This window comes from Leptospira wolbachii serovar Codice str. CDC, assembly GCF_000332515.2.
Lineage (GTDB): Bacteria > Spirochaetota > Leptospiria > Leptospirales > Leptospiraceae > Leptospira_A > Leptospira_A wolbachii.
On sequence record NZ_AOGZ02000014.1, the window covers coordinates 875,344 to 933,014 of the forward strand.

At 40.4% G+C, this 57,671-nt stretch carries 55 protein-coding genes and 1 tRNA gene (2 of these 56 only partly in view); 22 read left to right on the plus strand and 34 right to left on the minus strand.

Annotated features, from left to right (window positions below):
• Positions 1 to 708: the 3' portion of an Arg-Lys translocation region protein phosphatase RktP gene (gene rktP / locus LEP1GSC195_RS09545; protein ID WP_015680581.1), read on the plus strand. The gene continues 387 nt to the left of window position 1, outside the view; 708 of the gene's 1,095 nt are visible here — the last part of the coding sequence; its start codon lies beyond the left edge, outside the window; it ends in the stop codon at positions 706 to 708.
• On the opposite strand, the gene bla is transcribed toward rktP, so the two are convergent.
• The 5 genes from bla to LEP1GSC195_RS09570 form a co-directional block, all read right to left on the minus strand.
• A complete protein-coding gene (bla, locus tag LEP1GSC195_RS09550; RefSeq protein ID WP_232227753.1) occupies positions 685 to 1,521 on the minus strand; it encodes a subclass B1 metallo-beta-lactamase in 837 nt (278 codons plus the stop codon). The genes rktP and bla overlap by 24 nt on opposite strands.
• Before the next feature lie 94 nt (positions 1,522 to 1,615).
• Positions 1,616 to 2,896 (minus strand): ATP-dependent Clp protease ATP-binding subunit ClpX, encoded by a 1,281-nt coding sequence (gene clpX / locus LEP1GSC195_RS09555; RefSeq protein WP_002989502.1) that lies wholly within the window; start codon positions 2,894 to 2,896, stop codon positions 1,616 to 1,618.
• 15 nt (positions 2,897 to 2,911) lie between these two features.
• On the minus strand, positions 2,912 to 3,514 hold the full coding sequence (gene clpP / locus LEP1GSC195_RS09560) for an ATP-dependent Clp endopeptidase proteolytic subunit ClpP (RefSeq protein ID WP_002989489.1): 603 nt from the start codon (positions 3,512 to 3,514) through the stop codon (positions 2,912 to 2,914).
• A 3-nt stretch (positions 3,515 to 3,517) separates the two neighbouring features.
• Positions 3,518 to 4,864 carry a trigger factor gene (gene tig / locus LEP1GSC195_RS09565; RefSeq protein WP_015681201.1) on the minus strand — a complete coding sequence of 449 codons (1,347 nt, stop codon included), beginning with the start codon at positions 4,862 to 4,864 and terminating at the stop codon, positions 3,518 to 3,520.
• 62 nt (positions 4,865 to 4,926) lie between these two features.
• A tRNA-Gly gene (locus LEP1GSC195_RS09570) sits at positions 4,927 to 4,998 on the minus strand.
• A gap of 762 nt (positions 4,999 to 5,760) precedes the next feature.
• On the opposite strand from LEP1GSC195_RS09570, the gene LEP1GSC195_RS09580 reads away from it, so the two are divergent.
• From LEP1GSC195_RS09580 to LEP1GSC195_RS09590, 3 genes are all read left to right on the plus strand, one after another.
• Positions 5,761 to 6,465: a hypothetical protein gene (locus LEP1GSC195_RS09580; RefSeq protein ID WP_015682656.1), complete on the plus strand. Its 705-nt coding sequence runs from the start codon at positions 5,761 to 5,763 to the stop codon at positions 6,463 to 6,465.
• 94 nt (positions 6,466 to 6,559) lie between these two features.
• A complete protein-coding gene (gene lsa25.6, locus LEP1GSC195_RS09585) occupies positions 6,560 to 7,201 on the plus strand; it encodes an Lsa25.6 family adhesin (RefSeq protein WP_015680919.1) in 642 nt (213 codons plus the stop codon).
• Between the two features lie 109 nt (positions 7,202 to 7,310).
• Entirely contained in the window at positions 7,311 to 8,009 is a 699-nt protein-coding gene (locus tag LEP1GSC195_RS09590; RefSeq protein ID WP_015682085.1) for a hypothetical protein, read from the plus strand.
• A gap of 141 nt (positions 8,010 to 8,150) precedes the next feature.
• Here LEP1GSC195_RS09590 and LEP1GSC195_RS09595 read toward each other — a convergent pair whose 3' ends face one another.
• The 3 genes from LEP1GSC195_RS09595 to LEP1GSC195_RS09605 form a co-directional block, all read right to left on the minus strand.
• Positions 8,151 to 8,810: an arylesterase gene (locus tag LEP1GSC195_RS09595; RefSeq protein ID WP_015682302.1), complete on the minus strand. Its 660-nt coding sequence runs from the start codon at positions 8,808 to 8,810 to the stop codon at positions 8,151 to 8,153.
• Between the two features lie 118 nt (positions 8,811 to 8,928).
• Positions 8,929 to 10,152: a hypothetical protein gene (locus LEP1GSC195_RS09600; protein ID WP_015680497.1), complete on the minus strand. Its 1,224-nt coding sequence runs from the start codon at positions 10,150 to 10,152 to the stop codon at positions 8,929 to 8,931.
• Positions 10,142 to 10,846: an OmpA family protein gene (locus LEP1GSC195_RS09605; RefSeq protein WP_015681115.1), complete on the minus strand. Its 705-nt coding sequence runs from the start codon at positions 10,844 to 10,846 to the stop codon at positions 10,142 to 10,144. Before LEP1GSC195_RS09605 ends, LEP1GSC195_RS09600 begins: the two co-directional genes overlap by 11 nt.
• A 300-nt stretch (positions 10,847 to 11,146) precedes the next feature.
• Between LEP1GSC195_RS09605 and LEP1GSC195_RS09610 the strand changes: the two genes are divergently transcribed.
• On the plus strand, positions 11,147 to 13,936 hold the full coding sequence (locus LEP1GSC195_RS09610; protein ID WP_015681760.1) for a hypothetical protein: 2,790 nt from the start codon (positions 11,147 to 11,149) through the stop codon (positions 13,934 to 13,936).
• Positions 13,937 to 13,943: 7 nt separating this feature from the next.
• Here LEP1GSC195_RS09610 and LEP1GSC195_RS09615 read toward each other — a convergent pair whose 3' ends face one another.
• Positions 13,944 to 15,116 carry a DUF3095 domain-containing protein gene (locus tag LEP1GSC195_RS09615; protein ID WP_015682437.1) on the minus strand — a complete coding sequence of 391 codons (1,173 nt, stop codon included), beginning with the start codon at positions 15,114 to 15,116 and terminating at the stop codon, positions 13,944 to 13,946.
• A 90-nt stretch (positions 15,117 to 15,206) separates the two neighbouring features.
• Here LEP1GSC195_RS09615 and LEP1GSC195_RS09620 point away from each other — a divergent pair, with 90 nt between their 5' ends.
• Complete coding sequence (locus tag LEP1GSC195_RS09620; protein WP_015682548.1) at positions 15,207 to 16,973, plus strand: glycoside hydrolase family 3 protein; 1,767 nt, start codon at positions 15,207 to 15,209, stop codon at positions 16,971 to 16,973.
• Positions 16,974 to 16,977: 4 nt separating this feature from the next.
• Here LEP1GSC195_RS09620 and LEP1GSC195_RS09625 read toward each other — a convergent pair whose 3' ends face one another.
• Positions 16,978 to 18,123, minus strand: coding sequence for a hypothetical protein (locus LEP1GSC195_RS09625; protein WP_015681948.1), 1,146 nt, complete (start codon positions 18,121 to 18,123; stop codon positions 16,978 to 16,980).
• Positions 18,124 to 18,167: 44 nt separating this feature from the next.
• Here LEP1GSC195_RS09625 and murA point away from each other — a divergent pair, with 44 nt between their 5' ends.
• The 5 genes from murA (at position 18,168) to LEP1GSC195_RS09655 (ending at position 23,129) form a co-directional block, all read left to right on the plus strand.
• On the plus strand, positions 18,168 to 19,472 hold the full coding sequence (gene murA / locus LEP1GSC195_RS09630; RefSeq protein WP_015680648.1) for a UDP-N-acetylglucosamine 1-carboxyvinyltransferase: 1,305 nt from the start codon (positions 18,168 to 18,170) through the stop codon (positions 19,470 to 19,472).
• The gene (locus LEP1GSC195_RS09635; RefSeq protein WP_015681301.1) at positions 19,473 to 20,150 is read left to right on the plus strand and encodes a 4Fe-4S dicluster domain-containing protein; all 678 of its coding nucleotides are present in this window, start codon (positions 19,473 to 19,475) and stop codon (positions 20,148 to 20,150) included.
• Positions 20,151 to 20,326: 176 nt separating this feature from the next.
• Complete coding sequence (locus LEP1GSC195_RS09640; RefSeq protein WP_002973161.1) at positions 20,327 to 20,641, plus strand: LIC10235 family protein; 315 nt, start codon at positions 20,327 to 20,329, stop codon at positions 20,639 to 20,641.
• Between the two features lie 137 nt (positions 20,642 to 20,778).
• A complete protein-coding gene (locus LEP1GSC195_RS09645; protein ID WP_015682462.1) occupies positions 20,779 to 21,558 on the plus strand; it encodes a hypothetical protein in 780 nt (259 codons plus the stop codon).
• Positions 21,559 to 21,764: 206 nt separating this feature from the next.
• Entirely contained in the window at positions 21,765 to 23,129 is a 1,365-nt protein-coding gene (locus LEP1GSC195_RS09655) for a FliI/YscN family ATPase (RefSeq protein ID WP_015682426.1), read from the plus strand.
• A gap of 97 nt (positions 23,130 to 23,226) precedes the next feature.
• Here LEP1GSC195_RS09655 and LEP1GSC195_RS09660 read toward each other — a convergent pair whose 3' ends face one another.
• A complete protein-coding gene (locus LEP1GSC195_RS09660; protein WP_015681458.1) occupies positions 23,227 to 26,373 on the minus strand; it encodes a SpoIIE family protein phosphatase in 3,147 nt (1,048 codons plus the stop codon).
• A gap of 82 nt (positions 26,374 to 26,455) precedes the next feature.
• Between LEP1GSC195_RS09660 and LEP1GSC195_RS09665 the strand changes: the two genes are divergently transcribed.
• Both LEP1GSC195_RS09665 and LEP1GSC195_RS09670 read left to right on the plus strand, forming a co-directional pair.
• Positions 26,456 to 27,055 (plus strand): flagellar export protein FliJ, encoded by a 600-nt coding sequence (locus LEP1GSC195_RS09665; protein ID WP_015682220.1) that lies wholly within the window; start codon positions 26,456 to 26,458, stop codon positions 27,053 to 27,055.
• On the plus strand, positions 27,055 to 27,705 hold the full coding sequence (locus LEP1GSC195_RS09670) for a periplasmic-type flagellar collar protein FlbB (RefSeq protein WP_002989672.1): 651 nt from the start codon (positions 27,055 to 27,057) through the stop codon (positions 27,703 to 27,705). Before LEP1GSC195_RS09665 ends, LEP1GSC195_RS09670 begins: the two co-directional genes overlap by 1 nt.
• Before the next feature lie 12 nt (positions 27,706 to 27,717).
• Here LEP1GSC195_RS09670 and LEP1GSC195_RS09675 read toward each other — a convergent pair whose 3' ends face one another.
• From LEP1GSC195_RS09675 to flhF, 9 genes are all read right to left on the minus strand, one after another.
• Positions 27,718 to 28,281, minus strand: a complete 564-nt coding sequence (locus LEP1GSC195_RS09675; protein WP_015681633.1) for a guanylate kinase — start codon at positions 28,279 to 28,281, stop codon at positions 27,718 to 27,720.
• Positions 28,278 to 28,562, minus strand: a complete 285-nt coding sequence (locus LEP1GSC195_RS09680) for a DUF370 domain-containing protein (protein WP_015681102.1) — start codon at positions 28,560 to 28,562, stop codon at positions 28,278 to 28,280. The genes LEP1GSC195_RS09675 and LEP1GSC195_RS09680 overlap by 4 nt, the downstream gene beginning before the upstream one ends.
• 12 nt (positions 28,563 to 28,574) lie before the next feature.
• The gene (locus LEP1GSC195_RS09685) at positions 28,575 to 29,450 is read right to left on the minus strand and encodes a hypothetical protein (protein WP_015682567.1); all 876 of its coding nucleotides are present in this window, start codon (positions 29,448 to 29,450) and stop codon (positions 28,575 to 28,577) included.
• A 47-nt stretch (positions 29,451 to 29,497) separates the two neighbouring features.
• Positions 29,498 to 29,788, minus strand: coding sequence for a hypothetical protein (locus LEP1GSC195_RS09690; protein ID WP_015682012.1), 291 nt, complete (start codon positions 29,786 to 29,788; stop codon positions 29,498 to 29,500).
• Between the two features lie 13 nt (positions 29,789 to 29,801).
• Complete coding sequence (locus tag LEP1GSC195_RS09695) at positions 29,802 to 31,793, minus strand: FapA family protein (RefSeq protein ID WP_015682196.1); 1,992 nt, start codon at positions 31,791 to 31,793, stop codon at positions 29,802 to 29,804.
• A gap of 6 nt (positions 31,794 to 31,799) precedes the next feature.
• Entirely contained in the window at positions 31,800 to 32,600 is an 801-nt protein-coding gene (whiG, locus tag LEP1GSC195_RS09700; RefSeq protein ID WP_039927380.1) for an RNA polymerase sigma factor WhiG, read from the minus strand.
• A gap of 102 nt (positions 32,601 to 32,702) precedes the next feature.
• Positions 32,703 to 33,176 carry a hypothetical protein gene (locus tag LEP1GSC195_RS09705; protein WP_015680591.1) on the minus strand — a complete coding sequence of 158 codons (474 nt, stop codon included), beginning with the start codon at positions 33,174 to 33,176 and terminating at the stop codon, positions 32,703 to 32,705.
• Complete coding sequence (locus LEP1GSC195_RS09710; RefSeq protein ID WP_015682716.1) at positions 33,177 to 34,100, minus strand: MinD/ParA family protein; 924 nt, start codon at positions 34,098 to 34,100, stop codon at positions 33,177 to 33,179.
• 34 nt (positions 34,101 to 34,134) lie between these two features.
• Positions 34,135 to 35,472, minus strand: a complete 1,338-nt coding sequence (gene flhF / locus LEP1GSC195_RS09715) for a flagellar biosynthesis protein FlhF (RefSeq protein WP_015681010.1) — start codon at positions 35,470 to 35,472, stop codon at positions 34,135 to 34,137.
• A gap of 174 nt (positions 35,473 to 35,646) precedes the next feature.
• Here flhF and mnmD point away from each other — a divergent pair, with 174 nt between their 5' ends.
• Together mnmD and mnmC are read left to right on the plus strand one after the other, a co-directional pair.
• Positions 35,647 to 36,390, plus strand: coding sequence for a tRNA (5-methylaminomethyl-2-thiouridine)(34)-methyltransferase MnmD (mnmD, locus tag LEP1GSC195_RS09720; protein WP_015682805.1), 744 nt, complete (start codon positions 35,647 to 35,649; stop codon positions 36,388 to 36,390).
• A 6-nt stretch (positions 36,391 to 36,396) separates the two neighbouring features.
• A complete protein-coding gene (mnmC, locus tag LEP1GSC195_RS09725) occupies positions 36,397 to 37,590 on the plus strand; it encodes an FAD-dependent 5-carboxymethylaminomethyl-2-thiouridine(34) oxidoreductase MnmC (protein ID WP_015681837.1) in 1,194 nt (397 codons plus the stop codon).
• Here mnmC and lpxK read toward each other — a convergent pair.
• Both lpxK and hisE read right to left on the minus strand, forming a co-directional pair.
• Positions 37,529 to 38,623 carry a tetraacyldisaccharide 4'-kinase gene (lpxK, locus tag LEP1GSC195_RS09730; RefSeq protein ID WP_040506630.1) on the minus strand — a complete coding sequence of 365 codons (1,095 nt, stop codon included), beginning with the start codon at positions 38,621 to 38,623 and terminating at the stop codon, positions 37,529 to 37,531. The two genes, mnmC and lpxK, sit on opposite strands and share 62 nt — an antisense overlap.
• 26 nt (positions 38,624 to 38,649) lie before the next feature.
• Complete coding sequence (gene hisE / locus LEP1GSC195_RS09735; RefSeq protein WP_002989187.1) at positions 38,650 to 38,928, minus strand: phosphoribosyl-ATP diphosphatase; 279 nt, start codon at positions 38,926 to 38,928, stop codon at positions 38,650 to 38,652.
• A gap of 96 nt (positions 38,929 to 39,024) precedes the next feature.
• Between hisE and LEP1GSC195_RS09740 the strand changes: the two genes are divergently transcribed.
• On the plus strand, positions 39,025 to 39,846 hold the full coding sequence (locus LEP1GSC195_RS09740) for a thioredoxin fold domain-containing protein (protein WP_015682370.1): 822 nt from the start codon (positions 39,025 to 39,027) through the stop codon (positions 39,844 to 39,846).
• Positions 39,847 to 39,883: 37 nt separating this feature from the next.
• Here the strand turns inward: LEP1GSC195_RS09740 and LEP1GSC195_RS09745 are convergent, their stop codons facing one another.
• From LEP1GSC195_RS09745 to LEP1GSC195_RS09760, 4 genes are read right to left on the minus strand one after another with little or no spacing between them, the layout of a single operon-like run.
• Positions 39,884 to 41,188 (minus strand): UDP-glucose dehydrogenase family protein, encoded by a 1,305-nt coding sequence (locus LEP1GSC195_RS09745; protein WP_015681536.1) that lies wholly within the window; start codon positions 41,186 to 41,188, stop codon positions 39,884 to 39,886.
• 45 nt (positions 41,189 to 41,233) lie between these two features.
• Complete coding sequence (locus LEP1GSC195_RS09750; RefSeq protein WP_015681337.1) at positions 41,234 to 42,433, minus strand: ABC transporter ATP-binding protein; 1,200 nt, start codon at positions 42,431 to 42,433, stop codon at positions 41,234 to 41,236.
• Between the two features lie 4 nt (positions 42,434 to 42,437).
• Positions 42,438 to 43,187: an ABC transporter permease gene (locus tag LEP1GSC195_RS09755; protein WP_040506632.1), complete on the minus strand. Its 750-nt coding sequence runs from the start codon at positions 43,185 to 43,187 to the stop codon at positions 42,438 to 42,440.
• Between the two features lie 56 nt (positions 43,188 to 43,243).
• Entirely contained in the window at positions 43,244 to 43,459 is a 216-nt protein-coding gene (locus LEP1GSC195_RS09760; protein ID WP_015682595.1) for an LIC12298 family protein, read from the minus strand.
• 302 nt (positions 43,460 to 43,761) lie between these two features.
• Here LEP1GSC195_RS09760 and LEP1GSC195_RS09765 point away from each other — a divergent pair, with 302 nt between their 5' ends.
• The gene (locus tag LEP1GSC195_RS09765) at positions 43,762 to 45,309 is read left to right on the plus strand and encodes a hypothetical protein (RefSeq protein ID WP_015681065.1); all 1,548 of its coding nucleotides are present in this window, start codon (positions 43,762 to 43,764) and stop codon (positions 45,307 to 45,309) included.
• Here LEP1GSC195_RS09765 and LEP1GSC195_RS09770 read toward each other — a convergent pair.
• From LEP1GSC195_RS09770 to LEP1GSC195_RS09805, 8 genes are read right to left on the minus strand one after another with little or no spacing between them, the layout of a single operon-like run.
• Positions 45,306 to 45,803: an LIC_11959 family protein gene (locus LEP1GSC195_RS09770; RefSeq protein ID WP_015681552.1), complete on the minus strand. Its 498-nt coding sequence runs from the start codon at positions 45,801 to 45,803 to the stop codon at positions 45,306 to 45,308. The two genes, LEP1GSC195_RS09765 and LEP1GSC195_RS09770, sit on opposite strands and share 4 nt — an antisense overlap.
• Positions 45,800 to 46,948 (minus strand): HEAT repeat domain-containing protein, encoded by a 1,149-nt coding sequence (locus LEP1GSC195_RS09775; RefSeq protein ID WP_232227754.1) that lies wholly within the window; start codon positions 46,946 to 46,948, stop codon positions 45,800 to 45,802. The genes LEP1GSC195_RS09770 and LEP1GSC195_RS09775 overlap by 4 nt, the downstream gene beginning before the upstream one ends.
• Positions 46,863 to 47,330 (minus strand): response regulator, encoded by a 468-nt coding sequence (locus tag LEP1GSC195_RS09780; RefSeq protein WP_015682051.1) that lies wholly within the window; start codon positions 47,328 to 47,330, stop codon positions 46,863 to 46,865. The genes LEP1GSC195_RS09775 and LEP1GSC195_RS09780 overlap by 86 nt, the downstream gene beginning before the upstream one ends.
• Before the next feature lie 49 nt (positions 47,331 to 47,379).
• Positions 47,380 to 49,893, minus strand: coding sequence for a glycogen/starch/alpha-glucan phosphorylase (locus tag LEP1GSC195_RS09785; RefSeq protein ID WP_015681908.1), 2,514 nt, complete (start codon positions 49,891 to 49,893; stop codon positions 47,380 to 47,382).
• Between the two features lie 52 nt (positions 49,894 to 49,945).
• The gene (locus LEP1GSC195_RS09790; protein WP_015682457.1) at positions 49,946 to 50,410 is read right to left on the minus strand and encodes a DUF192 domain-containing protein; all 465 of its coding nucleotides are present in this window, start codon (positions 50,408 to 50,410) and stop codon (positions 49,946 to 49,948) included.
• A 4-nt stretch (positions 50,411 to 50,414) separates the two neighbouring features.
• Entirely contained in the window at positions 50,415 to 51,185 is a 771-nt protein-coding gene (locus LEP1GSC195_RS09795; protein ID WP_015680657.1) for an enoyl-CoA hydratase-related protein, read from the minus strand.
• Between the two features lie 11 nt (positions 51,186 to 51,196).
• On the minus strand, positions 51,197 to 52,564 hold the full coding sequence (locus LEP1GSC195_RS09800; RefSeq protein WP_015681153.1) for a PP2C family protein-serine/threonine phosphatase: 1,368 nt from the start codon (positions 52,562 to 52,564) through the stop codon (positions 51,197 to 51,199).
• Positions 52,565 to 52,906, minus strand: a complete 342-nt coding sequence (locus tag LEP1GSC195_RS09805; RefSeq protein WP_015681680.1) for a hypothetical protein — start codon at positions 52,904 to 52,906, stop codon at positions 52,565 to 52,567.
• A 19-nt stretch (positions 52,907 to 52,925) separates the two neighbouring features.
• Here LEP1GSC195_RS09805 and LEP1GSC195_RS09810 point away from each other — a divergent pair, with 19 nt between their 5' ends.
• From LEP1GSC195_RS09810 to LEP1GSC195_RS09830, 5 genes are all read left to right on the plus strand, one after another.
• Positions 52,926 to 53,951 (plus strand): hypothetical protein, encoded by a 1,026-nt coding sequence (locus LEP1GSC195_RS09810; protein ID WP_015682737.1) that lies wholly within the window; start codon positions 52,926 to 52,928, stop codon positions 53,949 to 53,951.
• On the plus strand, positions 53,911 to 55,239 hold the full coding sequence (locus LEP1GSC195_RS09815; RefSeq protein ID WP_015682177.1) for a hypothetical protein: 1,329 nt from the start codon (positions 53,911 to 53,913) through the stop codon (positions 55,237 to 55,239). Before LEP1GSC195_RS09810 ends, LEP1GSC195_RS09815 begins: the two co-directional genes overlap by 41 nt.
• Positions 55,240 to 55,339: 100 nt before the next feature.
• On the plus strand, positions 55,340 to 57,088 hold the full coding sequence (locus LEP1GSC195_RS09820; protein ID WP_015682697.1) for a HAMP domain-containing methyl-accepting chemotaxis protein: 1,749 nt from the start codon (positions 55,340 to 55,342) through the stop codon (positions 57,086 to 57,088).
• A 7-nt stretch (positions 57,089 to 57,095) separates the two neighbouring features.
• A complete protein-coding gene (locus tag LEP1GSC195_RS09825) occupies positions 57,096 to 57,599 on the plus strand; it encodes a chemotaxis protein CheW (RefSeq protein ID WP_015680887.1) in 504 nt (167 codons plus the stop codon).
• Between the two features lie 3 nt (positions 57,600 to 57,602).
• On the plus strand, positions 57,603 to 57,671 hold the 5' end (the start) of the coding sequence (locus LEP1GSC195_RS09830) for a chemotaxis protein CheA (protein WP_015682525.1). 1,812 nt of this gene lie beyond the right edge of the window; only the first 69 of its 1,881 coding nucleotides appear in the window; its start codon is at positions 57,603 to 57,605; the stop codon falls past the right edge of the window.

Below are 57,671 nucleotides of genomic sequence, written 5' to 3' on the forward strand. Positions count from 1 at the left end.
ACAAACCAAGCCGTTTCCGTTAACAAACAAATCCCTGACATTCATATTCCTAAAACACCTGGATTTGAAGTTTCAGTATTCCCATCAGTCATGCGTTATGCGGGTGCTGATTACATTCGTATCGTAAGGGCTAAAGATGGAATTTTTGGAATCCTTGCGGGACATATAGAACCAGGAATTTTAGAATCTTCCGAAAAAGTTTTTATTCACGGAATTGTATCTTCTTTTGGCGATGGTGTATTTTCCACAGAAGAACTTCTTGAAAAATTGAAAAATGCCCTTCACCAATTTACTTTTTTGAAATTAAAAATCTCTGCTTTTGGAATCCAAAACAAAGAAGATAAAATGTCTTTTCTTCACTATATGGACATGCCGATCTTCCAATTTTCGGATCATGGAATCCAAGTGATTGAAGGGAGTGGAGACGACCATTGGTATCCCAACCACAAACACCCGCTTTCCATAGCCGATGGCATTGAAGTGGGAGATTATTTGGTTTGGGCCAGTGATAGAACTCTCACACAGTTTGGGCTCACATCTTTTGAAATTATGGAAGAGTTCGTAGATTATCTTTTGGATTTAAAACCAAGTTCTTCTCGGCAGATGTTACTTGCCATTGCCAAAAAAATGAGTGCACTCGGGGCCGAGAGAAATCTTACAAACCCCATGGAAAAACTTTCCATCTTAGTTGTTCGCCGCAACAAGTAAACGAATCGTATGACGGAGTAAGTCTAGTTTTCCCCAATCTCCATGCCCGGGAACCACAACTTCCGCATCGGGATAACGTGCGAGAACCTTCTTTAAGGAAATTTCCCACTCTTCCATATTTGCTTCCTGAATATAACCCAGGTCTTTGGCATCAAGAGACTTCACAAGACAACCTCCAAAGAGGATATGCGTGTCTGGGAGCCAAACCACAATGTTATCCACAGAATGACCATGGCCAGGATAGAATACTTCCACCGATTGGTTTCCCGCACCCAGTCTTGTTTGGATATCCAAAATGGGATTTGGGTTTCCAAATCCTCTTTCCTTTGCCAGTTTTGCCGTTAAATTAGTGCTATAAACAGGAATGTTTTGTTTTTGGAAAAAAGGAACTCCCGATATACGGTCGTTATGTGCATGAGTCACGATTCCGTAAAGAACCTGTTTTTGGAATTTGGATTGGATGTCCGAAAACAACTCCTCCGTTTGGGATTCTGTCCAAGGAGTATCGATCACAACCGCACCTTTGTTAGTCAAAATCACAAGTCCATTTGCCGGATAAACCTTTCCCCCAGACTCGCCATAACTTCTATGCATCCAAACGGATTCTTTAATTTTGATCCATTCGATAGGATTTGTTTTTTGTGGCCCCAATTCAGGTGAAACGGGAGCGGGTATGCGATCAGAATCTTTATGAAAATGACAGTGGGAAAAGGAAAATCCCAAACAGAAAGTCAGAAACAAAAAATAAAAACGTATCTGCGCTTGCAGAGAAAGAAAGGTCTGTGTGTATCTTGTTCGAGCAGAATCCATCATTGACACCCCTAAAAAAACAAAAACCTATCGTAAGATAGGCTCTTTTTCGTTTTTCTAGATCCAGATTTTGAATCTAGAAATTGTAAATGGAACTTTATGCGATCTTTTCGATATCACCTTTTAAAATGGTGATGGGAGCTTCTTTTTTAAGGACTGTTTCATCGGTCACAACCACTTCTAATACATCCTTTCGAGATGGAATTTGGAACATGAGCTCCATCATAATCTCTTCCACAATTGCACGTAGTCCCCGAGCTCCACTTTCACGTTTAATCGCTGTTTGGGCAATGGCTTCAATCGCAGCTTCTGTGAACTTGAGTTTTACGTTCTCAATATCAAACATCTTTTGGTATTGTTTGAGAAGGGAATTTTTAGGTTCCGTAAAAATAGATTTTAAACTTTCAATGGTGAGTTCATCCAGAGTGGCAATGATCGGAAGTCGTCCAATAAATTCAGGGATAAGACCAAACTTCATTAGATCGTCAGGGATCACATGGTGGACCATAGACTCCCCTTCTTCGATTTTGCGACCCTTATCGTTTACAATTTCATTGGAGTGGAATCCGATCGATTTCACTCCGACTCGTTGTTTGATGATGTCACTTAGACCCACAAACGCTCCCCCACAAATAAAGAGGATGTTTTTGGTTTCCACAGGAATGTATTCCTGGTGTGGATGTTTACGTCCACCTTGCGGTGGAACATTGGCAACAGTCCCTTCAATGATTTTTAAAAGTGCTTGTTGCACACCTTCCCCACTCACGTCACGTGTGATGGAAGCGGAGTCAGACTTACGAGAGATTTTATCAATTTCATCGATGTAGATGATTCCCATCTCCGCACGTTTCACATCATTGTCAGCGTTTTGAATGAGTTTGAGAATGATGTTTTCCACATCTTCACCCACATAACCCGCTTCCGTAAGAGCCGTTGCATCTACGATAGCAAAAGGAACTTTTAGAATGCGAGCCAGTGTTTGTGCAAGGAGAGTCTTTCCGGAACCTGTAGGACCAATGAGCATGATATTGGATTTTTCCAATTCCACATCTCCCGCCTTACGTTCGTTATGAAAGATTCTTTTGTAATGATTATAAACAGCAACTGCCAAAGCTTTTTTGGCTTGTTCTTGTCCAATTACATATTGGTCTAAGATTTTTTTGATTTCTGTTGGTTTGGGAATGTCACCCACAATGGCGGTTTTTTCACCACCTTGCGGCTCTTCTGCGATGATTTCGTTACATAAAGAAATACATTCATCACAAATATAAACACCTGGACCTGCGACAAGCCTTCTTACTTCGTCTTGGGCCTTTCCGCAGAAAGAACAATGTAATTTTTCTCTGGGATTTCCCGTTTGGCTTGCACGTTTGGTCATGGAGTTAAGCCCCCCTTAGGCTTGTGGCATCTGTTTGCGTTCTTGGATGACGTTGTCGATGACACCGTATTCTTTGGCTTCTTCTGCACTCATAAAGAAATTTCGTTCTGTATCCTTGCGGATTTGGTCAGAAGTTTTTCCCGTATGCCTTCCATAAAGATCGATGAGTTTGTCCTTGATCTTTATGATTTCTTTGGCAGAGATTTCAATATCAGAGGCTTGTCCACCAGCTCCACCATAAGGTTGGTGTAACATAATACGAGAGTTAGGAAGAGCCGAACGTTTCCCCTTAGCACCACCAGCAAGGAGAAGTGCCGCCATAGAAGATGCTTGTCCAATACAAAGAGTTCGCACCTCGGGTTTAATGAGCTGCATAGTATCGTAAATGGCAAGGCCAGAACTCACATACCCACCAGGGCTATTGATATACAAATAAATGTCGCGATCTGGATTCTCTGCTTCTAAAAACAAAAGCTGCGCCGAAATGACATTGGCATACGTTTCATCGATAGCAGATCCAAGGAAAATGATCCGATCTTTCAAAAGCCGTGAAAAAATATCATATTGGCGTTCGCCACGGCTTGTTTGTTCAATTACATAAGGCATGAGTGTAGACATAGTTTACTCTTCTTTTCCGCTGAGAATTTTCTCTGCTTCTTCCGTTGAAATAGTCTTAGGCGACTTCTTTTCTACCTCAGCGTATACAAATTCGTCGATTTTATCAAACAGGAATTTGTCACGGTAGAAGGTTTCCGCCTTTTGTTTTTGGACTTCTTTTTTCAGAGTTTCGGCAGGAATTCCTTGCTGAGTGGCCTCTTTTTCGTATCCGGCCTCGACTTCTTCGTCAGAAATCTGGATTTTGTGGTCTTCCGCGATTTTCTGCTTCAAAATATAGGATTGGATGCGTTTTTCAGCCGCTTTGGAGAAGGATTCTCGGACTTCTTTTTCTTCCTTGTTCAAACGTTTTGCGTAGTCGGCAAGGCTTGTGACAGGAAGGCCAAATTCACGCATAAAGTTTTGGAAAACGGTTTCTGTTTCTTCGTAAATCAAAGATTCAGGGATGATGAACTTGGATTCTTTGATGATTTCGTTGTATGCATCGTCTGTGGCTCGTTTTGTGAGTGCGTTTGCGAAAATATCCAATAATTGTTTTTTGGTTTTTTCCTTTAACTCTTGCAAGTTGGCAGATCCATCCACTTCCGATGCGAAGTCATCATTGATGTCAGGATATGTGACTTTATAAACGGCACTGACTGTGACGGTATAAGTAATTGCCTTCCCAGCCGACTCAGGAGATTGCGGATACGGATCTGGGTAAGTGAACTGAAACTCTTTTGTTTCGTTTAGTTTCATACCAAGAAGATTGGTTTCAAAACCGGGTGGGTTTTGGGGAGCACCCATTTGGAATTTTCCCACTTGGCCTTGTTCTGGGTATTCCTTTCCAGCTTCTTTAAACTTATAATTGATTTCGAGTAGATCCGCAGATTCCACAGGTTCTCCCTCTTCTTTCAAAGAGTTACGAGCCATGTTTTTTTGGATTCCTTCCAATTCTTTTTGGATATCCGCATCAGAAATTTTAATTTCTTTCGGTTGGATTTTGATCTTCTTTAACTTTGGTAAGGTGACTTCTGGTTTGGTGTCATAAGTTGCTTTCGCTTTGGCACCAGTATTTTTATCAAAAGTTTCCATTTGGAACTGTGGCAAACGGATTGGTTTGTGTTCCAATTTATCAAAAAGGTCAGCCATCGCTTGGTTTAGCATAATGTTGGCTGCATCATCCATAACCGAATCACCCAAAACTTTTTCGACCATGTTTAGGGGAGCTTTTCCGGGACGAAAGCCAGGGATTTTTACTTTTTCAGATGCATTTTTGTAAGCCTTAGAGTAGGCAGTGCGGACTTCGTCAGCGCTAAATTGAATGCTGAGGTCACAAGTTGCGTTGTTATTTTTTTTAGCCGTAAATTCCATCGTATTATATCCAATGTAAAAAAAGAGAGTGTAGTGGAAAGAAAAAGAAGCGTACCTTCATTAGCGGGAAACGGGACTTGAACCCGCGACCCTCTCCTTGGCAAGGAGATGCTCTACCGCTGAGCTATTCCCGCAGAAGGTTTGTGAAACCATCATTTGGAATTGGGTCAAATCGGCAAGGAAAAAAGGCAAAAATTACAAAGGAAAATCGGATTCGAAATAAGAACATGTGCTTCCATATTCATCTAAAACAATCAGTCACAAATTGCCACCTAACAAATATTCAACCAAACAATGGCGAAAACTTGTCGTTCGTTTTTTTTGGTCCCAAATTAGAACTTCCCATTTCCCAAATACTAACGCCGTACTTTTTTGATCGGTAACTTATCAATTCAGCATACCTTTATATTCGAAAACAGAAAGCACCAACCACGGTAGTCAGCTTTCTAAGCTTTGTCGAAATTTATGGATCGGAGGTGGTGGACTTAGATAATAATGAACAAGATTCAAAATATATCTTAAGGAAATCCCTGGACGTAACTCCAAAATACAAGCCTTATGTGGTGTTTTGGCTAAGGAATCCATTGTCAATAGGGATTATCAACCACAGTTCCCTACCAAACAACGCTTGTTAGTACCACTCTAACCTAAGATTTATTTACTGGAAATGAGCTTTGTAAGGTTATTTTCTACCAAACAAAGTTCACTGTTCTTATATTTTTAGATTGATTCCATGTCACCGTATCATCCGCACATATACTCAACGAATTTGAAAAAAATTTGATGATTCAGAAAAAATTGCGTATTTAAACCGAATTCTCTTGACACATTTTCCATATCTGCGACTAACTAGTACCCGCTGGCAAACGGCGATAATATTCCATAAGGAAACACGAATGAAAAAAACAACATCTATCCTCCTCGCTCTACTTTTCGTAGCTGCGGTTTTTGGTAACTGTAAAGAAGATAAAAAAGACGACACTCCTGTACTTGCTCTTTTGCTTTATGCAAATGACCAATTAAGTGGTAACTGTGCTACTGTTACTAGAAACGCTGCAAATAACTACTCTGCGTCCCTTACTTCTGTTCCAAAAGGTGGTTGTAAAGTGAACCAAACAAAAGCAGAAGCAGAAGCAAGTTTCAATACTCAAAAAACTAGCATCCTTGCTTTCTATACAAAAGCAGGATCTACTTGTGATACTTCTGCTACTTTTGTAACAAATCAAATTAACACTCAAATCACAAACTCTAACAACCAAACCGATGCTGCTTTTGCTGCCACTGTTGAGAAAACAAGAGCATTCTCAGTTGGTAACCTTGTTACAGAATCAGCATTGTATCAAAAAAATACACTCGGTAGAACTGATGCACAAATTGCTGCGATGACTCCTGGTAATTTAAATGACCTTTTCTTTAACACTGCTATCACTTATGCTGGTTTCGTATCTGCATCTTGTGCAACTGCGGTAAAAGCTTTGGACCAAACTACTGCTGACGCGTTAACTTCAACTCCACCTACAAAACTAGTATCTTCCTCTTGTACTTACGGTTCTGCAGCAGCCGCAAATACAAAATGTGCAACTCTTTCTACTGAGTTCTAAGATCTCTTAAGAAATTTAAGTTTTTAAGGACCGGTCACCTAAGTGGCCGGTTTTTTTATTTACTTTGCCCATCTCATGGCAATTCTCCTCTTATATGAAAAAAATCTTTATCATTACTTTCTCCTGCCTTTATTTTAACTGCTCTCCCGTACAATTCACAGAAGTGAAAAACCAAGCCTTAGTGCAGTGGAATGACTTAGGTCTTGGTTTTTTCTTAGCTACCAAAGAAGTAGGAGATTTTTATCATGACCTAGCTTGGATTTACGGCGATTTAAAAGACCAATCCAAAACCTTTCCTCTGTTTAACGAATGGAGAGACCCAAAAACAAAACAACCTACACGTCGTTTGTGGTTTGGACCCGAGACACAAAAATTAGTGGAATGGTCTGATGAAAATCAAAACGGGATTTGGGAAACAAAAACCTATTTTAACCAAACCGCAAAAACAGGAATCACATCTGGACATATTGCCTACTCCGACTTCGATACTGACGAAAATGGATTTATGAATGTTCGTATTTTTTTAGGGGCTCGCGTCGAAGAACTGGTCCAAGAAAAGGGAACCATTCGTATCTGGGCAGAAGGAAATGGCAACCTTGAAAAAGTCGATGCATTTATTCGCACAAAAAATCTAACCGACTTAGGCCCAAGCCGTATAATTCCTATTTCCGAATCCTGGGCGAATCACCCAGAAAAAGTTTCGCAAAGTAAATATAGGGCAGTTTATCAACCTTAGGTGATTGGCATGCCATTAGTGTTATAATTCTTGACGTTAAGAACTAAACAAAGCCAACCAGAATCGTACATTTATCGTATGGATGATTTTACATAAAAGGAACCTTCAAATGAAAAAAATAACTTTAGCAACTTTTGTTTTACTAATAGTAGCTACTCTCTTTACCAACTGTTTCGAACTAGACAAAAAAAAAGAAGATAACACTGCAATCACCGCACTATTGCTCTATGTTAATGACCAGTTAGGTGGAAATTGTGCAATGGTAATGAAAAGTGGAACCACTTATACAGCATCCTTATTTAGTATTCCCAAAGGTGGTTGTTCTAAACCTTCTACTAAAGAAGAAGCCATTGCACTAAACCAATCAAATAAAGAAAAAACCACTGCCATCTTTACGAAAGCAGGTTCTAATTGTAATGCTGCACTTACAGCTTACACTAACACTATCAACAATAACATAACCACATTGCAGAACCAAACAGAAGCACAATATACAGCTTCGGTAGCCAATACCAAGTATATTGTCATCGGCAATTTAGTTACAGAATCGGCTCTAACTATGAAAAACGAACTAGGTTATACTGAAGCGCAAATTGCTTCGACTAACCCTGGCACGTTACAAGACTACTATATAACTGCAGCAATTTTGGTTTCGGGAGCCTCACAAGCATGTCAAAACGAAGTAAAATTACAAGGAAGCCCTGGATTACAAACAACTCCAGCGTCAGTTCTTTCCTATTCGGTATGCGCTTACGGTCCTACGGCGGCAGCGACTAGAAAATGTGCAACCCTTTCTGACCAGTATTAATCAATTTTGTTTTACCTTTCAGAAAGGCTAAACAAAAGTTTAAATTTGTCTTACCGGTACGAATAGTAGCCGGTTAGACAATTCAATGTTATAAGATATTACTATAAATTCACTATCCTTCCAAAAGGACAACTCTCCCAGCTATTTCACTAACAAAGGTTTCAGATATGGATAAACTGTTTCGGAAACTAATTTATGGCCTGCTTCTGTAGGGTGAATACCATCTTTTTGATTGAGTTTACGGATGGAGGCAACTTTTTCTAATATAAATGGAACTAGAGGCACATTCTCTTCTTTAGAAAGTTCTGGATATATAGAATTAAATGCACTCGCATATTTTTTACCCATATTGGGAGTTGCATACATCCCCACTAACAATATCTTAGTGTTTGGATATTGGGATTTAATTTGCCGAATCATCGAACGAAGGTTTTCTTTTGTTACGTTTGGACTAATGCCTCGGAGCATATCATTGGCACCTAATTCTAAAACAAAGATAGTAGGTTTTTCCGCAAGAACCCATTCTAACCTTCCAAGCCCACCGCTAGTTGTGTCTCCAGAAACACCAGCATTGGTCATTTGATAGGCATAGCCTTCTGCATTGATTCTTTTGGTCAATACATGGGGCCAGGCATCTTCGTAATCCAAAAGACCATACCCCGCCGTCAGGGAATCTCCGAAATAAATAATACGTTTAGTATCATTTGGTGTTTTGCTTGCAGAAGAATTGGTATTCGTCTGGTCAGAAGGGTTCCCACAAGAAAAAAGAAAAAACACGCTGAAAAAAATTATATAAGGCATTACCTATTAGATTGTTTGGAAAGGATACAAATCAAACATTTTTGATCACAATTTATACAAACTCTTCGACTGATTGGCTTTCAAAGAATTTTCCTTAGATACGTGGAAAATTTTGTATTCAGTAAATTTTGTCTGCGTCGTAAAAAAAAGAAACTCCTGGCATAATATAAAACTCTGTAACTGTGTGTTTAACCGAGGCTGACATTTCCGAAAATCCAATATACACACTTCTAGAGGAATAATCGCTTCTTGGGACACCTCCGAGCGTATCACCCAAATACGTATCATAACTACGTTTGATGTCTTGGCGGATCATTCCAATGTCCAAGGTGAAACGACAATATTGAAAAGAAGATTCTATATTTAAAATGGTGCCCTTGTCTCTCACCTTTCCACCGTAAGCAGGAAGAACGCCAGATAAATTTGAACTTCCATCACTAAATGCTTCTTGGATGATTTGAGAACCTAACACAGTAAAGTTTCCTTTTCTATCTAGTAACTCTAATCTTGTCCGGAGTTCCCACCAATCCCGAAGTTTAAACTTGGCAAAAATTCCAGGTAAAATTCCTTTCATTGAATATTCAGCGTTTGCATCTCCACCAATAGACCAAGTAGCTTTGTTCGGAACTGTTGCCTCCGCTCTACTCGTAGAATAAGAACCGTATGAGATATTGTTTCTCTCCGTATATCGGTGGAAATTGATTGAGGGACCAATCATAAAAATTTTAGAAACCGGATGTGTATAGGAAAAACGAAGATGTTGGCTCACTCCTTCAAAACGTAACAAACGGTTCCCTTCGAAAGCACTGGCCCAATAGGTATCGGTTCTTGGAGAAAAAAAGTTATTGGATGCAGGAAGATCTCGGCTGTAAACACCAAGGGAAGTATCTTCCGCCAACTGAACTTCAAATTTATTTTTGTATCCGTACCGAATGTCCCAAAACTGAGAATTGAGTCCCAACTCTTTGGCAGGTTTGTAAGGAATAGAAAGTGGAGTTCCAGGTTCCGTGATTTGACGGAAAAGTGAATTTTGAAACCAAGCAGGCCCTGTTTCATTAAGAATTGCAGGAGATAATTTTCCAATCCCCCAACCACCACGGAACATCAACCTGTGCTCATATACGTGATTGAAGATATCCATCCGAGTTTTATTATCTTCCCGGTCTTCTAATGGTACAGAGGTTTGAGTTTCTGCCGGCGTTCTTTCTTGTTTTACTTCGGGACTGGTTACTCCCTTGGGAAGCTCTTGTGCAAACAAAGGCAATACAGAAATAAAAAGAAGGAGAATGAAAACATTACGTATGGATTTCGGTGGTATAACGTTTTTTAGCCTAGTAAACAATGCGAACCGTCCCTACATAAATTTCTGTTCTACGGTTTTTCTTTTCTGCAAGCATCGTATCGATAATTTTTTGTAAATCAGCGAAACCATCCACTTCCTTAAAACGTGCTTCAACTATTCTGTGAATCAGCTTTAATTCAAGTTTTACGGATTGAGAACGTTCCTTACTAAGTTTGAGGTTCATTGCAAATGCACCTACACTATCCGTGTGTCCACCAATACGACAATTGGTTTCAGGGTATGCTTCCATAGCATCCCCAACTTTGGCGATGAGTTCTTTTGCTTTTGGAGTGAGAGTTGATTTTCCAGATGGGAAAGCTACGTCCCCATCGATCACAATTAAAAGTTCTCGTAACCTTTTTTCATCATCTTCAATACGTTTGAGTTCGACCCCTTTTCCAACAAGACTTCCTCCCACTTCTTCAAATGGAGTTCCAGAGTGTTCGAAGTCACTCCGAAGGCCTTTGTAAATTTTTTCCAAATATTCGGAAGTGCCTAATTCATCTAACGCACCCACAGGCAAACTTCCCAAGTGGTCATTGGCTTTTTCTTCTTTGACAGAAACACAACCGCAGAACTTTTGGAAGGCAACAGATTCTGCCCACTCCGGTTTTCCTGTTGTATTACAGCTTACAACAGTTAAGGCAAATAAGATAAAAATTAAAACATTGTATGGAAAGTTTTTTTTAAGCATAAGGTGACAATCCTTATCTTTGGAACCAATCAATGAAATCAATTGTTAAATTATAGAAAACAAAATTAACGCCATTAAGATGGTGAACTAATTTTCAGAACATGAAGTTGACACATACATTAGGAGAACACACTAGAGACACTCCTCGGATTTCGCTACAAGCTGCCTATTTTTTCGTCACCAACTAACTTCTGTCTTAAGATATCTTTCAAAATCCAAGGATCTTCAGATTTTCGTTGCTCCTACCAGATAAAAAGAAAGATTTGGACTAGCTCAAATCTTGGTGACTAAAAACTATTTATGAACTCCTATCAATACATCCGTTCCTGTCTCTTAGTTCTTTTTTTATCTTTAGTTCTATTCCAAAATTGTAGTGGCCAGGTCTCTGCGGGAGATACGTTCCTTTTTGGCCTCAGCGAACAATTTGATAAGTTATTTTCTAAAGAAGAAGCTTCCACCTCCTGCACATCGGATGTGACTGTCACAACAAAGGCTGTGTATCTTGATGAAGATGGAGATGTTACGGCAACTTACAATGCCGCAAGTGACAACGGATTAACGGAAGTAGATGGTGTAGCAGATGGTGCCGCTTGGGGTTATAAATCATTTGAAACTTGTATCTATCCGAATCTTTCTTTTAGCCCTGGGAATATTGAATTTACTGTAGATTCAAAAAATACTTATGATACTCGATTGACGATGGAACGATCGTTCCCAATACCAGTGAATGGAAACCCGATCCCAAATAAACTTAGTTTTTCTTCCAATGGTGATGCGGCGAGACAATGTTTTAAGTTCCAGGCGCCAACAAATGATTTGGTTCGCAATACAACCGTAGCTTCCGCAACGATTCAATTCGGCAAAATTGTGCAAAAAAATTCCAATGGAGATACCTACTCAGGCAATTATACTAATAAAATACCATGTGGAATCACTATCAGCTTAGAAGATGATGAGACGCCAGGAGTTCGTGTATCCAATATTTCAAGAGTTATGGAAGAACCAGGTCCCAATGCAACAGCAACCAATGGAGAATTCAAAGTAAAATTAAGAGGCCAAGTAGGACCAACAGCCGACGTAACCATTCCTATCAATGATACTTTCGATGCAGTGAATGTGGGTAATCGAGAAGGAACCGCAAACCCAAAAACTTTAACATTTACATCGGGGAATTGGTCAACGGAACAAACTATCACCGTTTCTTCTTATGATGACTTAGAGTTAGATGGTCTAAAAAATTACTCCATTGACGTTGCTCGTACATCTAGTTCGGATTCGGTATTCAATGGAATTGAACCTCGCAATGTAGTTGTTTACAACAAAGACCAATCCGTTCCAGGATTTAGTATCCTTCGTTTTAGTGGCGGAGCAGCTGTAACATCGGAGAGTAGCACAATCAACACAATTACCGGATTTGCAACAGATGAAAACAATCAATTTGGAGATAAATACTCAAACTTCCAGATTAAACTTCGCACCAAACCAACAAACAACGTCACATTAAATTTTACCTCCAATTGTGGAGCTAAATGTAACATCCAAACACCTTCGTTGATATTTTCACCTACTGATTGGAATACCTACCAAACCTTTCGAGTCATTGGAACCACAGATTCAGCAAACACTGGAAATGTGGACTATACAGTCTCTTTTACAGTTACATCCGCAGACACAACTTATAGTACAACAGTTTATAAACCAAATCTTTCGATTCGTTCCTGTGATAACGACGGAACTCATCTGATCCAACCTTGCAATTATTCCGGTGCTCCTCGAGGAACAACTGATAGTCGACTAAGCGCCCAAGAAGGTGGTTCCACAAATATTTGGCTCATCACAAAAACTTCTCCTTCCTCGCCAGTAACGGTTGCCCATACTTCGACAGACACTACGGAAGGAACGGTTCCGGCCAATGTCACAATCGATTCCAATAATTTTAATACGATGGATGCTACTGGAACAACAAACAAAATCACTTTAACTCATGTGGATGATTCTGACGTTGATCTAACACAAAATTGGACTGTCACAACAGCCACTTCCACTGGTGGATTGGCCTATGATCCGATTGATATTTTTGCAGCTACTACGGATGATGAAAAAGCTTTTTACGTCACCCATGTAGGATCTCCAAAAGAAGGAACAGCCAACGTTGCCACAGTCCATGTTTGTTTGGGTGGAAATAACCCAACTCAATCAGTGGTTCTCAATATTAGCTGTAAAACAACATACACAGCGAATGATGGAGCTTATGGAGAATGCGGAACCATTTCACCTAACCAAATCATTTTCCCACCGAACAGTGCAGTAGAAACAATAAATGCCTCTGATGCCGGTTGTGCCAACTCCGCAAAAAAACAATCCTTTACTGTCTCTGGCCAAGATGATACTTATGCCGATGGGAACCAATCCTTTGATATCCAATTTGCCATGGCTGCCAATACCGATACCAACTATTCGGTCGCAACAAATCCAGGTAACCATTCCATCACCAATGAGGATGATGAACCTTTAGGAAAAGCAATATTTGTCACTACAGGAAGTTATAATGGAGAGATGACTGCACAAGGGGTATTTGCTGCTGATGATACATGTAACAATAATAAACCCAGTGGGGTCCCGGCAGGGACTTACAAAGCTTTAATTGTGAGTAATAGTGCCGGTGGCGTGACCAATGATCGTATCCCGAATGGAACTAATTGGGTGTTATCTGCTGGTCGCCACTATTATAGATGTAATTCATCTGGATATTCGAACTGTAGTGATCAACATACAAGATTATTTATAGCAGATGGATCTGCCGGCTTTGATCCGACGAGTTTAGGTAGATCTTTTTCAACAATTGGAGACCAATATTGGACAGGAATGACGAATGCTCTTTCACCGGCCATACAAGCCAGTTCTCCGACTTGTCCTGGGGATGGATTAGCTTATATCCATAACTGCAATGGGTTTACTTATCAAAACTGTCCTTCTACACCAACAACATTCCTTTATGGACAAACTTGGACTATGGCATCTGCCACTAGTATCTCCAGTCAAGAATCACTATGTTCTGCTACAAAAAAACTGATCTGCATAGAGCAATAAACTAAAGTTAACTTAAGACCTTTAACTTTTCTTTCAAAGACTTGGCGGCCATCGCAAAACCGCCGTCAGCTCCATCCACAAAATGAACTTCCTCAGAGGATGCTACCTTTAAAACACAGGTCATAAGAGACCTGTTAGAAGTATAAATTCCATAACAAAGGAAGCCCTCTTTTTCCAACTGGTCTAAAAATTCGACTAGGGCTTTTCTATGTTGTTTGGATCCGTCAATGACCATCTTTAAAGTTCCATCGTATTTACGAAAGTCTGCAGAGAGAACTTGGTAGTCTTTTAATTTGTTTAGAGAATAATGTCCCGATCGGAGTGGAATTCCAAACCTCATAGCGATTGCCATCACCGTTCTTTCGATCCAAATTTTCGTGAGTATCAGATAAAATTTGAACCCACTATCCACCCCCACTCGCGCTTTTGCTTCATTACGTAAATAAGGACCCGAATCTAGTTCAATATGATTTACGCGTAAAGGATGGTAATCCCCTTCTTCTCCATATTCCGAACGAATAAAATTCAAAACACGAGTCACCGTTTTTTTGCAAACTTCAAAGTCTTTGTGGATGGGTTTTACAATGAGAGAAACAATTTCTCCTCGTTCGCTCGGAACATCTTTCCAACGACAAGTAAATCCGGTAAAGTCAGCAGGCAGTATCTTTTCATTTTCGCGAACTAGATAAGACTCATCTTTTCCCTCTTTGATCCATGTTTCTGCAAGTGGCAACGCATCACCAAACAAAGAACATTGGACATAGTGTTCGGATGCTCGAAACTTACTTAAGAATAACTCTGCACCTGCACGATACAACTCCTGAACCGGAACAATCCCGGCTCTCATCTCCAAACCAAAGGCAGTCCGCACTTGGGAAATGGTATCTGCAATGGCAGAACGAATCGGAAATAATAAATTAATAGGAAGTAAAAAGGTAACTCCGTCTCCACCAAATACAAAAGGAAAATCCATGTGGCCATAAACATTGGCTACGGCTATGGCAGTAAGTCCTCCCGCAGTATTCACATCTTTATAACGACCTTCTTCAATGGCCTTGGTTGACCCGACAATATCGGTAATCAAAACAAACCAATCATCCGGAACTTTTGTGGGCATATTGCCATCAAAAAGATTTTGAAAATCGGGACTTGGGTTTAGGTTTTTATAAAAATCATCCACAGAGAGTCAGACGATGGATTTCGTATACAAAGTAGATATTTTTCTTGGTTGTCTCGGAAAAGCCGTCTGTAAATCGTACTATCATAGCTTATGAACCAAGTTCTACTTCGCACATCATTTTCCCTCTTTCTTCTTTTCGGATTTTTTGGCTCTTCCTATTGTTTTGGATTTTACTTAAACGAACTTGCCGCCAACGAACGTAAGGTTTGGTTAGAAGAAAAAGCCTGGGCCATCACCAATTCCATGACAGAAGCGGAACTCGTCGGCCAAACCATCCACATTGCGATTCCCCAAAAAACAGTGGATGCTGTTGCCACTGAAGAAATCGCAGAAACAAAACCTGGCGGAATCATTCTCTTCGGAAAGAACTTAGGTAAAAAAGAAGAAATCCTCGCACTCACAAAGGGATTACAATCGCAAGCAAAGGAAACAAAACTCCAACCCTTTCTTATCTCCACAGACCAGGAAGGAGGACGAGTCTTTCGAGTCCAAGATGGGATCACACCTTATCCGGGAGCTATGGCAGTGGGCCAAACAGGAAATACCCAGTGGGGAGAAACTGTAGGTTTTGTCACATCATACGAACTTCGTAATCTAGGACTCAACTTTCTTTTTGCACCAGTCCTTGATATCAATAACAATCCTTTAAACCCCGTCATCAACACACGTTCGTTTGGTTCCGATTCCAAAAGAGTTTCAGAAGTAGCAGTAGCTTACGAAAGAGGAGCACGTGCAGGAGGTTGTCTACCTGTGATCAAACACTTTCCAGGACATGGAGACACCACAGTGGATAGCCATCTGGGCCTTCCCGTCATAAGCAAAAGTTTAGAAGAGTTAGAACAACTAGAGCTAATTCCGTTTAAAAGATCCATAGCAGGTGGGGCCGAGGCAGTGATGTCAGCTCACATCATGTATCCTAAAATTGATCCGCAGTTTCCCGCCACACTTTCCAAAACCATACTAACGGATGTTCTCCGAAAGAGCTTAAATTTTGATGGAATCATCATCACAGATGCGATGGAGATGCATGCCATCTCCAAAAATTATGAAAAAGACAGACCGGGAGTTTTAACCCTACTGGCGGGTGCCAATATTGTTCTTCTTACTAGTTGGGGAGAAACAGCTCGTAAGTTCAAAGCCCAACTAACCGATGCTTATAAAAATGGTGAGTTTCGATATGTGGACAAAGACGGAAAAGAACATGACAAACTAAAGGAAGCGGTCCAAAAACAAATTCGAAAAAAACTTGAGTTGGGACTTTATGATGAAAATTCCGTCCTTCCCAAAGTATACGAAGAAAACCAAAAACAAAAAGAATTCCTAACCAATTGGAATTTGGAACGAAACCAAAGATATTCTAAACTAGCAGAGTCAAAAAACTTTGTAAAAGAAATCAACGAAGACTCTATTCGCGCTTACCCAAAACCAGTTTTAACAGCAAACATCATACCAACTGAAACTCTTTCGTTTGCGAAAAACAATCGTTTGCGAGAAACTCTCAAAACAAAAAAAATCGATTCGGTTCCTTTCAAATCCTTTCAAACCCAAACAAAAAACAAATCGATCACAACCTACCTGTTTGATTCCACTTCCGAAACAGAAGTTCTATCCATTGCCTCTCTCGCAAAAAAACATACAACAAAACGATTTATCATTTTGCATGGTGGAACTCCGTTTATCAAACTACCGGAACTTCCCAATTTACAGTATTTGTTGTCGTTTTCTTTGACCCAAGGATCTTGGGAAGCGTTAGGTGAGAAAGTAAGCGCAGGAAAAGAGATCCCTAAAGTGGATTTGATTTTACTACCAAAGGGATCGAAGACACCATCCAAAGGTGCCTTCCCAGAACGATTGTAAATATTTATGTGAGAGCTTCTCTAATTCCACCACGTTTGCGGATTTCATCATACAAAGTTTTCCGCACAGTTTCGTCGGCATCCACATAACGAAGCAAATACAGATCTGACTTTTGTTTTGTAGGCATCATTTTTGCGCGGATATGAAACATAGGTCCGTTATCAAAACCGAAACTCACTTCCCAAAGGTCTTGTTGTTTCCAAATTTCAGCTGAAATCCCTGGAGGGAATGTAAACAAAATTCCACGATCAGACAATCGTTCGGAGAGTGTAATAAAAGGTCTTGGAGTTTCTTTAATATCAAACCGTTTTTCGTTATTTTCTTTTTGGTCTTTCGCAATTCGTTTTAAAACTTCTAACTGTTTATCTATGTTTTCTTCTGTGAGTAAAAGTTTATTTTTATCTAATTCTAAAACCTGTTTTTTTTCATCAGGTGGTGGCCAAGGAGAAACTGTCAGGGATACCTTATCCGTTAACATCAAGTGAGATTCCCCTTTCCTTTCGATCTTACCATTAAAATGGAAAATGACACCACTTTCATTTGTTCGAATCACCCGACCCTCGAGCAAATAACCGCCGCTACTTGGTCGAAATACATATAACTTGGCTTCCTTACCCGGAACCAGTAAATCCTTGGAAAGACCTTTGATCGACAAAAGGAGTTCGTCTGCCGTCTTTTGCATCACATAGGTAAGTTCTTCCCTTCCGTCTGCTTCTAAAGCCGCCACCTCACCTAGAGTTAGTTCATTCAAAGAAAGAATTTCTTTTTTGAATTCTACACCAGACCGAAAGAGTTTATCAAAAAGATCCACTTCCTTTTCTGTCGTATTGGCATTGGATTTTAAAAAATATCGATAGAGTGCGTTCTTTAGTTTGTTACGATTTTCAGGCAAAAGATAAATTTCGCGTTCTTCTTCATTCAAATGGTCATAAAAAGCATGGAGGATGTTCAACTCTACCTGGTTGCACTTCCTTGCAACGGCATATCTTTGAAACTCAACCCAATGGTTCACAACGCTTGTTTGTTTATTTTGTAAGTAATTCATCACCTTCACGTAAATAAAGGCGGCAACACCCATAAGAAAGATGTAAAAAAGGTAGATCGTATCAAATTTCGGAAAAATCCAAACGACTTGTGCTATAAAATTCATAATTTACTTTTCCTCATATCCATATTGTGTCGAATGGAAGCAAGGTGAGTTCCTCCTACTTCAAAATTATCGGCAAAAATCCTCTCCACGGGACAGTTGTTCCCCAAGGAAATAAAAATGAAGCGTTACCGCTTCTCGGTGCTCTCCTTCTTTGGGAAGGAGACGTCATTCTGGAAAACCTTCCGGAAATTGCCGATGTTCTCAAACTCATGGAGGTCCTCCGCCAAATTGGAGTGGAAATCACTGCCCTCGATACAAAAGGATCATACCTCTTTCAGAAAAAAAATCCAGTGAAATCGGATCTTCCTTACGAACTTTGTTCCCAACTACGAGGTGCTGTAACACTCGCGGGACCTATCCTTGCTCGCACGGGAAGAGTTTTTCTTCCGAAACCCGGTGGGGACAAAATTGGCCGCCGGCGTATGGATACCCACTTACTTGCTTTAGAGGCACTGGGTGCCAAAATCGAAGTTTTTCCAGACGGATACATGATCACTGCTGACCGTTTGGTGGGAAAAGATATCCTTCTAGATGAGGCTTCTGTCACTGCGACAGAGAATGCTGTAATGGCAGCCGTATATGCGGAAGGTATAACAACCATTCGGAATGCCGCCTCAGAACCCCATGTCCAAGGTCTTTGTCGTTTTTTAATCGCCGCTGGTGCCAACATTGAAGGTGTCGGAACAAACCAGCTAACGATCACAGGTGTCAGTAAACTTTCCTCCCCACTGGGTGGACTCAAACATAGAATTGGTTCCGATTACTTAGAAATTGGATCCTTCATTAGCCTTGCTGCCGTCACCGGGGGAGAAATCCACATTACTGACGTCAATCCAGAGGACATCCGAATGATTCGGATGGTGTATTCTCGACTGGGCATCGAAGTTAGGCCCACGGAAAATGGAATCCTTGTTCCTTCTGACCAAAAGATGGAAATCATCCCCGACTATCATGGAGCCACACCGAAAATCGATGATGCCCCTTGGCCGGGATTTCCCGCGGACATGACTTCTGTGGCTCTGGTCACAGCGACTCAGTGCAAAGGAACAGTTCTTATTCACGAAAAACTTTTTGAATCCAGGCTTTTCTTTGTGGATAACATCATTGCCATGGGGGCCCAAATCATTCTCTGTGACCCACACAGAGCCATTGTGATTGGTGCCAATCGTTTGTATGGCCAAAGGGTCGCAAGCCCCGATATCCGTGCCGGGATGGCGATGATCATTGCTGCCCTTTGTGCTGAAGGCCAAAGCGAAATTCATAACATTGTTCAGATTGATAGAGGTTTTGAATCGATTGATACCCGACTCCGGTCTTTGGGTGCTCAAATCGAAAGAGTTTCTGATTAGATGAAACGAAAGGATCTTTTCCGAGAAGGTTTTAAATCCGTCTTTCAATTTACCTTTACGAAAGCCGATGAACTGACAGAGGCCATAAAAGAAGTTTGGGAAGACGAAAAAACGCCCAAACCAAAGTCTTCCCGCAAATCGAAATTACCATCTAGCAAAGAAAAGTCGGCAAATAAACAAACAAATGTCCGGAAACGTAAAACAAGAATGTTCCAGACTTTGTCCCAACCACCTGGAGCTTCTCCTGATTTTTATTCTCTTTGTACAGGATGTAACGAATGTATTTTTTCCTGTCCTTATGCCGTCCTATTTCCTGTCACAATACCGGAATCAGGAAAGATATTTCCTCATTTTGATCCCAATGCAAAGGCTTGCCATCTCTGCACTGACTGGCCTTGTATTAGTGTTTGTCCTGAACAAGCACTAATACCGTACGAACTGTCCGGTGAAAAACCAAATTTTGGTAAGGCGAAAGCCATCACAGAACATTGTATCAACGAAAAAACTGGTGAATCGACCTGTAATGTTTGTTTTGTTACCTGTCCTATCGAAAAAACAGTGAAATTTAAAGGGAATTTACCAGTTTTTGCATCATCCTCATGTACAGGATGTGGACTCTGTGTTGAATCATGTCCTAGTTTTCCGAAAGCAATTCAAATCAAATTTAAAAAACAATAACGATCACCTATCAATCGTTTTAGAAAACAAAATCGTCGCAAAACATCAAAAAATTGTTATTCGGTGAAAAAAATATCTTGAATTTTTCAGAGAGCAGAGAGATACCCTTGTTAGGGCAAGGGAATTTCCCTCGTCAAAAAAAAGATAAAATCTAGATTTAAAGGAAAAAGAAAGCTATGGAACCACAAAAAGTAGGCCCAGGACAGATCGACAAAATTGCAGAGGATTTGAAAAAAGATCCTGAAAAATCCATTGGAAATTACCTTTTCAAAGGTTTCAGAATTCAAATCTCTAAATACAAAGCTTCCGGAGCAGAAAGAGTACAACAACTCTACAAAAGAAGAAGAGCTCAAGGTCTTTGCATCGTTTGTGGAACTAAAGTAACTCGTAAAAATCCGGTAACAGGAATCCTTTACAGACTTTGTGACACACACAGAGCAGAAATTGACCAAAAAAACAAAGAAAAAGCAAAAGCTAAAAAAGGAAAATAAACCTTTCACTGCATTTTTCTAACTAAGAGGGGGCCTTGGTCCCCTTTTTTGTTTACAGACCCTTCTAACCTCCTATCCTTTTTGTCATGAAGTTCCTCCTACCAATTTTAGCTCTTACCCTTATCGGATGTTCACAAATGATCTGGCGCCACGCACAATTGGCAGAAGAGGTCTCACCGAGCAATGATCCTAACTTCAATTTAGTTCTTACGGTTGAGTATGAAGAAAAAGATTCCTGGAATCCGATGAACGGAACCACGGACAAACGAAATTATAAAAGTAAAATCAAATTAGTAAAAAATGCACCCACTGGTGGAAAGTCCGTGAAAGAATGGGACTTACCTTCTTGGTCACTCGGTGATGGTATCTTTTACCATACGGGATCTTCCACTTTATTTGTGTTATATGGAAAGGATGATGAGTATGGAACTTTAAACCAAACTTTGTCTCTGTATCCAGAAACTGGAGGTGCCTTTTCTTATCCAGCCACTCCTGAAAAACGTATCATCTTCCAAATGGCACCATCACCTAATGGTAACTTGGTGGCGCTTGTCACGGCAAGTCCTACGGCAGAAGGGGAATTTTCCGAATTTGAATTGAATGTCATCCAACTCTCCGACAAAAAAATCCAAAGTTATCCCATCAATTTTTGGACAGCCCTTCCTCTTTATGGAATTCGCTGGGCAGAAGATGGGAAAACACTCTATCTGAGAACCCCAGACCGCATTTTGTTATGGGCCGGATCAGAGATCAAGGAATCCAAATCCTTTCCCGATTGTTTCACTGTCTCCACAAACTTCGGCAAATGGGCGTACGAATCAGCAAGCATTGGTGAAGGTGGAAATGTGGTCCTTGGAAAAAAACTGCCTGCACCCCGACAAATCTCCAATATCGACAATATCAAACTCTGCCGCTAAGATCGGGTTTTTCTCTGGCTCCTGTTTTCCGAGGTAACTAGAGGAGCCAAACTCATAGATTGAACAAAAAAGGTGGTAAAAACCCCGAGGTCACCCTCTCGTATAAGGTCCTTGGAAAACGCCACCGCAATCCCACACAACCCATCCCCCTTCCTCAATTCGCTTGATTTAATTATGTCACATGATTGGATGAGTGAAAAGCCCCCATGATTGAAAAGAAATTTACGGAACATATCGATGCCATTTCCAAATACCTGAATGTCGTCGAAAAAATTGAACCCATCCGAAAAAGTGGGGTCGTTGTATCTGTGGTGGGCAATGTCATTTATTCCCAAGGACCTCCCGATTCTAAGGTGGGAGAAATTTTAGAAGTGGAACGAGGTTCTGACAAAGGATACTTAGCCTGCGTCCTTGTGGGTTTTAAAGATCATCTCTACACCTTGATGCCGCTAGGTGATACACAACAGATATTTCCTCATGCCTTTGTATTTTCTTCTGGTAGACAAATCACCCTCAATGCTGGACCAGAACTCTTAGGACGCGTGTTAAACGGTCTTGGCAAACCCATCGATAACAAAGGAATTCTCATTACCAAAGAAGAAAGACCTTCCGAACCTCGGTTCTTAAATCCACTCGATCGCCCACCAATCACAGATATTCTGGAAACAGGAGTTCGAGCCATTGATGGAATGTTAACTGTCGGCCGTGGGCAAAGGATTGGAATTTTTTCTGGATCGGGAGTAGGAAAATCAAGTTTACTCGGTATGATCGCTCGTTATACGAACGCTGATGTAAACGTTGTGGCTCTCATTGGCGAAAGGGGTCGTGAGGTAAATGAATTCTTACATGTAGAACTTGGTAAAGAAGCCTTAGCCAAATCGGTTGTCTTTGTAGCTACTTCCGATTCATCTAAAATGGAGCAAGTGAGTTGTGCCAATTTAGCTTGTTCTGCAGCCGAATACTTCCGGGAAAAAGGAATGTCTGTTAATTTGTATATGGACTCTCTCACTCGTTACGCGGAAGCACTGAGAGAACTTTCGATTGGGGAACCGGTGGTTACAAAAGGATATGCATCCAGCGTATTTAGCAAAATGGCAAAACTTGTAGAAAGAGCAGGAACTTCACATAACGGAGGTTCGATTACTGGTTTTTATACAGTTTTAACGGATGCAGAAGATGATATGGATGATATTGTGGCAGATAAAGTGCGAGGATTCATTGACGGACACATTGTCCTTACAAGAAAACTTGCCGAACAAAGTCACTATCCGGCGATTGATGTGCCAGCTTCTCTTTCTAGGCTTATGCAAAAGATTGTAAATGAAGACCACTATATGCGAGCCTCTATTGTCCGAGAATTGATTTCTAAATACAAAAACTCTGAAGATATTATTTTGCTTAATGCCTATGTTCGCGGTGCCGACGAAAAAGTGGATATGGCTATTGATAAAAAATCTCAGATTGATGATTATCTGAAACAAAGGATTGAAGAAAAGTCCAACTACAACGATTCAACCAACCGACTTACAAAAATTTTACAATCTGCAACTCGTACTGAGGACGATTTCTAATTTATTTTTAGAGATAGGACCTAATTCCTAACCGACACAATTCCAATAGCAGATTATCGATAAACTCATATCAATTCAAAGGAAACCCATCGGGGTTCTATTCAATTTCCAAGACCACCAAAGTCACATCATCATCGGGAGATCGGTTCCCAGTGAATTCTTTGATCTTTTCGAGTAACAACCGTTTGGATTCTGAAATAGGGTATCCACTATATCTTTGCACGATACTTTCCCAATTTTCCTGACCAATCATTTCTTTTTCTGCATTCGTTGCTTCTGTAATCCCATCCGTATACAAAACAATGCGATCTCCGGGATGAAGAGAGACTATATCTTCTTGAATATCTAATTCAGGAATCCAACCGATAAGTTTTCCTTGTGGTAAACTGAGTTTCGGTTTGGATTCCCCTCTGCGGTTGATGATTAGAGGTGGGTGACCGCACCGTGCGTGGATCATTTCCTTTGTTTCCAAATTAATGTAGATATAAGATGCGGTTAAGAAGGCTCCTTTCATTTTTCCAAGCAAGGTAGAATTGATTTGGGTCATGAGTTGAGCCGGTTCTCTGGACAAACGAATTTGAGTGGAGAAAGCAATCTTTAACATCGCAGAGATGAGAGCTGCAGGAATTCCATGGCCCGACACGTCAGCAACCATCACACCAAGTTCCGTCTCCGAGATCGCATGGAAGTCAAAAAAGTCCCCTCCCACACTGTCCATGGGTTCATAATAAAATTCTGTTTTGATACCAACGATGTTCGGCGCTTCTTCAGGAAGAATGGAACTTTGGAGTTTTCTTGCAAGACCAAGCTCATTTTGGAAGGCGATGAATTTGTTTTGTTCTTCTACTGCCTTTTTTAAAGTGATTAAGTTCTTAGCACGAGAAATTAACTCTCGTTTGTCGAAAGGTTTTGCCAAATAGTCATTTCCACCAGCTTCCAAAGAGGCAATGATATCGGTGATCTGGTTTTTTGCCGTTAAAAACAAAATGGGAAGTTGGTATAAAGAATAAGATTCCCGTAATACCGTACAAACATCATACCCACTCATTCCAGGCATCATAATATCCAGGAGCATTAGCTCAAACGGACCATCATCACGCACCATACGGATGGCATCCCCACCGTTGGACGCCTCATGGACATCACAACCAATGAGTGTAAGATGGTTTTTGAGGACTTGGCGGTTGATGGGTTCATCATCCACAACGAGGACTTTGATTTTTCCCCCATCATATTCTTCTGTTGTTTCTTCAATCGGTTCAAATTCGAGAGACTCACCACCGAACCATAAATCCGTTTTTTTGGCTGGCGGTTTTTCCATTGGGATTTCCCCTTCCCTTGCCAAAGGAAGAGTGAATCGAAAAGTAGAACCTTCCCCTTCCGTAGATTCCACCCATATCGTTCCGCCATGTAACTCTACTAAACGTTTGGAGATAGCAAGACCAAGTCCCGTTCCACCAAACTTACGTGTGGTGGTCGCATCCACTTGTTCAAAAGATCTAAAAATATCGTTAAATTTATCTTTTGGAATTCCAATCCCTGTATCCTTTATGGAAAGAACTAACATCTTCTCCATAATTTCTGCAGAAACATCAATGCGACCCTTCTCTGTAAATTTAATCGCGTTACCGATTAGATTGAATAAGATTTGTTGCAACCTTGCCTCGTCGCCGAGAATCGGAGGAAAATCCATAGGAACGTGATTTCGCACTGTTAGATTTTTTGTTACATAAAGTGGACGTGAGATCACAAGAACTAAATCACAAATTTGGTGGAGGTCTATGGCCTTGAGATCTAAATCCAAATCTCTATTTTTCATTTTGGAAAAGTCCAAAATATCATCCACGAGGGAAGACAAACGTTTCCCTGAACTCACAATCATCCCTAAATTCTGTCTTTGTTCTTGGTTTAACCTTCCCCCAATACCATCAAACATAGATTCGGCGATACCAATGATCCCATTCAGCGGTGTTTTTAATTCGTGAGAAGTATTTGCCAAAAACTCATCTTTTAGTTTGTCTAAGGCAAGAAGTCTTTTCGAAAGAGTTTCTACTTCCGAAAAAGCACGGCTAAACCGTCTAGAAAGTGTTAAAGATTGCACTAAAATAAATACAAAAATTCCGATAGGAATCGCTTCCACTGTATACACAATCTGATAGGCATTGAGTAAATCAATAGAAGCCGCAATCACCACAGAAATGATCCCAACAGCAAATAACAAACTACTCTCTTTTCGATTGATTACCGCACGGAATACCCCTTGTAAAATCAAAAGGATTCCCAATAAAAATACAATATGGAAGTAACCATTTAACTCTGTATAAATGGGAGTTGGTAAAACCAAAAGGAAACTGATAAAAATTAAGGTTGGGACCAGGAGAAGTCGATCCATCCAACGCGGATAAAAGTTAGGATAAAACTCACGAAAAAAAGCAAAGAAAAGATAGGGTGTTAAATAAAACGTCAGGTATTCAATTCGGAGACAAAGGTTCCAACTGATATAGGGAGACAATTCATTGAATCCAAACCTTTCCCCAGTAAATAATGTGCGCAAAGATAAAAGAAGGGCAGCAAATCCAAAAAGTAAATTTCCTTTGTCCGATCGCCTAAAATAAAATAATCCGAAGTGGTATAAGGCAATGATAAATACGGCCCCAGCTAAAAATAAAGAAGAAGCTAAGTCTTTTTCATTTTCTTTAAAAAGTTTGTTCCACTCACCGACGTAAGGCGGTTCCCACATTCCACCCTTGTCATGATGGTAGTTCGAAATTTCCACCAATAGTTCGTTAGGTCCTTCCTTCCAAGGAAGCGGATAGAATTGAAATTGGTAAGAGGGTCTGGACTCTTCGGGATTTTTGGAAACCACACCAGAAGACCCAAGGAGTTTCCCATTCCAATACACGCGGGATGCTGTGGCCAAATCCACAAGTTTGATTCCATACACTGTGTCTGGATCGGTTCCCTCAGGCCTTTCCAAAACCAACCGGTAGGTTCCAAACCCATTCCCTGTCCCCAGTTCTGAATTCCAAATCCCGGGAACTAAAAGTTGCAGTTTGGTTTCGGGAACTTCGCTCGTTTCTGAGAGGAAAGTTTGGGGATAAAAATCCCATTCCCCTTCTAAGTGGACTGGATTTCCCTGGCTTTTCCGCACAATCTCGGCGGGAGAAGTCGCAAATAATGGAAGTGCCGTTAGGCCAAGAAGGACAAACGCCAAACCAACTCGATGTAAGTGTTTATAGGACAATATTGCAAGTTTTACTCATTTTTTTAAAAATACGAGTAAAAAAGAGTACAAAAATTATTCAGAACCGAAGAAATAGACAGGTGTGAAACGATTTCGTTTTAGTTTAGAGACAGTTCTCAAATTACGAGGTTGGCGGGAAGAAGAAGAAATCCGCCGGCTCTCTATAGTTGTCTCCAAACTCAATTCCCTCATTGACGAAAAAGATTCCAATGAAAGAGAAATTGAATCTTCTTACGAAGCCATCCTTGCTTCCTCAAAAGTGGGAACAAGCCTTTCCGATTACCTTTCCATCGAACAATACATCCAAGGTCTTATGCGGCGCAATGAGGAATTGGAAACACGTATCAAAACCCAAAATGACGAAGTCAATTTGGTTCGTAAAGATGTGATGGTTGCGCGAATGAATAAAAAGGTAATCGAAGTTTTAAAAGACAAACGATTTACTGAGTGGAAGAAAAAACGAAACCGGATGGAACGAAGAGAAGTTGAAGAATTTAACCTTCAACTAAGCAAACAATCATTATTCGATTCGACAGAAAGTTATGGGCCGGCAAAATCTAAAAAGATCCCAAAAACTTTCAAAATTCTGAACCGTGAGGACGGGGGTGACGAACTCACATCCGACTTCAAAACTCTTCGTGATTTTTATGAAAAATACTACCTAGGACAAGGGAAATCATAATGGCAAGTGTAACCGATAGCACAAGATCTTTCTTTTTAATCGTTCTCATTTTCTTTTTAATCGCAATCGGCTTTTTTGTTTTTGATTACTTCCAAGTCATCAATGCAGAAGACTATTTACCCTTTCTCAAAAAACAAGCAGGGCTTGTCAACCAAGACCTCCTCTCACCAACCGAGTTAGAAAAACTAGAGATGGAAAAAGCCAAAGAGAGACTGATTGCCGACCGCGAAGAACTGGAACAAATGAAACGCGAGTTAGAGGAAAAGTCATCTTCGCTTCATGCCGATAAAGAACGTTTGGAAGAACTCAAAGAAGGGATCCAACGTAAAGAAAAAGAAATGGCGGACAAGTTGAAAAAAGACAATGCTCGCGCCGAAAAAGTGAAGGTACTCGCAAACAAGGTAGCCAATATGCCACCGGAGTCGGCAAGAGATATGTTAATCAATTGGCCGGACTACGATATCATAGAAGTGTTTGAACAAATGGATAGAGATGCCGAAGAGGATGGTAGACAAACCATCACCACATACTTACTCACTCTTTTTCCTGCAGAAAGAAGGTCTGTGATCTCGAACAAGTGGTTGGATGCAGGAGCAAGGAACGTTCCCAATTACGGCAAAAGTATCGATGAAGATAATGACGAACCGTAAACTACGTTTTGTTTAGGATTCTTTTCTGAAGAGGATGGATTTGACGTCTTCAATGGCGTCTTCTAGTCGGTCATTCACAACCACATAATCAAAGCTTGGTGCTTCATCCAGCTCTTTGATTCCGTTTTCAATCCGCCTTTCCACACTCGTTTTGGAATCGGTTCCTCGGCGAATCAAACGCTCAATCCAAATCTCTCTACTCGGTGGTTCAATAAAAATAGTCACTGACTCTGGCCGAAGTTTCTTCACAGACTTGGCCCCTTGGACATCCAAATCGAGAAGTGCCACCCGATGTTCCCTGATGGCAGCAAGAATCGGACCTTTGGGAGTGCCATAATAATTACCATGCACTTCGGCCCATTCATAAAACTCACCATCGACAATTCGTTTTTTAAACTCAGGAACCGATAAAAAATAATAGGTTTTGCCTTCCTCGTCCCCAGGCCTTGGTTCTCTTGTGGTGCAAGAAATGGAAAAATAGAAATCGGGATACTCAGCAAGTAAAGCAGAGATGATGGTAGACTTTCCACCTCCGGCGACAGAAGAAATAATATACAAATTAGGATTTGCTTTCAATCTTCAGACTCCTCTTCTCCTTCCGCAAAATGATTGTCCCCGGATTCTAACCGTTTGGATAAACTTTCTGGTCGGATTGCAGAGAGAAGGATATGTCCTGAATCTAAAACGAGAACGGATCTTGTCTTTCGTCCCCCAGTGGCATCAATAAGCCTACTTTCCGACTTTGCTTCCGAACGAAGTCGTTTGGCTCCTGCAGAGTCAGCTTGGAGGATAGTCAAAATTTTCGATACAAATACTACGTTCGAAAAACCTACATTGAGTACCGGAAACGAAGACATGGAAACATACTTTTAGATTCTTCTAGATCGATCAAGTCGAATCGTTTCAATTAGATGAATTTCATGAATGCCAATATTCATGGCTTCGGAAATTTCATCATGTTTGTATCCTTTTTTGATGAGGTGCACCACTTTATCTATCTTTGTTGCCGAAGGAGCTAGTTCTTCCAATGCAGACTCAATCGAAAGATCTACCTTCTCCATACTCATTTTTTGGTAAGAGGCAAAGGCAGGATCATTGGCTTTTGATACTTCATTCAAAAAATCTCGTTTTTTAGATCCATCTACAAGTTCATTGCGAATGGCCTCTGATGGTTTTTCTTCTGTAAAGGGATTCCCACCGACCGTATAATTCATCTTAGGTTGGAAGGTTTGCACTTCTAAATTATCGAGAGCCTCTGCGGATGGAGAATTTACAGATTCCATTCCAAAAATTCCTTTTACCGCTTTGCCTAATTTTCCAAAGGCTTGGTTCACTGCCCCTTCTGTCGTTTCGGCTTCCGATAAAGGAACGGGAATTTGGTTGGCTTGGTAGATTTTTCCAATCCCTGTCCGTTGTTCTTTTATATCCAAAACAGGTTCTTCTTCTAGAACCGACTCAGGAACTAACTCCGATTTCATGGAAAGACCAGAATTTTGGTAATGTTTGAATTCTTTGACAAGGATCTCTCCTCGTTCCATCATAGAACGAAGAGCCACCATTTTCGATTCGATGACCCCAACCGTGGCATCTAACTCGCGTATGGTTTCTTGAGTGGCCATGTCAATAGCCCGATTCAGTTTTTTATCGTAATATTCTTGGACTGCTTTTTGGACTTTTGCCGAAATGAATACATACATCATCCCACAAAATAATAAATTAATTAAAACAAGGGAAAAGAGTTCCATGCCATTCTCCTACAGAACATTTCCAACAACATTCCGGAGTGAGTGCTTTAAGCTTTTAAATCAAAACGAAATCCTCTTTCCAAACTAGGACGATCATAAATGACTCCCTCTTTGGAATAAGCATAAACCGAATTTTCTTTGTCTTGTTTCGGTTTTGCTGCCGAACTTTGGTTCCCTGATTTTGTATCAGGAACCGTTTGGGCTCGGTTTTGGGTTTGGATCACAACCTTTTGCAATTCCACCACCTGGTTTTGGTGGGTGAAGGGATTCTCGGCCTGGGCCCTACGTGCAAAATCGTAGTGGTGGGCAATACTCGCGAAGTTTTCGTTTAGAATCATCAGTGTGTCCCTCCTAATTCTTAGACTTACCACGCCCTCTCTTTTTTCTCCAGTCATTTTTCTGTTCGTCTGGATCTTCGTAAGGGGCACTGCGGACCTGGGACTCTTCTTCGTAGAATGTCTTGGCTTTGGTCTCGTGGCGGAGTTTGAACTCTGCATTGCGGATACGTATGGTAACACCTGGGAAAATGGTCTTCTCGACTGATATACGGCCACTAGCAGCTTGTTCGTCCATATATTCGGTAAGAGTCTGGATGTCCTTTCCTGCTTCAGCAATGCGTTTTTCTAGTTTTTTGGTTCCCGCATCCAATTTCTGCAAATGGGCATCCTGCTCGGCAGTAAAGCTCGCTGGATCGGCCTCTTTTCTTGCTTTGAGGGTTCGTAAGGTTTTTGTAAGTTGGTCCAGTTTGTCCTGGTTTTCTTTTCGTTTCTCTTCGTATTCCCCAATCTGTTTTAAGATCTTAGGATTGTTTCCCACGATGAGGTCGGTCTGAGGGTTTGCTTGCGATCCGATGATTTTGGCAGAAATGAGTTGGGCTGCTTGGATGGTTCCCCCCACAATTTGCCCCCGTTTTCCTTTGCAGGAAACCTTTCCACCCGCCATCAGATGTGAATGTAAAATTCCTTCTTGGACGATGATGTCTTTTTCTGTAATGCAAGTAGCGTTCTGGATGAACTTGGCGACAATGTTTCCGCCGGTAGATTCTATCCTTGCTTCTTCCCTTCCCGTTACCCCTTGGCGAACGATGATGTCTCCATCCGCTTCCACTATGGCTTTTTGAACGGTTCCATAAATTTCAATGTTACCGGCAGCTTTCACTGAATAATTATCTTCGACGTTTCCTGTGATGATGATAGAACCAAGGAAGGTAACATTTCCTGTACGAACTCCCACATCTCCATTGATACGGTAAACCGTTTCCACAGAAAGCCTTCCAGCAGCATATAACACCTGTCCGTTGACCTCGGCAGTGAGACGCATTTTGTCTTCGGAAAGAATCGTTCCTTTTCCTTGTTTGAGTTCGGTATCCAAACCATCTTTGGCCGGGAGTACCATCCCAAATAGATTGCGCCCAAACTTTCCTTTTTCTGCGGGAATTTTTTCTGCAAGTAGTTGGCCAACGACCACGTTCTCAATCATATCTAAGTCTTTGTAATCGACTCGACCCGATTGGTCTTCCTTGAAGTTGATTTTCTTTTCCGTACGGACATAGTATTTGATTTCCGCATTTTTACCATTCACAGGGAAATCACCCTCGGCCCCAATGAAAGGTTTATTATGAATGTCTTCCTCTAGAGCTTTACGTATATCATCTTCTTTGAGTCCGTGTGCCACACCCATCCCTTTGAGTGCTGCTACGATGTCTGATACTTCCAAATCACGACCACCGGGTCTTGCAGGGAACACAGTCACAAAGGCTCTCATGTTTTCCTGTGCAATTTCAACGTTGCAACTAGAATCATTTCCTGCTTTTGGTTTCTGGTTGGATATGAGAACAGGTTCCCCTTTTTTATCTTTGAGGATTTTGTTAATTAAATTTTGGTCAACTCCCGCCACACCGCGAAACGAAAGTTTTTTAGAAACATCAGCCATAGACATGGCGAGGCCTTCCCCACTAGGAGGATATACAGTAATAAATACGCCGGTTCTATAAATTTTAACTGTGACCCGACCATCTTTATTTTTTGGCGTAACGAGTTCTTTTAAGTCTTTAGATACTAACTTTCCACTACCGCCCGTTAGGTGTTCATCTAAAAGGCTGAGTTCATCTAAGAGCATATCATCAGGAATGATGGAGGCGCGGATATGATAGGGTTCAGAAAAAAATAAAGATTTTTTTCCTCTTTTTAAAACAGTATAATCAATTTCATGAACTTTGCGGCCTAAGTGCCCGGAGGCGATTGCCAGACACTCTTCGATGGTATCGGCAATGACTTCCACTTGTTCTTTTTCCTTACGGTCGAACTCTTTCAGTTCCTCTGTAAGAAATTCAGTGAGAGACATATCTGTTTACCTTTTTTGGATCGCGGATTTTACTTTAGAGAGTTTGCTGCGAAGTCTTGCGACTGCTTTTGTGTGGAGCTGCGAAATCCGAGATTCCGTAACTTCTAAAACTTCACCTATTTCTTTTAAGGTGAGGTCTTCATAATAATAGAGAACGATGACTTTCTTTTCTTTTTCTGGTAACGATTGGATGGCTTCTACGATTACGTTTTTGATTTCTTCTTTTTCGATGATATTGTCCGGGTTCATATTCATCGGAGACTCTAAAGTTTCCATAAAGGAAACTTCATCGTTCTCATCACCGAGAAACCAAATATCATTTAAAGAAACAAGAGAGGTTCCAGAAAGTTTAGCAAGTAACGAGTTGTATTCTTCCATGGAGACTCCGAGTTCTTTTGCGATCTCTTCATCTTCCACTTTTTTGCCTTCTTTGTTCTCAAGCATGGCAATGATGTTTTCCAACTGTTTTGCTTTTTGACGGATAGAACGAGGAATCCAGTCCACACTTCTTAGTTCGTCAAAAATAGACCCACGAATTCGGGTCATGGCATAGGTTTTGAATTTAATTTCTCGAGAAGGGTCGAATTTTTCAATGGCGTCTAACAGACCAAAAACGCCATAACTTACGAGGTCTTCAAATTCGACATTTTGAGGCATGCCAATGGCAATCCGCCCAGCCACGTGTTTGACGAGAGGGGAATATTTTTCAACAAGGTAACTTCGGATCTCCGCATCCTTTGTGACGCGGTATTGTTTCCAAAGATCTGTCTCATCAAACTGATTGTATTTGTCTAGCAATCTTGACATAGGGAACCGAAGTACGGAATCTCTTTACTTTATAGAAAAAATCGTATAGAAAGGGAAATTACAAGAGGATTTTTTCTTATGTCCTCTAAAAACAGTAATTTTTCAACTCTCCTGGGTATCATCCTTCGCCATCATGGTACGAATGGCCTCAGCCATGAGTTTTGGCTCGTTTTTGATCGCAATTTTGTCCACAATGATATGATCGCCAAATTTTCCAGACTTAGCCATGGCAAGTTTAGCATCCACGGCGGCATCCCCCACCTGTTGGACTCCATAATCATCGGACCCCACGGACTCAGATCGAGTTGGCTCCATTCCACCGTGTTCTTGGTCATAGTCATCGGAATGGCCTGTACCACCGAAACCACCAATAGAAAATGTAGATAAGAACTCTAAAAATTCAGGGACTTTCTTTTGTAAGACAGAAAAAATACCAAAACCCAATCCACCAAAAGCAAACGTGGAGATGAGGGAGACAAAGAGTATATAACCAAGTCGGTTTCCAACAAGAAACCCACAGACGGAACTGATGATGGCTCCGAGGATCGCAAATCCCAGTACAAATCCGATCAGCACTTAGTTGTCTTCCTCCATATCCTCTTGCATTTCTTTCTCTTTGAAGTCGACAAAGCTAAAGAATTTTTTAAAGAAACCGGTGAGTCCTTCCTCATCCGTGTAACCGCCTTCAGTTTGTAAGAGGGTATGTGTGACTCTCGTCAGGCAAGCTGCTGCCTTGGAACGAGGAGCGCCAATGATGAATGGTTTTTGTTCCCTGATGGACTTTTCTACTTCTTCGTCTTGGAAGATAAATCCTAAGTTCTCTACTTGCACTTCTAAAAATTGACCGGAGATATCGATGACACGGTCGGCTACTTTTTTCCCTTCAATCGCAGAACGCACACGGTTCACAATGATTTTGAGATTTTTGTCTTTGGATTGAGAGACAATGGATTTGATGAGCCCATAAGAGTCAGTAATGGAGGTAGGTTCAGGGGTAGTGACAACAATCACTTCATCGGCCGGCATCACAAGGCCAATCACATTGGCAGAAATCCCAGCACCAGTGTCTATGATCATCACATCATAACGATCAAGCTCTGCAAATCCTTTGATCAAATTATTTCTTTGTGTTTCATTTAGGTTGGCTAGTTGGGAATAACCAGAGGCACCTGCAATGATGTCCACACCTTCTGGCGTGGAGATCACGATGTCTTTGAGAGATTTGTGGCCTTTCACCACGTGGTATAAATTGTATTTCGGAATGATACCAAGAAGTACGTTTACGTTCGCAAGACCCAAGTCACCATCAAAGATCAAAACTTTGAGGCCAGTCTTTGCAATGGAGATCGCAAGGTTTACGGATACAGTACTTTTCCCTACTCCACCTTTACCGGAAGCTACCGCAATGATTTTGGTTTTTTTAACTGTATCCTGGGGTTGTACAAGTTTTAATCCAGCACCAGATTCAGTGAGCTTTCTAAGATTTGCAGCTTGGTCCATCGTTACCCCTAGGCTTTCAGGATAACGACGCTCGTTACACGGTCTTTTCGAAGACCTCGCCCGCTATCCCTTTCAATTTTTCCGGAAAAATTACACATTCGGCAAGAAGTTTTTTCGAGGCATTTAGGATATCAAAAGGAACATCCTGGCCTACACTTAAAAATGCGAATTCCCTGTGAATAGTATCGGCTAATTCCACTACAGAACCTAAAAATTCTGCTTCATCTAGCTTCGTTAATAAAATTCTTTTGTACCCGACCGATTCGTAAGCCTTTGCCACTGCAAGAGCATTGTCTTTTGAGACAGTGGAGGAAAGCACTAGGACTGTTTCAATATAATCCTTTTCCCCAAAAACTTGGTAGAATTCCTGAAGTTTTTCCAGGTTTTCTGACTTTCTATGGGAATAACCTGCCGTATCAACAAGGATGAGTTCGGATCCATCACGGACAATTGTCTCTTTCATTTTGCGTAAATCTTTGGCGGCATAGAAAGGCAATCCCATCGCATCCGCATAAAATTTAAGTTGGTCGATGGCAGCAATCCGGTAGTTGTCCGTTGTATAAAGGGAAACTTTTTTACCCATGTGCAAACTGTATTTAGCAGCTAGTTTTGCAATGGAGGTTGTTTTTCCAGACCCAGTAGGTCCTACAAAGAAAATGATCTTACGTTTCCCACGTGGGGTTCCACTAAAAAGATCGGAGTCAATTTGGATTCTTTCTTCTAAATATGTGACTGCTTTATCGGTAACATTCGCATAACGAGTGAGGTCCACTGCAGATAACCTGCGTTCCAGAGCGATCGCCATCTCTTCCAGAAATCCAGATGACATTCCTTCATTTAACAGACGATCCACGAGCTTTTGGATATGTGGGTGACGATCTGGTATTTGTGGTTTGGTAGGAGTTGTTACCTCTACGAAAGAGTCCTTAGCTTCGGAAAGGGAAAGACCAACTGGTCTTTCTTCATGCGCTTCGATTTCGTAAACTGGGGGATTTTGTCTACGACGGCGTTCTGAAAAAGGTCGCACGGCATCAATGTTCTTTTTCCGAAGGTTCCCACCATTTCCTATAGATGCCGAGTGGTTGGATCCAATCCCCACAAGGCCTGATTCGGGAAGGGATTCCGTTCTCTGTTTTTGTTTGATAAGTTCTTTGAGATCCTTTAACTTGCGTTCAATTCTCTCTTTGGAGTTTTGTTTTTCGGGGACACCCACATCGATTTCATACATACGTTGGGCCATAAGCCCTGTGCCAAAGAGTCCACCTTCTGTGATCACTCGTTGGTCATAGAGATGTGCCTCTGGACCGTATTTCATCTTCATCTGCATGATGCAGTCTTGTAAGTCTTTACCTCGGATTTTTACAAAATCCATAGAATATCCCCCGAACCTGGGAAAAATATGAAGAGTACCCTCCTTTTGGAAAGCCTTTTTTATGAGACATAATAATTTCGGTCAACTGAGTCGGGATTTATGATCCGAAGGAAGGGGTATGGAGATTGAGTTTCCAAGGGAAGTGGGACCAGAAAAGATGGGGAGCAAGCCTAAATGACAAACCCCCAAGAGAAAGACACGCACAACACTATAGAATTCAAAGACGGAGTGCCGGTTTCCGTGTTATTCGATGATGTGTATTTCTCCAAACAAGGTGGGTGGGAAGAATCACAGTTTGTCTTTGTGAGTGGGAACGAAATCCAATCGAAGTTGGAGGGAAATGACAAACCCACGTTTCGCATTGGCGAATTAGGATTTGGGTCCGGGCTCAATGTTTTCGTCACTTTAGATGTTTGGAAATTATCCAAAAACCCTCCACCCGTTACATTCATTAGTCTAGAGGGATATCCTTTAACGGCAAACATTTTACTAACATTAAACGCAAGTTATCCGGACAAGGACCTTTGGTTTGAAGAATTAATTTGTTCCTATGAATCTGCAACCCAAACATGGGAAAAAGATCCTTCCAAAAACCTATGGACTTATCATTGGAAGCATACATATAACCAAAACTCATTTACCTTACAAGTTTACTTTGGGGATATCAAAGACTGTCTGCCGAATTTTCCAGAAATCCATTCTTGGTATTTAGATGGATTTTCACCGGGGAAAAATCCTGACATGTGGTCTTCTGAGGTACTAAAGCAGTTACGCGAAAAATCCATCGTTGGAACTAGTTTTGCAACTTTCTCCTCTGCCGGTTTTTTACGAAGAAACCTCGCCGAACTTGGGTTTGTTGTAGAAAAGAAAAAAGGATTCGGTCGAAAACGCGAGATGATTTCTGGATTTTTAAAATAAAACCTTATGGATCATCAGGAAAAAATTGCAGTTGTTGTGGGAGCAGGAATCGCTGGCGCTAGCGTTTGTTTTGCGTTAAAAAAAAGGAACATACGAACCATTCTCATAGATTCAGACACAGGACCTGCAAAACATGCAAGTGGGAACCCCATTGGTGTGGTGTATCCGTTCCTCACCAAACACAAAACATCCGAGTCGGAATTTTCCTTAGCAGCATTCCAATTCTTTCTATCCATTTGGCGAAATTACCATTTAGAAAAACTTGTTCCTCATGCAGATGGCATTTATTTTTTAATGGATACGAAGGAAGTTTACGATCGTTATGCGAACGCAATCCTTTCTCATCAAATCCTAGACCAAACCGCAAAAGAAAGTACCGAACCATTCTCAGATTCCCCTGCTCTTTTTTTTCCCGAAGGAAAATCAATTTCTCCAGCAGATCTAACAAAACAAATCCTGGCTCTATCTGACCCAATCACAAAATATTCCTGTAAATTACTTAGTTGGGTGGAAGAAGAAAATAAATCGAAAGTTCTCTGCCAAACTTCGGAAGGCGAAATCGAATGCGATTATTTATTCCTAACCCAAGGATACCAGTTTGCAGACGATCCTCATTTGGAATGGCTTCCCTTACGGAAAGTGAGAGGCCAAATTCTAAAAATTCCAGAGCAAAAACCGACAAATACTTACGGAATTTTATATGGTGATTATCTCACTGCTGCGATTGGGGGATACCAGGTTTTAGGTGCTACATTTGATGAATTCAAATTAGAAGAAGAGCCAAGGCCAGAAGAATCCGAATCTATGTGGAAAGAACTACTCAATAGATTGCCAAATCTTTCCGCAGAATGGGTACCACAAAACCCTCGTTTGTTTCCCACAAGAGTAAGTTATAGAACCCAATCGCAAGACCGCCATCCCATTGTTGGCAAATTACCGAATATTTCCAAACTCGACTTATCTATTAAATACCAAAATTTATTAAGGAATTCGGATAAAAAGATGAATATCCCTTATTATGAATCTGTGGGGATTCTCAACGGACTTGGTTCACGAGGACTTACCCATGCGTTATATTCCGCGGAAATTCTCGTTTCCTCTATGTTGGAAGAAACAAGTCCAATACCAGAAACAACTTTTAAGTCCCTGAAACCTGACCGGTTTTTGATTCGTATGTGGAAACGAGACCAGCTAACATAGATTTCATTTCTTCATCTTCTTCGATAGAAACTTGGATTAACAACAAAAATACTCGAATATTTCGTCTCACCAATTCCCCTGTAAAACTAGTATCTTTTCGCATCTTAATCCAATCTTTTTCGGTGGTGATTAGGATCTCACTTGTTTGTATTTCATTCAACAATGACAACAGGGAACTGGTTGCATATTCAAAGTGGTCGGGAAAAAATTTAGTTCGAATAGATTCTGATAACAAAGTAGATTTTGCTGTTTCATAAACATTTTTTGGATTTCCAACTCCAGTTATCAAAAAGTATTTTAAATTCAAATTGGAATGCAATGGAAATGGTTCCTGAATAAAATTTTGATTCAACAAAACTTCTTTAACAGTAGCTTGGAAACTAGAATGGAAAATCGGAATTGTAACATCATTTTGGATTAGGACCTTTTTATATCGATCTAATCGTTGTTTGTGTTGCAAAGTTAACTTAGTAAAGACGATGGCATTGGCTCTTTTGCTATGACCAATCGGTTCTCGTAAAAAACCCAAAGGAAGAGTCAAACCATTCCCAAAAGGGGAATTTGCATCAAGCAAAACAAAATCAAAATCTCGATACAATTGTTTGTGTTGGAAGCCATCATCTAGGATCACAATATGTTTTTTGGATTGGATTTTGTTATATAAGAGAAAGGATTTTTTTCTATCTCTGCCAATGATTACCTGCACATCAGGAAACATTTCCTTATGTTGGCTTGGTTCATCCCCATACAACTGAGGTTCGTTACCACTCGGCAAAATTGCCCCTTCTTTAGTTTTTTCCGCTTTGTATCCTCTAGATAAAATTGTGATCGCATAACTAGGGTATTTTTTTTGAAAGTATCGCACCAAATACTGAACAAAGGGAGTTTTGCCAGTTCCTCCCACGGTGAGATTCCCAACACTAATCACTAAAACATTCGGCAAGTGAAATGGAAGAATTCTACTTTGGGACCACCAGAAGAGGAAACGGTAAATCCAACTCAAAGGGTAAAATAAATACAGAAATATCTTCATTTAGTTTCCTGTGGGAAACCTTCTGTTTAGCTATGGCGTTTTTCCAATTCTTTTGCAATGGTAGATAGGCTAATTCCTTTTTCCACCATAAGCACTTCTAAATGAAATACCAAATCAGCTATTTCATGGATGAGTTCTTTCTCATTGGGATTTTTTGCAGCAATGATGACCTCGCCGGCTTCCTCACCAATTTTTTTGAGAATGCGGTCAACACCGTCGCGGAAGAGTTCGGCTGTATAAGACTTTTCAGGCAATTCTTCCTTACGTTTGCGGAGTAGTTCTTCCAGTTTCAGTAAAAATTCCATATTTTGACCTTCTAGCGACCATGGAAACTGCCCATTCCATTTCGAAAAAGCGAAAATTGACTATTCAAACAAAGAGAATCCAATAGAATTCAATGGATGGTTCGTAAGATTCTTCCTGTTTTTTTCCTTCTATGCACGAGCGCACTGTTTTCCGAATCCCCTTGGGGAAGTTCCATCCAGAAGGGTTTCGAATCGGCAAAACAAGACAATAAATTTATCATCGTGGATGTATTTGCAGATTGGTGTACCTACTGTTTGGTTTTAGAAAAAGAAATTTTTCCTGATCCCGAGGTAAGTCGGGTATTAGATAGTTTCGTAAAAGTCAGGTTAGATGGGGAAGAATTCCCCAACCTCCGAAAAAAATACAGTATCGAGGGTTATCCTACGATACTTTTTTTAGATGGGGATGGAAACTATGTGACTAAGATTTCTGGACTCGCCACAAAGGAAGATATTTTGGGTATTTCCAAAAGAATCCTGCAAGAGCCGAATATTGAGTCGTATCTCAAAACAGAACTTAGGCGAAATGTAAATAGTCCCGATATCCATTTTCGATTAGGTTTGTTGTATTTTCAAAACAAAGAGTTTGAAAAAGCAGAACTCCAATTCACTGAAGCCATTCAAAATTCAAAAACTGCCTCAATACTTAAAGAAAATGCCTATTTCAACTTAAACTTAGTTAAATCCATTCATGGTTCGAAAGAATCTGCTGCAAAATCTTGGAAAGATTTTCTGGAACTTTATCCGACGTCCCATCGGAAAATTACTGCCAAGTTGTATTATGGACTGACATTAAAGGATGCAGGGGAATCGAAACTTGCAAAATCGATCCTGACCGAAATCAAACCGCAACTAACGTCTGAAACCGATAAATCAATGTGTAATGAGGCTTTGTCTGAAATAGAAAGAGGATTTTAGTCCAACCAAAAGATTACTTTCAGTTGGACTAAATAATTTACCTGTTCCCGATAGAATAATAAGTAAAACCTAACTCGTTCATAAGAGTTGGTTTGTATTGGTTTCTTCCATCAAAAACTAGCGGAGATTTCAGTAGAGACTTGATTTTACTAAAATCAGGCTCTCTAAATTCTCGCCATTCCGTGAGTAACAACATGGCATCTGCTCCTTGAAGAGCCGAGTATGCATCCTTTTTGTATTCGACCTTTCCATCAAAATAATACTTCGATGTTTCCATAGAAGCAGGATCAAACACTTGGATTTTGGCGCCATTTTTATGTAGTTCATAAATAAGAGGAATGGATGGAGCTTCTCGCATATCATCTGTTCCCGGTTTGAAAGATAAACCCCAAATCCCAAAAGTTTTTCCTTTCATATCTGTTGATTTGAAGTGTTCAAAAATTTTATCTGTTAAACGAGTTTTTTGTTTTTCGTTTACATCTTCTACCGACTGAATGATATGCATAGGAGCTTTGACTTCTTCCGCTGTGCGTAAAAGCGCTCTTACATCTTTTGGAAAACAAGATCCACCATATCCAATCCCTGCGTATAAAAACTGACGTCCAATTCTCGAATCTGTACCCATCCCTTTTCTGACATCATCATAGTTGGCACCAAGTGCGTCACAGAGATTTGCGATTTCATTGACGAAGGAAATCTTTGTCGCAAGGAAGGCGTTACATGCATACTTAGTAAGTTCTGCAGAACGAATGCTCATGGTAATGATTGGGTTTCCATTTAACACAAACGGAGAATAAAGTTCGCTCATTTTTTTGGCAGCGACTTCTGACTCAGCACCAATCACAACACGTTCAGGTCGCATAAAGTCATCAATCGCAGCACCTTCTTTTAAAAACTCTGGATTGGAAACAACATCAAACGGATGTTTTGTGTGTTTTGCCACAATGGCCTTTACTTGGTCAGCGGTTCCCACGGGAACTGTTGATTTATCGACGATGATTTTGTAGCCGTTCATTGCTTTACCGACTTCTTCTGCCACGGCAAAAACAAATCTTAAGTCAGCTGATCCGTTATCAGAAGTGGGTGTACCTACAGCGATAAAAACAAATTCGGAAGACTCAACACCATCTTTTAGTGATGTGGAAAAGTGGAGCCTTCCCTCTTTGTGGTTTCGTTCCACAAGTTCGGTTAGTCCAGGTTCATAGATGGGAATGATCCCTTGTTTTAAGTCACTGATTTTCTTTTCATCTTTATCAATACAAATAACTTCATTGCCATATTCAGCAAAACAGGTTCCTGCAACGAGGCCCACATATCCGGTTCCAACTACACAAACTTTCATAGGATTTCCAGAATTTAGTTTTTTCCTTTGAAGGAAACCGTTTTTCTATTCGGATTTGGGAAGAGTTTGGAATGTAAATTCGGTCGGTAGATGACAAACTCCGACAAATTTTTCAATTTTACCTCGTTCGACCTCAAAATCCAAAACGGATTCCCCCCAGAAATAACTTCCTTCAATATGGGACTCTCCTTTATGAATAGAAACCCCCAAACTGTATTTCCCGTCACTGAACTGGATAGGGAATTGGAATTCGACCATCGAACGTTCGAAGTCTTTTATGTTTAAATTTTGTTTTCCCAGATGGTGGGAGTTAGTTCCAAAAATTCGAATTCCTTTTTCACTATCAATGTGGAATCCGATGGTTCCGTTTGTGATAGGTTTTGTAGTTTGAAATTCGATCCGAAGAGTCACCGTATCCCCTAGAAAATGGTGGCGGGTATCCAACCCCTTGGAATTTTTCAACGAGACATGAATATCCTTAATGGATTCGGAAGGTAGTATGGAAGAAGGTTCCAGATTACCAGCTAATACGTGCATGTATTCTTCGATCGCTTGTTTGGGATTACCATCAAATAACAAATGTCCCTTGTTTAGAAGAATGGCTCTCGTACAAAAATAAGAAATGAGTCCAAGATCATGACTCACAACCAAAATGCAAGACCCAGACTTTGAAAATTCATTGATTCGTTTGAGACATTTTTGTTGGAAACTTGCATCCCCAACAGCCAAGGCTTCATCAACAATTAGGATATCGGGGCGTTTGGCAGTGGCAAGACTAAAGCCAAGTCGCATTGCCATTCCCGAGCTATAATTTTTTAAGGGAGAATTTCGAAACTCATTCAGCTCGGCAAAATCAAAAATGGAATCTGTGAGTTCCTTGATCTCCGATGGTTTGTATCCCCAAACGAGCCCATTGTAATACACATTCTCCTCTCCAGAAAGTTCCGGGTTAAAGCCAACACTGAGTTCAAGTAGGGCGCGAACCGAGCCAGTGACAAATAGATTCCCTTTATCTTTACTGATGACACCAGTGATTAATTTAAGAAGTGTAGATTTTCCGGCACCATTTCTGCCTATAATCCCTAAGATTTCTCCAGGTCCAACTTTTAAAACTATTGATTGTAAGGCGGTAAATTTAGAATCAATTCCAAAGTATCCAAAACTAAGTCCGGCAAGGATTCGTTTCCAAGGTTTTGAAAATCCATGGTAATCCTTAGAAAGATTTTCTAAAACAACGGAAGCCATAAAATTAGAGATGATCCAAAATCACCGATTGGAATTTACGTTTGGCAAGTAGATAAACAAGAAAGAAAAAAAAGAGAAATGGCAAAACTTGGATCCAATCAAATTGAGGACTGTATCCTGGAATCACGGAAGTGCGAAAGATATCCAAAGGAATGGTAAATGGATTCAAACGGTTCCACTCTTTTAAATATCCTGTTGGATAATACAACACGGGGATTCCCCAGAAAATAAGTTGGCTCACCAAACGGATCAAAGGTGAAATATCTTTTAATAGAATATTCAACCTGGAAAGATAGTGGAGAAGCAACATCAAATAGAGTCCAGAGAACACCAGAATCAAATACCCAAGAAGGATTCCGGAAAAGTTTAACTTCCCAGAATAAGCCAAATAAATAAATACGGGAATGGATGTGATTAGGCTATGGATGAGAAATTGGACATAGGGAATCCATAAAAACAAATCGATCCCGAGGCTTGATCTTTTTAGCAAACTACGATTGTCTGTTAAGATTCCTGTACCACGAACAAGAAGTTCTTGGATGGGAATCCAATACAAAAGTCCAGTTAAAAGATAAGCCGTGAAGTCTTCTTGTGTGGATGGATTTTTTAAATTGAGCACCAGAAATACCAGTGCGTACAAACTAATGAGTACTAAATTCTGCAGGAACATCCAGGAGATCCCCAGAAAGGAACCTGCATATTGCAGTGCGTAATCACGCCGAACAAGAGCCCAAAGTATGGATACTTTCTCCATACTTTGATTGTCGGCCCTTGGCCCCCCGTTCTAGAACGGAAGCCGGTATTTTGGAACTACATCCTCTTCAGGTTCTTTTGGCCCAAATCAGAAAGACTGGGGGATACCCACTCTCCCTTTTGAACCACTTCCCCTTGGAAGGCTTCCATCAAATAATCCTCAAAGGTTTTCCCTGTTTGGTTCTGGGAAAATCCCTTTTTCGGACCTTGCCCTGCGAGGCCTTGGTCCTTGTGGCGGTTGTAAGCGGGTTGTTGGATGGATCGAACGATCATAGGTTTTTCCTCCCCGTCATCTTTTTAGACGACATAAAACTAAAAAATAATACCAATAATATACTAAACGCTTGTTTACACTACTTAACGGATGAGAAGTTAAGTCAATATTTTTTTCACGTTTCTATCGGTTTCTATATACAATTTAGCATTCCCCTGGGACAAAACCCGCCCCCAGATGGATTTTTTTTATTGGGAGGTTCAGAATATGCCCCTTCTTTAAAAAAAGCAACCGGACTTAGGGCAAAAAAACGAAATTTTAAACCCCAATCCTGGTGGATTGGCAGAAATTTGGGATCATTTTGTGGATTTCTTTCGTACAGTCATTGTTTGCTGTAGAGAAAAAACCGGATCAAGTTTCGATCCCGGAACTTCTTAAGGCTGGTTTTCCTCCCCATTTGGTGGCAACCTGGAAAGAAAAATCCAAACAATCCCCAGAACAGTTCTTAGATTGGAAAAGGTCCCTGAAAGGAAAGGACGCTGCCCTGGTTTCGAAAGTTTGGAAAGAACAACAGATCACCTTGTATCCCACAAAACATCGATTTGCCGAAGATAGTTCCTCCAAACAAAAGGTAAAGTTCCCTCGGAATACAAAAGATCAAAAATCCAAAGAAACAACACCCAAGTCATTAGAGGGATCAGATTCACTTTATGAACTTTTTTTCGGAATGAGTTATCAAAATTTAGATGTTCGGTATTTGCCAAGGAAGGAAAAAAATCATTCCTCTGTGTTTCTCGGTGGGAGAGGAAAAGGGCAAATTTGGATTTTGGAAAAACGTGATGAAGAATTTTCTTACGGAGCCAATCTTACTTTCCAGCAGTTTCGATTTACCTCTGGGAACCGTTACAAACCCATTCCTCATTTTTATTTTGCAAAAGATCCTAACTTCTATTCCCAGTTGGAAAGAACCGGATCTCCCCTTCCCCAGCCTATACTACTTTCTCACTTTCTCGGATATAGATATCTCCTTGAAGGGAAGGAATACGAACTCGGAGTCTATCATGCCGATGCATTTTCTGCTTATCCTGGATTATATTTTGTATCACCAAGCAAATCTTATTCGGGAGTTTGGTCGGCGGGAGAAAATAAATCAAGTTTGTATGTCAATGATTCTTGGAATTCCAAAGACTTAGGAAACCATAGAGTTCAGTCAGAATCCATACTTAGTAAAAAAGAATCCGTCGGCTTTTTCTATTTAAAGTCCGAATCTCCCGAATCCAAATTCTTTTTAGATGCCACTGCTTACAGAGACTCACCCTTGTTATATGGAATGGTATCACCAGAGGAAGTTAGACCACAAATCCCACAGACATTAGGGTACACTCGTGGTAGTTTCAAACACTTCCTAGGTTTTGAGTATTTAAGTTCTATAGAAGGACATAAGTATGAAAGTGGAAGGTCAGGATTTTTCCCCTTCTTTCTTAGTGAATGGGGAAACCTACTCTATCGGTATAGAGAATACAATGAATCAGGGAACTACCAATACAATGAAATAGGCCGAGCTGCATTTTATGAATGGAGAAAGGAAAAAACTGTGGTGTCTTTTGGATTTGAATCTAGAGAGAATGGAGGCCAATGGGAAGGAAAAATTGCCATCCCCATAAATACAGGAAACTTGCTGGAATTCAGTGCTATCTTTCGAGAAGGCCAACCAAAAACCAGAGCTTGGTTCGAAAACTGGACCTATGCTACCGATTTTAATATCAACCTAACGGATAGACAAGAAATCATTAAACTGAAATGGGTGAGTCCCTTTATATCACTAAATGTAAGTTATTCGGAAAAAGAAAATGATCCAAATCCTATTTTATTTATCAACTTCCAATTATTACAAAAAATTGATCTTTAATAGAGGAGATCGTCTGTGCGTACTTCGATGTATTCTTTCAATTTGAATATAGGAACCGATTGCCTATCTATAAATTCTTTGGGCTCTGCTGGTAATTTTTTGGGAGTGGGAAGGGAAGAACGTTTTCCCCTCTCATCTACAGAATAGAAATAATAACCAATCCACTCTCCCTTCACCCGATAAGGATTTCCAGGAAACAAATCCTTTACAAAAAGTTCAGCATCCAAATCAAATTTATTTCTTCTATATCGGTAATGAATTTCATCCCCATTTAAGTCATAAAAAACAACAAAATCTCCTTGTTTCCCTTTATAAAACAACTTCCATTCTAAAGGAAAAGTTCCTGTTTTTTGAAATTCTGATTTTCCGTCTAAGATCCGTTTTTCGGAACGAGGGATAGGGCCTGTATAACGTCCATCTTCTTCGGACTGAAGAGGGATTACTGAAACAAAAAAGAAGGATAATAAAAATGATAGAAAGAACTTTAATTTCATTTGGGTTCTTCGTCTGGTTTTTCCTCTGTAGATTTTTCTTCCTCCACAGGACTGTCTTTTCCATTGATTTGGTCGATGGCTTTTTTTGCGGCCTTTTGCACCTTCGGACTGGGGTCGCGGTCTCGTTTGTATTCTAAAAGTTCCAGTGCTTTTGGATCTTTCAAACTGCCCATAAATTCAATGGCACGAAGTCTCACCATACTATCATCATCACGAGCAAATTCATTCAGTTCTTGGAATACTTCCTTATCACCCATAGTCACAAGAGCACCAATCGCATAAATCTTTAAAGATTGGGCTTTTTTAGCATCTAACTTTCCTGCCGTTTTCTTTAAGGAATCTAAAAGTTCGTATAACTTTGGTTTGGCATTTTCGGACTTTAACTTACCGAGTGTGTTCATCGAATAACAACGTAAAGTTGTGGGTTGGACCTCATCAAAAGCCACTTCCATAAGAGCCGATTCAGCATCGGCATACAAAACCGTTCCGAAGTATAGGGCAATTTGACCACGCATATCGGCGCTATTAAACTTTTCGCGAAACTTGGTTTCCAGAAAAGGAGCTGCCACCTTTCCATCGGGTAAGTCCGCCAAAGCAGTGATGTACAAACTAAGTGAATTACTATTCTTTGTAAAATCTTCTTTTTTTACTTTTTCAAGTAAGGGATTAGTTGCTTCCGCTAATTTCATTTTTTTTGCAGAGTTTACGGCTTGTTTTGCGACATCTTCGTTGGGATCTTCAAAAAAAGTAATGATGGTATCTTTGTTTTCTTTTAGGTCCAAATCACCAATGGTTTTTAAGAGGACAATTTTCATCCCCATATCTTTTTCTGATTTTAATTGTTCACCAATGAGTTCATAAAGTTCACCGGCATTCTCTTTAGGAAATCGAGTCAGTTCACCTAATGCTTGTTTTCTTTCCTGGCTTGTGCCATACCGAATGATTTTAGAAAGGACATCTTTCTTTTTGGAAATTTGTTCAGGAGTGAGTTCTTTCTCTTTCCCAAAAACTGGAGAAAGAGAAAGGAAAATCAGTAAGAGGAAGAGAGATTGGTTTTTTCTATTGCCCAGATTCCAATTCGATGATGCGACGGTTGAGAGCTTGGATGAGGTGTTGGTTTTCCAAATTCTGTCGAAACTTATCAAGTAGGTCTTTAATGTCTTTGGATAGTTCGTCAATGTTCCAAGGTTTTTCGACATACCGACTGAGTCCCCCGTTATTAATCGCATAGATTGCAGAATCAAGTCCAGCTTGACCGGTGAGAAGGATTTTGATCGCATCGGGAAGGCGATGGTGCACCTGCTCCAAAAACCGATCCCCTTTCATTCCTGGCATCACTTGGTCAGAAACAATCAATTCCACGATGTCGTTGCTACTGATAATTTCATCGATTAATGAAAGTGCTTCTTCACCACTATTTGCAGTCTCGATGATATGGGATTCGCCAAACCGAGCCAGAAGTTGTTCCGCAAGCGTTTCCAATACCGATACTTCATCATCGACACATATAATATAACCTTTACTCATTTGGGACCCTTTCCTTGGAACGATACAACCTTCGTTCTTTTATGTCGATTCAGTTTTGTGGCAATTTATAGATAGTTTTAGGAGGAACTGTGTCAAGAAGGGGGACCTTCCAGATGTCCTTGGCATACTCTCGAATGGTACGATCTGAGGAAAATTTCCCTGACCTTGCTACGTTTAAAATGGATTTTTTGGTCCAAGTGGTTTCGTCCAAATAATCCTTGGCCACAAGGTTTTGAGTCTCGTCATACGCATCAAAATCAGCCATCAAGAGATAATTGTCTGTATAATAGAGGCTATCATAGATGGGACCAAAAATACCAGGTTCCCCCATAGAAAATAAATTTTCACGGATCATGAGTAGAACTCGGTGGAGGTCTTCATTGCGACGAATGAAATCAGCAGGCTGGTATCCCGCTTCCTTCAAACGATAAACTTCTTCCGTGTGAAGGCCGAAGATATATATATTCTCTGCCCCCACCTCTTCCAAAATTTCCACATTGGCACCATCCAAAGTTCCAATGGTCAAAGCACCGTTTAACATAAATTTCATGTTGCTAGTTCCAGAAGCTTCCGTTCCAGCAGTGGAAATTTGTTCGGATAAATTACTTCCGGGGATAATTCTTTCGGCAAGGCTCACTCGGTAGTTTGGGAGGAACACTACCTTCAACCTGTCGGCAACGTCTGGATCCCGGTTGACCACCCAAGCTACATTATTAATTAACTTGATGATGAGTTTGGCCATGTAATATCCGGGGGCAGCTTTTCCCCCAAAAATTACTGTCCGTGGTGTGATCACACGAGATGGATTTTCTTTGATCCTTCTGTATAAAGCAATCACTCGCAGGATATTCAAAAGTTGGCGTTTGTATTCATGGAATCGTTTGATTTGCACATCCACCAAAGACTTTGGATCAATGGAAATTCCGGTTTCACTTTTAATGAGTTTAGCCAAATCATCTTTAGCAGTTTGTTTTACACTTCGCCAATCATTCTGGAAATCCGCATCATCCACAAAGGATTCTAATTTTTTTAATTTGTAAAGATCTGTTGTAAAATCATTTCCAATTCGTTTGGAGATGAGATTCGCCAAACTAGGGTTTGATTGGAGTAACCATCGACGTGGTGTAATTCCATTGGTTTTGTTATTAAATTTTTCAGGAAATACTTTGGTAAAGGCTTGGAAGATAGTTTTTTTGATAAGCTCTGAATGAAGTTCCGCCACACCATTCACTCGATACGAACCAATCACAGCCAAGTTCGCCATTCGAATTCTTTTTTCACGACCTTCCTCTATGATACTAACCTGTTGGATTTCCTCTTCTGATAGGACGCACCTGCTACGAACCTCTGACAAAAATCTATGATTGATTTCATATATGATTTCCAAATGCCTTGGAAGAAGTTTCTCAAAAAGTTCCACCCTCCAAGTTTCCAAAGCTTCTGGTAAAACCGTATGGTTGGTATAAGAAAAAACTTTTGTGACTACATCCCAAGCGGGTTCCCAGTCCATCTCTTCATTATCCAGAAAAATTCGCATGAGTTCGGCAATCCCAATGCTTGGATGGGTATCGTTCAATTGGATGGCAACGTAGTTTGGGAGTTCTTTTAAATTGTAAGTGGATTCACGAAATTGTGTGAGAATGTCTTGGAGAGAAGCACAAACCATAAAGTACTGTTGTTTGAGACGAAGCACTTTCCCTTGTTCGGTGGTATCATTCGGATACAATACTTTGGAAATGTTTTCTGATATGGATTTATCCTGCACAGCTTTCATATAGTCGCCATGATTAAAATAATCCAAGTTGAACTCTTCAGAAGACTTGGCAGCCCAAAGTCTGAGATAGTTCACCGTACTCGTGTTAAATCCTGGAATGGGATAATCATGTGCAGAAGCAAGGACAGTTTCATCAGGAACCCAATCATGTTGGATTTTTCCTTTTCCTGATACACGAGTTTCTGTATGACCAAAAAAACCAACAGAAAAGGAAATATCGGAACGAACCACTTCATAAGGAACTCCATCGGCATCCCAGTGGTCCGGCATTTCTAGTTGGCTTCCATTCGCAATGATTTGGTTGAAAATTCCATAATCGTAGCGAATCCCGTAACCAAACCCAGGAACATTGAGAGTGGCCATCGAATCCAAAAAACAAGCCGCAAGCCGCCCAAGCCCCCCGTTTCCAAGACCCGCATCGGTTTCAAATTCCAAAACGTCTGTTAGCTCAAAGCCAATTCCTCGAAGCATCACTTGGATGGTTTCGTATAATCCGAGATTGATGAGAGCATTCATGAGGGTGCGTCCCATAAGAAATTCTAAGGAAAAATAAAATACTCGTTTAGGATTTTCATTTCGGTAACGTTCGTGAGTGACATTCAATCGATCGATTAAGAAATCTCTAATGGTATGGCCAAGAGCTTTGTATATATCTTCGTTTTTAAGATTGAACCTGTTTTTACCAATGGTGTATTCTAGATGATGGGCAAATTGTTTTTCCATCGAAGCCAAGTCGGCTTTTTGTTCTTCTGATAAAAGGGTAATTAAACGAGGATTCGTGACAACCATGGGTTCAAATGGTATCGAAACCTCGTGAGAGATTCAAGTAAAAAGAAATTTTTTAATCGCGGGCACTGACCTTTCTTTCCAAAGTGAGGACCGCGTCTTTACCTATTTTGTGTTTTGCGAACCAACCTTGGTTGACTTCCAAAGCATACATCGCGGGTTTTCTTGCGTTGTAAACTTCCTCTGTTTGGTTTGGTTTCATATCGAATGATTCTAAAAGTCGCATATCTTCGGAAAAATAACCAATCGACAAAGGAATGAGAGTGTTCTTCATCCAAAAACTTAAAAAATCTGGGCGAGGGAAAACAAAAAGCATTCCTTCATCCTCACCAAGTTTTGTTCGGTACATAAGACCCGTGGCCCTTGTGGAAGGAGTGTTGGCAATTTCCAATTTTAAAGCACGATCAGCAACACTTCCAAATAGAATTTCTGGAGTGTTAGTTTGAGACGGAAAGGATTCTGCTTGTTTACAAACAGAAAAAGTCAAAAGAACAAGAAGAATGCCAATCCGTGTTTTCATAACATTAACCTTTGAAGTTTGGTTTTCTTTTTTCTAAAAAGGCAGAAAGACCTTCTTTGGTTTCTTCATCCGCAAACCGGCCACCAAAAAGTTGTTTTTCCCACTCCAAACCACCTTCCATATTTGTTTCCAATCCTTGGCGGATGGCAGTTTTTGCCGCCTTAATGGCGTTAGGTCCCCGAGATAGGATTGTGGTTATGGTTTTTTCGGATTCGTTTAAAAGTTCTGCAGGATCAGTGACTTTATTGATAAGTCCCAATCGGTATCCTTCTTCCGCAGAAATCATATCCCCAGATAAAATAAGTTCAGTAGCTCTTCCGACTCCTATGAGTCTAGGAAGTCTTTGTGAACCACCAAATCCTGGAAGTAAACCGAGTGTCACTTCAGGAAGGCCTAATTTAGCAGAAGCAACCGCATAACGGATATCACATGCCATAGCAAGTTCCATTCCCCCACCCAAACAAAATCCATTGATCGCAGCAATAGAAATGAGACCGGAAAGCTCCATCTTACGAAAAACAGTTTGGCCGAGTTCTGAAAAGGCCTGACCTTCTCTAACATTGAACTCTTTCATTTTGGCAATGTCGGCTCCGGCAACGAAGGCTTTCCCTTCACCAGTGAGAATGAATCCTCGAACGGATGAGTTTGATTCCAGCTCATCCACCATGGCACCAATCTCCGTGATGACTACATCGTTCAGTGCATTGAGGGCCTCTGGTCTTTTGATGGTGACAAGAGCAAAATTGGATTTAATTTGAATCTCTAAAAAAGACAAATGATTTCTCCTTATTCTTCTACTTCCAAGATTAGAAACATGGTGTCATCAGAAAAACTATCGAGTCCGTAGTTGGATTTTAACTCTGTAAGTAGGTTGATTTCAAGTTCTTTGATGTTTGCACTTTGTCTATGCCGATTGAGAAGTGCGAGGAGCCCTTCGGTCCCGAGACAATTTCCTTCCGAATCTGTGGATTCAATGAGCCCGTCGGTATAAATAAAAAAACGATCCCCTGGAGCTAAGGGCATCGTTTTTTCGGCTATGGGTGGAATTTTAATATTAAACCCAAGGATAGCCCCTTGGGTTTCCAACTCTTGGTAGTCTTCGTCTTTGTGCGCTAAAATTAAATAGGGATGACCAGCATTCCCTAATGTTAGTTTCTTCTCAATAAAATCAAAAAATAGATAAATTGCCGAAGCATGGTATTTGTTTAAATCATTTGCCAAACGGTCATCTAAATAATCCATAAGTTTGGCTGGTGCTGTTTTGAAACGATAGGGAATGGTGGAGACAAGTACCTTCATGATGGAGGCAACCATTGCTGATGAAATTCCGTGCCCAGCTACATCCGTTAAAAACACTCCCACGTTTCCTTCCCTGAGTTGTACAAAATCAAAAAAGTCTCCACCAATCACATTGGGACTTTTGCGATAATAAGTAAAAGCAAGACTGGGAATCTTGATATCCCCTGGGAAAAGGGCATCTTGTACTTTTTTTGCAAGCTCCAATTCATGTAACATAAATCTTTTTTCTTCGGACAGATTGTACATGTCTGTAGTGTCTTTTCTTTTATTGAGAACAAATACAGTGCCGAGAACTGCACTCCCCCAATATACCAATAATAAGAAATATTTACTAAAAAAAGAAAACTGATCGGATACATCAGAAGGAAGGTTGAAGATATAAATGATATGTAAGATAGAAAAATAAAATGCACTAAGGAAACAGGCCTTTGGATCAAGTCTTGTACTATACAAAAGGATGGGAAAAACAAAAGACATTAAATAGGAATTTAATAAATAGAAACTTCCAAGTGAGGGAAAGGAATGGATTCCCACCATAAAGACAAGATAAACGAGTCCATCTGCAACAAATCCACTGAAGTAAATGACTCTTTGAATCGGAACATTTTTGGTATAAAATTGCAAAAGTAAAATTAGCCGTGCAATGGATACACCAAGTAAATAAGGCAAAACTTGAACTCGAATTTCAGAAAATGGTGGAGCAATCAGCAAGGAATAAACAATGATATGTGTGATAAAAATATAATACGTATATTCTTTATCATAGCGAGCTTCTACTAACTTTAAAATTTCCCATTCTGATCTTGTAGGTTTTCGAAAGATTTCTTTGAAGTATAAATAAAAGGAACGTGTCAATCAGGGTTCTCCCCATACCAAAGTTTGGATCTCTGATCCATTTAAGGTGATGGTGAAAGGTTTTCCTGAATCCAAATACTTGTCCATTTGATTCGCAAGTTCGAATGCTTTTTTCTCATCCTCCATCCGAAAGAAAAAGGGATGAGAGAGAGCTTTGTAATTGTAGGGGAATCGTTCGGAAACTATGAGTGTCACTCGAAAATGGTCAGGTCTCCTTTCCATTACAATATGCGACACTTCTTTTCTAGTTAAAATACGCACATCGGGTCGTAAATTCCACGGGTTGATTTCAGCGAAAAGGATCCCTGGAAAAAAAAAGCATAGACCAACAAGTCCTTTCATATAGAAATACAATCGGCAAATGCGATCGAATCCTTACCTCATATCCTTACTTCCTTTCCTTTTTTGGGCCTGTACACCCAATTCGTTTTCGATTCCAAAAAACCCTTACGCAGAATGGGCTAAAGAAAGTATAGGTTTACAATCGAAGTATCTCCCTCCCTTACAAGGAACATGGAATACGCGAGTGTATCCATTGGATTCTAAACGATTGGATTCCTTAATTGCCATCAATACCATTGATGGGATTAGTGACGTTCCGGCACCAACGAAGGATTTGTCCCCTTGGAAATTAGAACTAGATCAAATCTATAAAACATTGCCGCAAGAAGTGAATGCACTGACTGATACTCTCGTTTATGGAATCTACTTTGTGACAAACTTAGGTTCAACAGGACTTACGGGAATCGTTCGTGATGAGTCTGGCAAACCTATTGGTGGGATCATCTATTTAGATTCTGATTTATTGAATGAGGGTGGAAATGATTGGGCATCAAAAAAAGAATCCACAGCCTTTCTTCCATCCAAAGAACATTCTATCAATATTCATTTGGACGATACCAACTCCAAAGAAACTGCCATTCGTTTCATCATATTACATGAGTTAGGTCATATTGTATCCATTGTCAAGGGCCATGCTCCTGATTTTTCGGAAACACAAAGAGACTTTCGAAATTTTCCTCTTTTTGAAGGGATTTGGTGGTCCGAAACCTATTCTCCTTACGAAGCCACTTTTTTTCCCGAAAGAAACAAAATCAAATTTTACCAAAAAACTCCTACCATCGCTTTATTTCCTGAAGGTAAATTTCTTTATAAAAAATTAACTAATACACAGTTTGTTTCGTTATATGCAGCAACAAATGCAGACGATACCTATGCCGAAGCCTTTGCCCAATACGTTCATGTCTTTTTACTTGGGAGAGAATACAAAGTAATCCTAACTTCAAAGGGATATTCGGAAACTCTATTACAAGATCCGATTCGAAAGGAAGGAGGCAGAAGATTTCGTGATTTATTCCAAAACATTTTTTACCCTCCAAAACCTTAGTTTACTATTGGGGTTGGCCCTTTTTTCCTTCCCTTTAGAAGCGCAAACAAAGACAGAAGAACCAAAACCAATCATCATTGAAACAAATACAGAGATTGTATCAGACTTTCTTTGGCGAGGGAACTCGTTTGCAGGAGAGGGGCAGAGTCGAAGGAATGGTGCGGCCTACCAAAGTTTTACTTATGCCCCAGCCCTCCAACCTTCCATCAATGTTTGGTCCCCCGAAAAAAAATTTCAATTTTCTCTTTTTGGAAATTTTCAACTAACAAATAGAGGCGATCGTGATTCAGACCGTCGCCTATTCCAATCCAGTCCTGGAGGTGTGGGTCCTTCCTATTTGGGAGAAGAGGCAAAATTCTATGATCCGTATAGCCAAGATCCCTGTGTTCGTTCCCTTCATGATCGCCTCTCCACTGGAAGTGAAGGATCAAATCCTTGCCAGGGTTACAGCCCCAACCAAGGATTTGGTCCCAAAAATGAACCAAATGGCAATAAACGGGCCGATGGAATGTTCTTTTCTATGAGTTATCATTTTGATCCCAGCCAATTTGGTGATTTTGCTGTTGGGATTTGGTTTTATAATACATTTCAAAAAACACCAAATTCCTTATTTAACCCAAACACTCAAAAACAAAACCTTTATGCATCAGGAGGACCGAATAACACGTTCAATGCGAACAATCCAGATGCAATCAGTCGATTGGTTTGGCACGAATATTTTTTACATTGGAAACTTCCTTTTTTAAAAATGGTAAAACCAACCATCTCCTATTACACACAATATTCTACAGAGAACGGGGGGCTCTTTGCCGGAAAAAATTATCTTTCCCTTAGTGGATCCTATACCTTTCGAGAAGATCAATTCTTTCGAATTATGCCTCATTTCAATCTTGGTTATGCCATGGGAAACAATGCTGTGGACAATCGAAACGGAATCCAGGACATCACCACTTCCACATCTTTTTTCTTTGGAGATTTTTTTATTAAATTTGCCCATATCTTTCGACCCGACTTGTACCTTTGGGATACAAATCATTATTATGGATATGCTGGAGGCGATCCGAACAAAGCACATTGGAACCGTAGCTCTGAAGATGGGAAGGTAACAAATCCTTCTCGTATTTATGGTGCGTACAACACCTCAATTCTAAATTCCATCGAACAAGTCAACACTGGGAATTCCCTAGGTGATTCCATCGTCAAAACTTGGCTAAGAGAAACTTATACCTTACAAAAAATTCCTTCCCATTTATTTTATGTTAGTTTAGGATATTCCAAAGTTTTTTAAATCAATTCTAACGAAGTCAGATTTTTATACTTTAATATTAGGAAAGACTTGACTTACGAGCTGCGTTGAATATATTTCCGTCCACCTCTAGGGGAAAACTATGAAATGGATTCATGATTTAAAGATTCGGGTCAAATTACTTTTGGCATTTATGGTCACCATTCTATTGATGATAGTGGTTGCTGGTGCCAGTTTCTACTCTGCACGGCAAATTTTAGCCTCACTCCACACTGTGTTTGAAGACCGCGTGGTTCCGATTAGCCAAATCAAAGAAGTATCCGATGCTTATCTGATTGGAATTGTCGATTCAGCAAATAAAGTCCGCGCTAAAAAGATCACTGTTGAGGAAGCTCTCGAGTCTATAAGAGAATCCGAAACTAAAGCAGATGAAATTTGGAAAGTGTATTTAGGAACCTATCTTGTTCCTGAAGAAAAAGCGATCATCGATCAGATGGAAAAAGAATTTCCACCATTGAAAGCTGGTGTCAAACAACTTCGGATCCTCCTTGAAACCAGAAACGAGGAAGAATTAGAAAAATTTGTCACTGTAGATATGTATCCTATCTTTGAACCTCTTACTCACCACTTGGATGATTTGATCCGAGTGCAACTTAAGGTTGCTAAAGAAGAATACCATAAGTCAGAAGCACAATTTAAAAGTTCTTTAGTCATTGTTTCTGGTGTTGTCATTCTTGCCTTCGTTATGGTTTTTCTCATTGCGATCTTCTTCTCTGATTCCATTGCCGCACCGATGAAAAAAATTGTGGAAGTAGCACAAACTGTCTCTATTGGAGATTTGGATGTAGACTTGGATACCGAACATAAAAGATCGGCTAATGCGAAAAATTTAGAGGGAAATGAAATTCAACAACTATCGCAAGCATTTATGGAACTCGTTTCCTTTATTAAGGAACGTGCCGAACACTTAGAACGGATTGCAAATTCTGATCTCAGTGCCGATGTCACTCTCAAATCGGAACGTGATCAATTGGGCTTAAGTTTACGTCGCATGCTTGTCAACTTATCTGATGTTGTGGAAAAATTATATTTCTCATCACAAGAAGTAGATTTGGGGGCCCAACAATTGGCCGATGCAAGCACATCCTTATCCGAAGCTGCCAGTGAACAAGCAAGTGCCGTTGAAGAAATTTCAGCAACGTTAACAGAGATAAGCAATAGTTTCTTAGCAAATGCAGAGAACGCGGAAAGGATGACCGACTTTTCAGAATCTACTGCCAAACAGGCAATAGAGGGAAATTCCAAAATGAAGGATTTGGTTTCTGCTATGGGTGAAATCAGTAGCTCCTTTGATCAAATTTCGAAAATCAATAAAGTCATTAACGACATCGCCTTCCAAACCAATATATTAGCACTCAACGCAGCAGTAGAGGCAGCTAGGGCAGGACAACATGGAAAAGGATTTGCCGTCGTTGCAGAAGAAGTAAGAAACCTTGCCCAAAAGAGCGCCAATGCTGCTGATGAAACAACTCTTCTTATAGAATCTTCTATGAAGAAGGTAAAACTTGGGAATGAAGCGACGGAAAAAACGGCAGAAGTCCTCGGGAAAATTTCAGAAAGCGCAGATAATGTAAGTAGCCTAACAAAAGAATTAGCTCTTTCCATCCATGAACAAAAATCTGCCGTCTTACAGATCACCCAAGGAATTGATCAGGTAACAACCGTTACTTCAACCACCGCGGCATCGGCAGAGGAAGTAGCTGCATCCAGCGAAACCTTGAAACGCCAAGTGGAAATCATGCGCTCAGTCATTATGGGTTTCAAACTCAAAGAGGATACCTCCAAAACAACCGCCCTCACTCGGGTAGAAAGACCAAGAATCGTATTGTAGGCCAACAATGAGCCAAAATTTAAAATCATGGGATGTCGATACAGACGAAGATACAATGAAAGATTTGTATCTTTGTTTTAGCCTGGAAGAGAGAGACTATGCATTTGAAGTTCGCCATCTAACAGAAATTCTAGCCCTTCCCGCAATCACTACCATTCCCGGTACAGCACCATTTTTGAAAGGTGTCATCAACATCCGCGGAAAAATTATTCCAGTGATGGATGTTCGTTTGCGATTTGATATGATTTTTAAACCTTATCACGAAAGAACCTGTGTTTTACTCGTTGAATTAGACGGGTTACCCCTTGGTTTGATTGTTGATACAGTAAACGATGTATTAAAAATTCCTCAAGAGAATATTGATTTAGCACCAAAGATAGGTGAATCAAAATCTTCGCGTTTCATCTATGCTACAGGAAGAGTGGGAGATACAGTAAAGATCTTAATCAATTTACAAAGGTTACTCACAGAAGAAGAGGCGCATTTGATTAAGGATATTCCGGGAAACTAATCCATGGAAAGAGATGATGTATTAGAATACTTACTAGAAGCACGAGAAACACTTGAAAATATCGAAAAGGAT

Coding starts and splice junctions, on each gene's coding strand:
- LEP1GSC195_RS09640 (WP_002973161.1), top strand. CDS start 20,327: ATGGAACCACAAAAAGTAGGCCCAGGACAGATCGACAAAATTGCAGAG.
- whiG (WP_039927380.1), bottom strand. CDS start 32,600: ATGTCAAGATTGCTAGACAAATACAATCAGTTTGATGAGACAGATCTT.
- LEP1GSC195_RS09695 (WP_015682196.1), bottom strand. CDS start 31,793: ATGTCTCTCACTGAATTTCTTACAGAGGAACTGAAAGAGTTCGACCGT.
- flhF (WP_015681010.1), bottom strand. CDS start 35,472: ATGGATTTTGTAAAAATCCGAGGTAAAGACTTACAAGACTGCATCATG.
- LEP1GSC195_RS09655 (WP_015682426.1), top strand. CDS start 21,765: ATGATTGAAAAGAAATTTACGGAACATATCGATGCCATTTCCAAATAC.
- LEP1GSC195_RS09785 (WP_015681908.1), bottom strand. CDS start 49,893: ATGGTTGTCACGAATCCTCGTTTAATTACCCTTTTATCAGAAGAACAA.
- LEP1GSC195_RS09670 (WP_002989672.1), top strand. CDS start 27,055: ATGGCAAGTGTAACCGATAGCACAAGATCTTTCTTTTTAATCGTTCTC.
- LEP1GSC195_RS09780 (WP_015682051.1), bottom strand. CDS start 47,330: ATGAGTAAAGGTTATATTATATGTGTCGATGATGAAGTATCGGTATTG.
- tig (WP_015681201.1), bottom strand. CDS start 4,864: ATGGAATTTACGGCTAAAAAAAATAACAACGCAACTTGTGACCTCAGC.
- LEP1GSC195_RS09810 (WP_015682737.1), top strand. CDS start 52,926: ATGCGATCGAATCCTTACCTCATATCCTTACTTCCTTTCCTTTTTTGG.
- LEP1GSC195_RS09690 (WP_015682012.1), bottom strand. CDS start 29,788: ATGATTCTAAACGAAAACTTCGCGAGTATTGCCCACCACTACGATTTT.
- clpX (WP_002989502.1), bottom strand. CDS start 2,896: ATGACCAAACGTGCAAGCCAAACGGGAAATCCCAGAGAAAAATTACAT.
- LEP1GSC195_RS09745 (WP_015681536.1), bottom strand. CDS start 41,188: ATGAAAGTTTGTGTAGTTGGAACCGGATATGTGGGCCTCGTTGCAGGA.
- LEP1GSC195_RS09825 (WP_015680887.1), top strand. CDS start 57,096: ATGAGCCAAAATTTAAAATCATGGGATGTCGATACAGACGAAGATACA.
- LEP1GSC195_RS09740 (WP_015682370.1), top strand. CDS start 39,025: ATGGTTCGTAAGATTCTTCCTGTTTTTTTCCTTCTATGCACGAGCGCA.
- LEP1GSC195_RS09710 (WP_015682716.1), bottom strand. CDS start 34,100: ATGGACCAAGCTGCAAATCTTAGAAAGCTCACTGAATCTGGTGCTGGA.
- LEP1GSC195_RS09610 (WP_015681760.1), top strand. CDS start 11,147: ATGAACTCCTATCAATACATCCGTTCCTGTCTCTTAGTTCTTTTTTTA.
- LEP1GSC195_RS09755 (WP_040506632.1), bottom strand. CDS start 43,187: ATGGAGAAAGTATCCATACTTTGGGCTCTTGTTCGGCGTGATTACGCA.
- LEP1GSC195_RS09620 (WP_015682548.1), top strand. CDS start 15,207: ATGAACCAAGTTCTACTTCGCACATCATTTTCCCTCTTTCTTCTTTTC.
- LEP1GSC195_RS09590 (WP_015682085.1), top strand. CDS start 7,311: ATGAAAAAAATAACTTTAGCAACTTTTGTTTTACTAATAGTAGCTACT.
- mnmD (WP_015682805.1), top strand. CDS start 35,647: ATGACAAACCCCCAAGAGAAAGACACGCACAACACTATAGAATTCAAA.
- LEP1GSC195_RS09820 (WP_015682697.1), top strand. CDS start 55,340: ATGAAATGGATTCATGATTTAAAGATTCGGGTCAAATTACTTTTGGCA.
- LEP1GSC195_RS09605 (WP_015681115.1), bottom strand. CDS start 10,846: ATGCTTAAAAAAAACTTTCCATACAATGTTTTAATTTTTATCTTATTT.
- lsa25.6 (WP_015680919.1), top strand. CDS start 6,560: ATGAAAAAAATCTTTATCATTACTTTCTCCTGCCTTTATTTTAACTGC.
- lpxK (WP_040506630.1), bottom strand. CDS start 38,623: ATGAAGATATTTCTGTATTTATTTTACCCTTTGAGTTGGATTTACCGT.
- LEP1GSC195_RS09685 (WP_015682567.1), bottom strand. CDS start 29,450: ATGGAACTCTTTTCCCTTGTTTTAATTAATTTATTATTTTGTGGGATG.
- LEP1GSC195_RS09760 (WP_015682595.1), bottom strand. CDS start 43,459: ATGATCGTTCGATCCATCCAACAACCCGCTTACAACCGCCACAAGGAC.
- LEP1GSC195_RS09750 (WP_015681337.1), bottom strand. CDS start 42,433: ATGGCTTCCGTTGTTTTAGAAAATCTTTCTAAGGATTACCATGGATTT.
- LEP1GSC195_RS09770 (WP_015681552.1), bottom strand. CDS start 45,803: ATGAAATTAAAGTTCTTTCTATCATTTTTATTATCCTTCTTTTTTGTT.
- LEP1GSC195_RS09805 (WP_015681680.1), bottom strand. CDS start 52,906: ATGAAAGGACTTGTTGGTCTATGCTTTTTTTTTCCAGGGATCCTTTTC.
- LEP1GSC195_RS09645 (WP_015682462.1), top strand. CDS start 20,779: ATGATCTGGCGCCACGCACAATTGGCAGAAGAGGTCTCACCGAGCAAT.
- bla (WP_232227753.1), bottom strand. CDS start 1,521: ATGATGGATTCTGCTCGAACAAGATACACACAGACCTTTCTTTCTCTG.
- LEP1GSC195_RS09790 (WP_015682457.1), bottom strand. CDS start 50,410: ATGAAAACACGGATTGGCATTCTTCTTGTTCTTTTGACTTTTTCTGTT.
- LEP1GSC195_RS09680 (WP_015681102.1), bottom strand. CDS start 28,562: ATGTCTTCGTTTCCGGTACTCAATGTAGGTTTTTCGAACGTAGTATTT.
- hisE (WP_002989187.1), bottom strand. CDS start 38,928: ATGGAATTTTTACTGAAACTGGAAGAACTACTCCGCAAACGTAAGGAA.
- LEP1GSC195_RS09635 (WP_015681301.1), top strand. CDS start 19,473: ATGAAACGAAAGGATCTTTTCCGAGAAGGTTTTAAATCCGTCTTTCAA.
- LEP1GSC195_RS09625 (WP_015681948.1), bottom strand. CDS start 18,123: ATGAATTTTATAGCACAAGTCGTTTGGATTTTTCCGAAATTTGATACG.
- LEP1GSC195_RS09595 (WP_015682302.1), bottom strand. CDS start 8,810: ATGCCTTATATAATTTTTTTCAGCGTGTTTTTTCTTTTTTCTTGTGGG.
- clpP (WP_002989489.1), bottom strand. CDS start 3,514: ATGTCTACACTCATGCCTTATGTAATTGAACAAACAAGCCGTGGCGAA.
- mnmC (WP_015681837.1), top strand. CDS start 36,397: ATGGATCATCAGGAAAAAATTGCAGTTGTTGTGGGAGCAGGAATCGCT.
- LEP1GSC195_RS09580 (WP_015682656.1), top strand. CDS start 5,761: ATGAAAAAAACAACATCTATCCTCCTCGCTCTACTTTTCGTAGCTGCG.